Origin of the sequence: Collinsella sp. CLA-SR-H006, assembly GCF_040097075.1 — a bacterium.
In the GTDB taxonomy this organism is placed as follows: Bacteria; Actinomycetota; Coriobacteriia; order Coriobacteriales; family Coriobacteriaceae; genus Collinsella.
Map to the genome: position 1 here is coordinate 1 of NZ_JBBNPD010000013.1, position 57,671 is coordinate 57,671.

General features: G+C 60.7%; 46 protein-coding genes and 1 pseudogene (1 of these 47 running past the window's edge). 14 read left to right on the forward strand and 33 right to left on the reverse strand.

Going from position 1 to position 57,671, the window contains the following annotated elements; genetic code table 11:
• Window positions 1-137: 137 nt before the first annotated feature.
• The 3 genes from groL to AAA069_RS07870 form a co-directional block, all read right to left on the reverse strand.
• Window positions 138-1,775 (reverse strand): chaperonin GroEL, encoded by a 1,638-nt coding sequence (groL, locus tag AAA069_RS07860; protein WP_022094352.1) that lies wholly within the window; start codon window positions 1,773-1,775, stop codon window positions 138-140.
• A gap of 96 nt (window positions 1,776-1,871) precedes the next feature.
• Complete coding sequence (gene groES / locus AAA069_RS07865; RefSeq protein ID WP_022094351.1) at window positions 1,872-2,165, reverse strand: co-chaperone GroES; 294 nt, start codon at window positions 2,163-2,165, stop codon at window positions 1,872-1,874.
• 906 nt (window positions 2,166-3,071) lie between these two features.
• Window positions 3,072-4,715 (reverse strand): amidohydrolase, encoded by a 1,644-nt coding sequence (locus AAA069_RS07870; RefSeq protein ID WP_349128034.1) that lies wholly within the window; start codon window positions 4,713-4,715, stop codon window positions 3,072-3,074.
• 162 nt (window positions 4,716-4,877) lie between these two features.
• Between AAA069_RS07870 and AAA069_RS07875 the strand changes: the two genes are divergently transcribed.
• A complete protein-coding gene (locus tag AAA069_RS07875) occupies window positions 4,878-6,341 on the forward strand; it encodes a M20 family metallopeptidase (RefSeq protein WP_349128035.1) in 1,464 nt (487 codons plus the stop codon).
• Between the two features lie 131 nt (window positions 6,342-6,472).
• Here AAA069_RS07875 and AAA069_RS07880 read toward each other — a convergent pair whose 3' ends face one another.
• The 11 genes from AAA069_RS07880 to AAA069_RS07930 form a co-directional block, all read right to left on the reverse strand.
• Window positions 6,473-7,756 (reverse strand): zinc-ribbon domain-containing protein, encoded by a 1,284-nt coding sequence (locus tag AAA069_RS07880; protein ID WP_349128036.1) that lies wholly within the window; start codon window positions 7,754-7,756, stop codon window positions 6,473-6,475.
• Window positions 7,757-7,905: 149 nt separating this feature from the next.
• Window positions 7,906-8,928, reverse strand: a complete 1,023-nt coding sequence (locus AAA069_RS07885; RefSeq protein WP_347479803.1) for a YitT family protein — start codon at window positions 8,926-8,928, stop codon at window positions 7,906-7,908.
• Between the two features lie 208 nt (window positions 8,929-9,136).
• Window positions 9,137-9,658, reverse strand: coding sequence for an Asp23/Gls24 family envelope stress response protein (locus AAA069_RS07890; RefSeq protein WP_138374888.1), 522 nt, complete (start codon window positions 9,656-9,658; stop codon window positions 9,137-9,139).
• A gap of 44 nt (window positions 9,659-9,702) precedes the next feature.
• Entirely contained in the window at window positions 9,703-10,080 is a 378-nt protein-coding gene (locus AAA069_RS07895) for a DUF2273 domain-containing protein (RefSeq protein ID WP_347479802.1), read from the reverse strand.
• The gene (locus AAA069_RS07900) at window positions 10,073-10,618 is read right to left on the reverse strand and encodes a hypothetical protein (protein WP_347479801.1); all 546 of its coding nucleotides are present in this window, start codon (window positions 10,616-10,618) and stop codon (window positions 10,073-10,075) included. Before AAA069_RS07900 ends, AAA069_RS07895 begins: the two co-directional genes overlap by 8 nt.
• A gap of 166 nt (window positions 10,619-10,784) precedes the next feature.
• Entirely contained in the window at window positions 10,785-11,591 is an 807-nt protein-coding gene (locus AAA069_RS07905; RefSeq protein WP_117734266.1) for a YebC/PmpR family DNA-binding transcriptional regulator, read from the reverse strand.
• A gap of 164 nt (window positions 11,592-11,755) precedes the next feature.
• Complete coding sequence (locus tag AAA069_RS07910; protein ID WP_349128037.1) at window positions 11,756-13,939, reverse strand: DUF6020 family protein; 2,184 nt, start codon at window positions 13,937-13,939, stop codon at window positions 11,756-11,758.
• Window positions 13,940-14,074: 135 nt separating this feature from the next.
• Window positions 14,075-14,896: a prolipoprotein diacylglyceryl transferase gene (gene lgt / locus AAA069_RS07915; RefSeq protein ID WP_152068544.1), complete on the reverse strand. Its 822-nt coding sequence runs from the start codon at window positions 14,894-14,896 to the stop codon at window positions 14,075-14,077.
• 109 nt (window positions 14,897-15,005) lie between these two features.
• The gene (locus tag AAA069_RS07920) at window positions 15,006-15,284 is read right to left on the reverse strand and encodes a NifU family protein (protein ID WP_035137589.1); all 279 of its coding nucleotides are present in this window, start codon (window positions 15,282-15,284) and stop codon (window positions 15,006-15,008) included.
• 171 nt (window positions 15,285-15,455) lie between these two features.
• Window positions 15,456-15,980: a dCMP deaminase family protein gene (locus AAA069_RS07925; protein ID WP_050766113.1), complete on the reverse strand. Its 525-nt coding sequence runs from the start codon at window positions 15,978-15,980 to the stop codon at window positions 15,456-15,458.
• Between the two features lie 84 nt (window positions 15,981-16,064).
• Entirely contained in the window at window positions 16,065-16,916 is an 852-nt protein-coding gene (locus tag AAA069_RS07930; RefSeq protein ID WP_349128038.1) for a type III pantothenate kinase, read from the reverse strand.
• Window positions 16,917-17,108: 192 nt separating this feature from the next.
• Between AAA069_RS07930 and AAA069_RS07935 the strand changes: the two genes are divergently transcribed.
• Window positions 17,109-18,812, forward strand: a complete 1,704-nt coding sequence (locus AAA069_RS07935) for an OPT/YSL family transporter (RefSeq protein ID WP_349128039.1) — start codon at window positions 17,109-17,111, stop codon at window positions 18,810-18,812.
• 200 nt (window positions 18,813-19,012) lie between these two features.
• Here AAA069_RS07935 and AAA069_RS07940 read toward each other — a convergent pair whose 3' ends face one another.
• Window positions 19,013-22,468 carry a CAP domain-containing protein gene (locus AAA069_RS07940; RefSeq protein ID WP_349128040.1) on the reverse strand — a complete coding sequence of 1,152 codons (3,456 nt, stop codon included), beginning with the start codon at window positions 22,466-22,468 and terminating at the stop codon, window positions 19,013-19,015.
• 307 nt (window positions 22,469-22,775) lie between these two features.
• Between AAA069_RS07940 and AAA069_RS07945 the strand changes: the two genes are divergently transcribed.
• On the forward strand, window positions 22,776-23,915 hold the full coding sequence (locus tag AAA069_RS07945; RefSeq protein ID WP_343007104.1) for a DUF389 domain-containing protein: 1,140 nt from the start codon (window positions 22,776-22,778) through the stop codon (window positions 23,913-23,915).
• 126 nt (window positions 23,916-24,041) lie between these two features.
• On the opposite strand, the gene AAA069_RS07950 is transcribed toward AAA069_RS07945, so the two are convergent.
• From AAA069_RS07950 to AAA069_RS08000, 11 genes and pseudogenes are all read right to left on the reverse strand, one after another.
• Entirely contained in the window at window positions 24,042-24,491 is a 450-nt protein-coding gene (locus AAA069_RS07950; protein WP_148331245.1) for a hypothetical protein, read from the reverse strand.
• A gap of 190 nt (window positions 24,492-24,681) precedes the next feature.
• Window positions 24,682-25,143, reverse strand: a pseudogene (locus AAA069_RS07955) (aryl-sulfate sulfotransferase); the annotation flags it as partial.
• A gap of 96 nt (window positions 25,144-25,239) precedes the next feature.
• Window positions 25,240-26,199: a 3-hydroxyacyl-CoA dehydrogenase gene (locus AAA069_RS07960; protein ID WP_349128041.1), complete on the reverse strand. Its 960-nt coding sequence runs from the start codon at window positions 26,197-26,199 to the stop codon at window positions 25,240-25,242.
• Window positions 26,200-26,614: 415 nt separating this feature from the next.
• Window positions 26,615-31,402, reverse strand: a complete 4,788-nt coding sequence (locus AAA069_RS07965; RefSeq protein ID WP_349128042.1) for an acyl-CoA dehydratase activase-related protein — start codon at window positions 31,400-31,402, stop codon at window positions 26,615-26,617.
• A gap of 12 nt (window positions 31,403-31,414) precedes the next feature.
• Window positions 31,415-32,125, reverse strand: a complete 711-nt coding sequence (locus tag AAA069_RS07970) for a TetR-like C-terminal domain-containing protein (RefSeq protein WP_349128043.1) — start codon at window positions 32,123-32,125, stop codon at window positions 31,415-31,417.
• 274 nt (window positions 32,126-32,399) lie between these two features.
• Window positions 32,400-32,525 carry a hypothetical protein gene (locus AAA069_RS07975; protein ID WP_260699404.1) on the reverse strand — a complete coding sequence of 42 codons (126 nt, stop codon included), beginning with the start codon at window positions 32,523-32,525 and terminating at the stop codon, window positions 32,400-32,402.
• Window positions 32,526-32,681: 156 nt separating this feature from the next.
• Window positions 32,682-33,539 carry an HAD family hydrolase gene (locus AAA069_RS07980; RefSeq protein WP_349128044.1) on the reverse strand — a complete coding sequence of 286 codons (858 nt, stop codon included), beginning with the start codon at window positions 33,537-33,539 and terminating at the stop codon, window positions 32,682-32,684.
• An 87-nt stretch (window positions 33,540-33,626) separates the two neighbouring features.
• Window positions 33,627-33,965 carry a P-II family nitrogen regulator gene (locus AAA069_RS07985; protein ID WP_349128045.1) on the reverse strand — a complete coding sequence of 113 codons (339 nt, stop codon included), beginning with the start codon at window positions 33,963-33,965 and terminating at the stop codon, window positions 33,627-33,629.
• A gap of 190 nt (window positions 33,966-34,155) precedes the next feature.
• Window positions 34,156-35,433, reverse strand: coding sequence for an ammonium transporter (locus AAA069_RS07990; RefSeq protein WP_349128046.1), 1,278 nt, complete (start codon window positions 35,431-35,433; stop codon window positions 34,156-34,158).
• 198 nt (window positions 35,434-35,631) lie between these two features.
• A complete protein-coding gene (locus AAA069_RS07995; RefSeq protein ID WP_349128047.1) occupies window positions 35,632-36,651 on the reverse strand; it encodes a putative ABC transporter permease in 1,020 nt (339 codons plus the stop codon).
• A gap of 3 nt (window positions 36,652-36,654) precedes the next feature.
• Window positions 36,655-37,191 carry an HD domain-containing protein gene (locus AAA069_RS08000; RefSeq protein WP_349128048.1) on the reverse strand — a complete coding sequence of 179 codons (537 nt, stop codon included), beginning with the start codon at window positions 37,189-37,191 and terminating at the stop codon, window positions 36,655-36,657.
• A gap of 228 nt (window positions 37,192-37,419) precedes the next feature.
• Between AAA069_RS08000 and AAA069_RS08005 the strand changes: the two genes are divergently transcribed.
• From AAA069_RS08005 to AAA069_RS08030, 6 genes are all read left to right on the forward strand, one after another.
• Complete coding sequence (locus AAA069_RS08005) at window positions 37,420-39,201, forward strand: 1-deoxy-D-xylulose-5-phosphate synthase (RefSeq protein WP_271740099.1); 1,782 nt, start codon at window positions 37,420-37,422, stop codon at window positions 39,199-39,201.
• A gap of 494 nt (window positions 39,202-39,695) precedes the next feature.
• Window positions 39,696-40,691, forward strand: a complete 996-nt coding sequence (locus AAA069_RS08010) for a glutamate ABC transporter substrate-binding protein (RefSeq protein WP_271740098.1) — start codon at window positions 39,696-39,698, stop codon at window positions 40,689-40,691.
• Window positions 40,692-40,830: 139 nt separating this feature from the next.
• The gene (locus AAA069_RS08015) at window positions 40,831-41,490 is read left to right on the forward strand and encodes an amino acid ABC transporter permease (RefSeq protein ID WP_006234894.1); all 660 of its coding nucleotides are present in this window, start codon (window positions 40,831-40,833) and stop codon (window positions 41,488-41,490) included.
• Complete coding sequence (locus AAA069_RS08020) at window positions 41,487-42,320, forward strand: amino acid ABC transporter permease (RefSeq protein ID WP_006234893.1); 834 nt, start codon at window positions 41,487-41,489, stop codon at window positions 42,318-42,320. Before AAA069_RS08015 ends, AAA069_RS08020 begins: the two co-directional genes overlap by 4 nt.
• A gap of 36 nt (window positions 42,321-42,356) precedes the next feature.
• Window positions 42,357-43,121, forward strand: coding sequence for an amino acid ABC transporter ATP-binding protein (locus AAA069_RS08025; RefSeq protein ID WP_349128049.1), 765 nt, complete (start codon window positions 42,357-42,359; stop codon window positions 43,119-43,121).
• 51 nt (window positions 43,122-43,172) lie between these two features.
• Window positions 43,173-43,982 carry a gamma-glutamyl-gamma-aminobutyrate hydrolase family protein gene (locus AAA069_RS08030; RefSeq protein ID WP_349128050.1) on the forward strand — a complete coding sequence of 270 codons (810 nt, stop codon included), beginning with the start codon at window positions 43,173-43,175 and terminating at the stop codon, window positions 43,980-43,982.
• A gap of 105 nt (window positions 43,983-44,087) precedes the next feature.
• On the opposite strand, the gene AAA069_RS08035 is transcribed toward AAA069_RS08030, so the two are convergent.
• From AAA069_RS08035 to AAA069_RS08045, 3 genes are all read right to left on the reverse strand, one after another.
• Window positions 44,088-44,444: an Hpt domain-containing protein gene (locus tag AAA069_RS08035; RefSeq protein ID WP_199412370.1), complete on the reverse strand. Its 357-nt coding sequence runs from the start codon at window positions 44,442-44,444 to the stop codon at window positions 44,088-44,090.
• Between the two features lie 23 nt (window positions 44,445-44,467).
• Window positions 44,468-46,348 (reverse strand): HD domain-containing phosphohydrolase, encoded by a 1,881-nt coding sequence (locus tag AAA069_RS08040; RefSeq protein WP_349128051.1) that lies wholly within the window; start codon window positions 46,346-46,348, stop codon window positions 44,468-44,470.
• Window positions 46,349-46,559: 211 nt separating this feature from the next.
• Window positions 46,560-47,357, reverse strand: a complete 798-nt coding sequence (locus AAA069_RS08045) for an alpha/beta hydrolase (protein ID WP_349128052.1) — start codon at window positions 47,355-47,357, stop codon at window positions 46,560-46,562.
• Window positions 47,358-47,582: 225 nt separating this feature from the next.
• Between AAA069_RS08045 and AAA069_RS08050 the strand changes: the two genes are divergently transcribed.
• The 3 genes from AAA069_RS08050 (at window position 47,583) to AAA069_RS08060 (ending at window position 50,365) form a co-directional block, all read left to right on the forward strand.
• The gene (locus AAA069_RS08050) at window positions 47,583-48,359 is read left to right on the forward strand and encodes a radical SAM protein (RefSeq protein ID WP_349128053.1); all 777 of its coding nucleotides are present in this window, start codon (window positions 47,583-47,585) and stop codon (window positions 48,357-48,359) included.
• Between the two features lie 55 nt (window positions 48,360-48,414).
• Window positions 48,415-49,302 (forward strand): type I methionyl aminopeptidase, encoded by an 888-nt coding sequence (gene map / locus AAA069_RS08055; RefSeq protein WP_349128054.1) that lies wholly within the window; start codon window positions 48,415-48,417, stop codon window positions 49,300-49,302.
• A gap of 127 nt (window positions 49,303-49,429) precedes the next feature.
• A complete protein-coding gene (locus AAA069_RS08060) occupies window positions 49,430-50,365 on the forward strand; it encodes a D-2-hydroxyacid dehydrogenase (protein WP_349128055.1) in 936 nt (311 codons plus the stop codon).
• A gap of 230 nt (window positions 50,366-50,595) precedes the next feature.
• On the opposite strand, the gene AAA069_RS08065 is transcribed toward AAA069_RS08060, so the two are convergent.
• The 3 genes from AAA069_RS08065 to AAA069_RS08075 all read right to left on the reverse strand — a co-directional run bounded on the left by AAA069_RS08065 (window position 50,596) and on the right by AAA069_RS08075 (window position 53,063).
• Window positions 50,596-51,087: a PIN domain-containing protein gene (locus AAA069_RS08065; protein WP_271756704.1), complete on the reverse strand. Its 492-nt coding sequence runs from the start codon at window positions 51,085-51,087 to the stop codon at window positions 50,596-50,598.
• Window positions 51,080-51,460 (reverse strand): hypothetical protein, encoded by a 381-nt coding sequence (locus tag AAA069_RS08070; protein WP_161115069.1) that lies wholly within the window; start codon window positions 51,458-51,460, stop codon window positions 51,080-51,082. The genes AAA069_RS08065 and AAA069_RS08070 overlap by 8 nt, the downstream gene beginning before the upstream one ends.
• A 217-nt stretch (window positions 51,461-51,677) precedes the next feature.
• Window positions 51,678-53,063, reverse strand: coding sequence for a M18 family aminopeptidase (locus AAA069_RS08075; RefSeq protein WP_349128056.1), 1,386 nt, complete (start codon window positions 53,061-53,063; stop codon window positions 51,678-51,680).
• Window positions 53,064-53,224: 161 nt separating this feature from the next.
• On the opposite strand from AAA069_RS08075, the gene AAA069_RS08080 reads away from it, so the two are divergent.
• Window positions 53,225-54,310: a carcinine hydrolase/isopenicillin-N N-acyltransferase family protein gene (locus AAA069_RS08080; protein WP_195624970.1), complete on the forward strand. Its 1,086-nt coding sequence runs from the start codon at window positions 53,225-53,227 to the stop codon at window positions 54,308-54,310.
• 140 nt (window positions 54,311-54,450) lie between these two features.
• The gene (locus tag AAA069_RS08085) at window positions 54,451-55,530 is read left to right on the forward strand and encodes an ATP-dependent 6-phosphofructokinase (protein ID WP_089572334.1); all 1,080 of its coding nucleotides are present in this window, start codon (window positions 54,451-54,453) and stop codon (window positions 55,528-55,530) included.
• A gap of 539 nt (window positions 55,531-56,069) precedes the next feature.
• Here the strand turns inward: AAA069_RS08085 and AAA069_RS08090 are convergent.
• On the reverse strand, window positions 56,070-57,671 hold the 3' portion of the coding sequence (locus AAA069_RS08090; RefSeq protein WP_349128057.1) for an ABC transporter permease. The gene runs 1,164 nt beyond the window's last position; only the last 1,602 of its 2,766 coding nucleotides appear in the window; its start codon lies off the right edge, out of view; its stop codon occupies window positions 56,070-56,072.

Genomic DNA, 57,671 nt, shown 5'->3' on the forward strand with positions numbered 1-57,671 from the left:
ATAGGAGCGTCAGGACGCAAAGAGGCTCCGCAGCGCGAAGCGCGATGCGGAGCCTCTTTGCATGTCCGAGGACGTTCCGGAGAGAAGCCCCCGTCACGCCCCCGGATTCCCGGTGGGAGTTCTAGACCTTGTCGGCCTTAGTACATACCGCCGCCCTGCTGACCAGCGGTAGCAGCAGCGATAGCGTCCTCAAGCTGAGTGTTCTTGGGCACATCGGAGACGGTGGCCTCGGTGATGAGGATCAGGCTGGCGACAGAAGCAGCGTTCTGCAGGGTGACGCGGCTGACCTTGACGGGGTCGAGGACGCCCATCTCGATCATGTCGCCCCACTCGCCGTTGGCAGAGTTGAGACCCTGGCCGGCGGGCAGCTCGGCAACCTTGTCGACCACGACAGCGCCCTCAAAGCCAGCGTTCTTGGCGATGGTAGCAACCGGAGCAGTCAGAGCCTTCTTGACGATGTCGACACCGATCTTCTCCTCGGGGTCGTCGAGTTCAACGGCGTCGAGCGCAGGAGCAGCGTCCATGAAGGCGACGCCGCCACCGGCGACAATGCCCTCCTCAACAGCAGCGCGGGTTGCCTGCAGGGCGTCCTCGACGCGGTGCTTGATCTCCTTGAGCTCAGACTCGGTAGCAGCGCCGACCTTGATGACGGCAACGCCACCGGAGAGCTTGGCCAGGCGCTCCTGGAGCTTCTCACGGTCGAAGTCAGAGGTGGTGTTCTCCATCTCACCCTTGATCTGAGCGATACGAGCATCGATGGCCTCCTTGGAGCCAGCGCCGCCGACGACGACGGTGTTGTCCTTGGAGATGGTGACGGACTTAGCGGTACCGAGCATATCGGCGGTGATGTCAGCGACCTTCACGCCCAGCTCGTCCAGGGCAGCCTGGCCACCGGTGAGGACGGCGATGTCCTCGAGGATGCGCTTGCGGCGATCGCCGTAGCCCGGGGCCTTGACGGCGCAGACGTTGAGGGCGCCACGGATCTTGTTGAGGACCAGGGTCGGCAGAGCCTCGCCGTCGATGTCCTCAGCGATGATGAGCAGGCCACGGCCAGCGCGCTGGACAGCCTCGAGAACGGGCATGATGTCCTGAACGCTGGAGATCTTCTGGTCGGTGATGAGGATGTACGGATCCTTCATCACGGCCTCCATGCGGTCGTTGTCCGTGACGAAGTAAGCGGAGACATAGCCCTTATCAAACTGCATGCCCTCGACGGTGTCGATGGTGATGTCGAACGTCTGGGAATCCTCGACGGTGATGACGCCGTCCTTGCCCACGACCTCCATAGCCTCGGCGATCTTCTCGCCGACCTCGGGGTCACCGGCGGAGATGGTACCGACGGAAGCGATCTGCTCCTTGGTCTCGACCGGCTTGGCCTGCTTCTTCATCTCGGCGACGGCGGCGTTGACGGCCTTGTCGATGCCGCGACGGATGGCCAGCGGGTTAGCGCCAGCGGCGACGTTGCGCAGACCGTCGTTGACGATGGCCTGGGCGAGCAGGGTTGCGGTGGTGGTGCCGTCACCCACGGTGTCGTTGGTCTTGGTAGCGACCTCCTTCACCAGCTGAGCACCCATGTTCTCGATGTTATCCTCGAGCTCGATCTCCTTGGCGACGGAAACGCCGTCGTTGGTGATGGTCGGGGCACCGAACGTGCGCTGCAGCGCAACGTAGCGACCCTTGGGGCCCATGGTGACGGTAACGGCGTCGGCCAGAGTGTTGACGCCCTTGGCAAGCTTAGCGCGGGCATCGGTGTTGAACGTAATGTTCTTTGCCATGGTAGGTAATCCTCCAAAAGAAATGTGACTCGCGTCGCCGCTTCCGAGTCCTATGCGGCGGGCGCGTTCAAAGACGAATCAGAGATTCTGACGAGACTAGGCCTCGACGACGGCGTAGATGTCGTCGGCGCGCATCAGCAGATACTTCTCGCCGTCGACCTTGACCTCGTTGCCACCGAACTTACCGTAGATGACAACGTCGCCAACCTTGACGTCCATGGGGATGCGCTCACCCTTGTCGTTGACCTTGCCGGCGCCCACGGCAACGATGGTGCCACGCTGCGGCTTCTCCTGAGCGTTGCTGGCAATATACAGACCAGAAGCGGTCTTCTGCTCGGCCTCGTCGGGCTTGACCAGAACACGATCTGCAAGCGGCTTCAAAGACGACATGCTTGTCTCCTCCTTTTTGGGCCGCGCGGTTATACCACGCGAATTAACCCTTTTTTGTTTGCGTACGCGTTGAATGGTACCCACGAATGGCGGGTTATACAACACGGAGTCAAAAAATCTTATTTTTTGGCACTTAGATTTTCTGAATGCCGGGGGATAACTTAGCAGTGGCTCCCGGGGCGGACCGGATGGCATGAAGTTTGCTGCTCTACAGTCCTGCGCAAGACGGAAAGCACATTAAGTGCTTTCCTTTGCGTGCGGAACTCGCGACAAACTTCATGCCCTCCGGTCCGCCCCGGGAGCCAGGTTGACTAACTAGGGCCCGGCATTCAGAAAAGTCAGTGCAGCAAAATGGCGATGCGGATAGCGACATGGGCATGATTTTCGCTGCGAGCACGGGTCCCCTAGGGAGCATCGTGCATTTTTGGGAGTTTTCAGCAGACCAGGACGGCTGCATACGCGCCAGACACACCATATTGGTCCCAAGGACGCCTTCGACCGGCGATTTGAGTCGGCAGGCGAACCCCGTCAAGACAAAAAGGCATGCCTCGCGCCGCACCGGACCCCAAATGACGTCGATCTCCGCAATGCCGCCCGACTGCAGCGGCACCGGCAGAGCTCGCGGTGCTGAATACTCCGTTTTTTGCACGGCACGGGCGGGGGTACATCAGGATCAGGAAGGATATCCCAGCCTTTTTATGCAATCTGTAATGGGAAGTATGCAAAACACCAAGAGATAGCATTGCTGGTGTCCAAATTGAGCGCGGGGCAGCAGCACCTCCGCCCCGCACCCAAATCCAACAGAGCAGGGACGCTCATGGCGGATCCCCACCAAAACGCAAACGCGGCTCGAGCGCTATCCCAAAAAGGCTGCCCGAGCCGCGCTTAACGGTACGGCATGAATACTTAGCGCTCGTAAATCAAGTTACCTGCCAGGTAGGTGGCTTGGACTTTGGTGGCTTGGAGTTCTTGGGGGTCGATGGTGAGCGGGTTTTGGTCCAGGACTACCAGGTCGGCATACTTGCCGGGCTCCAAGCTGCCGAGGTTTTGCTCGTCGCCAGCTGCGTACGCGCTGCCAAGCGTGTAGTTGCGCAGGGCCGTTGCCGCATCGATGCGCTCGCTCGGTAACCAGCCGTCCTCGGGCCAGTGGCTTTTGGGGTCCTGGCGCGTAATAGCCGTGTAGAGCACGTTCATGCTGGTAACGGGCGTGATAGGGCTGTCGGTACCGAAGGCTTGGCGGATGCCGCGCTGCTTATAGGTCGCAAACGGCCACATGATGCGGCTGCGTTCCAGGCCCAGATCGCGCTCGGGGCCGCCCGGGTCGAGTGTAATGTGACAGGGCTGGCTCGAGGCAACGACGTTAAGCTTGCGTAGACGATCGATGTCCTCGGGCAAGAGGTTCTCCAGGTGCTCGAGCGTGTTATGGCCGTGCTGGGGCAGGCCGTACAGGTCGGCGGCCTCCTCGAAGATATCCAGCGCGGCATGAATCGCACCGTCACCAATGACGTGGATGCGCACGGTGTGACCGCGCTCCGCGGCCGCCAGAACCAGTTTGCGCATGCGCTCAGCCGGAACCGTCAGACGGCCCTGATCGCCCGGGAAGCGCGGGTTGGTATAGGGCTCGGTGAGATAGGCCGTGTGTTCGCTCGACACACCGTCGAAGAACTGCTTAAAGCCTGGCGCCGAGAGCAGCGCGTTGTTCGCGTAACGTGCCTGCAGCTCTTCCAGGCGCGACTGGTCATCCAGCAGCGTGGGGAACAGATGGGCTCGGATGCCCAACTTGCCGGCTGCCTGCAGCTTGTCATAGACGTCGTCGCGGATAAAATCGCAGCCCGGCATGGGCATGAGCGACATATCGCATATCGAGGTGATGCCCTGCTCGGCCATCCGCCTCATTTGATCGGCGTAAGCGCTTGCGATGCGATCCTCGCCCAGCCACTCAAGGCAGCGCGGTAGCAGCTGCATGGCAGCCGCCTCGTGAGCAATACCCGTGAGCTCGCCGTTTGCGTCCTTGTCGTAGCTACCGCCCGCTGGTGGCTCGCTGTCGCGCGTGACGCCGAGTGCATCGAGTGCGCGGGTGTTGAGCCACAGCGTGTGCCCGTCACCCGAATACATAACACAGGGACGATCGGGGAATGCCGCATCGAGCGACGCCTTGGTAGGATGCTCGGGCGGGTCCCAACGGTAGTCGCGCCAGCCCTGCGTCACAACCCAAGCGTCGTCGGGCAGGTCCTGGGAAAACTCGAGCGCATGTTGCACCAGCGCCGCCTCGGACGTGCCCATATCCATGAGCATGTACGGCGAGGAACCGACCGAGGTATGGAAGAAGTGCAGATGAGCGTCATGGAAACCGGGGCAGACAAACTGCTCGCCGCAGTCGATAACCGACGTGGCGGCGGGAGCGGCGGCGATCACGTCATCGGGCGCACCGACTGCGACGATACGGTCGCCTGCGATGGCAATCGCCAGCTCGCGGGCGGTATCGATGCCGTCTTGGGCGGTAAAAACGTTCTTGGAGCGGATAATCCGATCGATATGTTGCATGGGCATCCCCATCTCTGGCAGGAAATTCAACACCCCCGAGTGTACTCCCCCGCCCTTGTAACAAAACCCCAAGCGGCAAACGGCAACTTTACCAGCCCTAGCGGCAGGTGGCATACTGGAGAGAGCCTGTACGATTTTGCGATCAACCCAGCAAGGAGCAAATCGACCATGACGAAGACCAAGGCACAGCAGATTATGGCGGCGACCGAGGCTCGCGCGGCTGACGACGTCACCGCAGCCATCAAAGATATCGCTACCGAGTTTGAACCATATATCATCAAGCAGCGCCGGCACTTCCATAAGCACCCGGAGCTGAGCCTTGCCGAGGAGCGCACGACCTCCGACATCGCCAACCAGCTCGACGCCATGAATATCCCCTACGAGCGTCCGCTCAAGACCGGCTTGGTGGCAACGCTTCGCGGTACCGCGCCGGATGCCTACCGCGAGGACGGCACGCCACGCCGCCGCATCCTGCTGCGCGCCGACATCGACGCCCTGCCCGTCACCGAGCAGACCGGCGAGGAGTTCGCCAGCGTCAACGAGGGCTGCATGCACGCCTGCGGCCACGACTGCCATATCGCCATGATGCTCGGAACGCTGCAAATCCTGCGCCATATGACCGACGACATCCACGGCGAAGTCCGCATCGTATTCCAGCCCAGCGAGGAAAACGGCCAGGGCGCTAAGCTCATGATCGGCACGGGTGTGCTCGACGGCGTCGATGGCGCCTACGCCGCGCACATCTGGAGTGAGGTCGACGCCGGCACCGTGAGCTGCGAGCCCGGTCCGCGCATGGCCAATACCGACTGGTTCCGCATCGACGTCCGCGGCACCTCGTGCCATGGCGCCATGCCCCAGCGAGGTCACGACGCCGTCATGGTTGCCGCCGAAATTGTCAACGCCCTGCAGACCATCGTCTCGCGCGAAATCAGCCCCTACGAGCCGGCCGTCATCACCGTCGGCGAGCTACACGGCGGCACCGCGCGCAACGTTATCGCCGGCACGGCCTACCTCGCCGGCACAGTGCGCACCTACGGCGATTCGACCCACGAGGAAATGCCGGAGCTCATGCGCCGCATCGTGGAGCATACCGCGGCAGCTCTGGGCGCCGAGGCAGAGCTCACCGACTACACCATCGCCAACTACAAGGTCGAAAACGACGCCGCCTCGAGCGAGCGCTGCCGTCAGGCTGTAATCAAGTGCCTGGGCCCCACCGGCCAAGGCCATTATTGCGGCACGCTTTCGGGCGAGGATTTTTCGGAGTACCTGCGTCGCGTACCGGGCGTGCTCGCCTTTGTAGGTACGCGCAACCCCAAGATTGGCGCCACGTACGCCCAGCATTCCTGCTTCTACAAGATCGACGAGACCGTGCTGGCAAAGGGCTCCATGGTGGCCGCCCAGTATGCTATCGACTTTTTGGCCGAGCCCACGCAAGAGGAGCTCGACGGCCCCGCGATTACCGCGGTCGCCGAAACCAACCCCGATCTGGCCGCCAAGTTGCGCTCTGCCAAGGCGACGACCGCCGAGGCTCGCGACGCCATCCATGATGCCCGAACGGCTCGCCATGCCGCGATCAAGGGCATCCACGACGCACGCGCTGCTGCACGCCGCGAGGAGAAGCACGACGAGTAGTCGTCACACCCATCCATAACAGCCTGGCTAAAGCAGAGCGGGGGCGGACGTATCGAAACGTCCGCCCCCGCTCATTCTTCAAGCGCTATTTCTACTATTTCTACCCCGTCCCCAAATAGCAGGCGGCGTGGCTACTCGTCCTGAGGCTCCTCGTCGGAGCTTGGCTCGGACGCCGGCTCAGGTGCAGGTGCCGGCTCAGGCTCAGGCTCAGGTGCAGGCTCGGACTCAGATGCCGTCTCAGGCTCGGGCGCCGGCTCAGGCTCGGTCGCGGGAGCGGGTGCAGGTGCGGGCTCGGCATCCGGAGCGCTGTAACCCGAAGCAGCGGACTTCTTCTCGAAGGGCAATACAAAAGTCAGGACGTCGTCCTTATCCTCGTCGGCCCACTCGCTTGCATAGCGTGCGGCCCAATAGCCAACGGCACGGTGCTTGAGCATCTTGCCAAAGACCGTAAGAAATACGGTGACAAAAGCGACCAGCACCAAGAACAGCGCGAGCGTGACGCCACCGCCGGTAACGATTGCCTCAATACCCGTAGGACGATAGTAGTAGCTATACATACCGACAGAGGCAATGGCGCCAAAGACGACCGTCAAGATCCATGTGACAACGTTGGCGACCAGGCCCGTCAAAAACTCGGGAAGGAACGAAGCACAGAACAGCTTGGTCTTGTTGTGCTTAAACGCCGCCCAGACCTTATCGAGCGAAAACGCGCTCTCGACACGCCCGGTCACCGCAAAGTGCATCACGGCGATGTCGGCGAACATCTTAAAGAAGACACCCAGAATCGCCGAGGCAATTAGCGCCAGGACAAGCAGGCCAAGCGAGCCAAACAGCGCAGCCTCGAGCGCATAAGAGCCGTAATAAGAATACGAGCCCGCAGCGCCAATTACCACGCCCTCCACCAGCGAAAGCACTACACCGATAACGGGAATGGCAGCGATAACCTCGAGCACGACCGAAATAACGCTCGAAAAGACTCCGAGACCAAACGACGCGGAACGCATCAGCGGACGATCCATGCCGTCATCGATCTTAAGCGACAGATCGCGACCCCACTCGATGCCAAAGCCGGAACCGCACACGCTCGCAATGCAAGCTGCCAAAAAGCCGATGGCAGCCGCAATGCCGCCAATAACGGGAATAAACAACACGAGCACCGACACAACGCAAATCAGCGCCGGCAAAAACGCGATTTGGCATACACGCTGAAGCACACCCGGAGTCTTGGTCATATCTTGGAACGCCTGAGCCACACAGCCCTTTGGCGCATTCGCCACGGGCGGTTGCGGAACAAACTGCTGGGGCTGAGGCTGTCCCTGGGGAGCGGGGCCAGCGGCACCGGCATTAGGAGCACCACACACGCCGCAGAACTTGTCGTTATCGCCCATGGGGGCGCCACACTGCGAGCAGAACATAGAATCATCCCTTCGTATCTTGAACAAATCACTTGGATCGCAAACGATGTCTTTAGCATCATTATTGCCCAATGTGGGGTCAAATACTCAAAGATGACCGATTTGCAAGATACACGGCGCCAGCAGGCGGTTCGTTGAATACGTCTGTGCTAGTTCGTTCCGCGGAAGCCCTTGCCGACAATCTCGGAGCTGTCGACGATCGTGATAAAGGCACCCGGATCGACCTCGCGCGCATAACGGCGCAGCTGCACGGCCTCGCGACGGCTCAGCACGCTCATGATCACCGTCACGCACTTGCCCGAGAAGGCACCGTAGCCGCGACTGATGGTCGCCGTACGGTTGAGATGCTTGACGATAAACTCCTCGACCTTAAGGGGCTCGGAGCAAATGACCGTGCAGACTTTGCGCAGGTGAATGCTCTCAATGGCTTTGTCGACCACAAGCGTCTTGGCAAACAGGCCGAGCACACAATACAGACCGACACGCGGGCCATACAAAAAGGCCGCGATGGCCACGATGCCGATATCAACCAACAGCAGCGCGCGGCCAATCTCGAGCGTCGTGCGGCGCTTGAGGATCATGGCAAGAATGTCCGTGCCGCCCGTCGAGGCGCCAATATCAAAGACAATAGCGCTGCCGAGCGCCGGCAGGATCACGGCAAAGCACAGGTCGAGCCACATATCACCCGTCAGAGAGACATCGGTCGGAATAAAGAGCTCAAACAGCGAAACATAGGCGGACAGCGCAAACGAGGCGAAGACGCTCCACAGGATTGCCTTGCGCTCCAAAAAGATAAAGCCCAAAACGACGAGAACCGCGTTGATAATCCACATAAAGACGCCGACGGGCAGGGTCGGGAACAGCGTGGACAGAATGACCGACACGCCCGAGGTGCCGCCAAAAGCAAAGTGATTAGGGGTTTTAAACGCAACGATGGCAAAGGCCGTAAGAATCAGGCCCAGATTGAGCTCGGCAAAAAAGCGCGGGAAGCCCGGCTCCTGGCTGCGCTTTTGGCCGGCACGCTCGCCGCGCTCGATATCGGTGCGATCAACCACGCGCTCCATCGGCACCACGGGAGGACGATGCATCTCCTCGGCAGCACGCGATGCCGCCTCTGCCGCGGCGGCCTCAATCGCCCATGCCTTGCTTTCTGTTTCGTGCTCGTCAGCCATTACGGCAACCCCTCGTTAACAATTTGGAAACAATGCGCCCATTAGGGTAACGCGGAACGCGACGATTGCAACCCCTAGTTAGACGAGCGGTATGCCTACATCGGGGGGCATACAAATAACGGCCGGCCACGCTTTTGCTTGCGCGGTCGGCCGTTTAACGTTTTCGCAGATAAAACCTGCCAAAACAAACCTGTCCCTTTTTGGAAGGTTATTCGTGCTGGCTGGTGCGGTGCTCGTACTCCTCGGGGGTGATGACGTCCTCGATACGCAGGTTGACGCCCGCCACCTCAAGGCCGGTCATCGCGGCAAGGCGCTCGGTGACACGTGCCTTGACATCGTCGAAGATCGCGGGCGCATAGGCGCCGTACTCGATGATGACGGAGATGTTGACGACCACGCGATTGTCATCGGTGACCTCGACCGTCACGCCCTTGGTCAGATTCTCGGCACCAAACTGCTCCTGCACAAAGTGCATGAGGTTACCCTTCATGCCCAAAACGTGCGGAACCTCGCGGGTGGCCATGGCAACGATCTTCTCGATCACACCGTTGGAATAGGTCAGCGAGTCCTCGGACTCGTCTGTTTCCTCATCATCCTCGTCCGCGTCATCGGCGGACTCGGCCTCGACGAGCGCCTCATCCTCGAGCGTCACATCCTCGGCTTCGGCGACGGCCGCCTCGTTCTCCTCGAGCTCGGTATCGGCCACATCGACCTTCGTATTAAAAGCCATGGTTCCTCCTTATGCCTGCCGCGGATGCGACAGTCGAATACGTATTAGCGGCCGCTAAACAGACGGCCGAAGAAGTTGACGATACCGTTCTCGCCGTCGCGAATCTGGCCGATCACGGCGCCGATCAGCACAAAGAATGCGATGACGAGCGTGTCCCACAGGCCGAGCGTGAGCACCAGCACGGCGAGCACAAAACCAGCGACGGCTCCAAGCGTGGTGTTGGGATGACGGACGGCATAGCTCCAGATGGCTGCCCCCGTACCCTTGATGAGACCCATGGCCTCATCAAAATCATCGGCGACCGCGTCATGCGACTCGGTACCCTCCACCTTGGGATCGACGGCCTCGCCTGCCGGCACGGCGCTCTGATCGATAGTCAGACGCGGGGTGCGGACGGTCTTGTCTTGATTGGTATCACTCACCGGAAACCTCCACGGTCTGGACGGTAGTCTTGGACGGCAAAAAACGAACGCGTGCGATCGTACCCGGCGTGCCGAGCATGGTGTCGCAGGCCTCCTCGATACGTTGCTGCATCGCAGTAGCCAGAGACGCCACATCCTTATCGTCAAGCGCGATGGCGTCGACCTTAAAACAGACGCGCGATTCGTCGGAGCCCTGTACGCGCGCCTCGACGCGCTCGATCATCACGCGGTCGTCGCGCTCGGCAGCAACCCTGGCGCACGAAGAAAGCGCCGCGAGCGTGACCTCGATATTGCGCTCCCCCGCCGGATGCACGCAGGACGGCTCACGACGAGCAAACATCAGGCGGAAGAAGCTTACCAGCACGCCGATCGCCACAACTCCGCCGCATGCCGTCACGACAATGCGCGGCATGGGGTCGCGCATCAGCAGCATAAAGCGATACGTATACGGCCCCCAAAACTGGCAGACAAGCGTACCCAGCGCCACGATGGCGGCGGCAAGATACACAATCGCTAGGGCTCGTTTGAGTACGCGCACGTGGCGCTCCCTTCAAATCTCGGCTCTCGAAATGCAAAACGGTTCGCATCATTATAAAAGAGCCGGGTCCGGTGCTCTACGCACGCGGATCCGGCTCATCTATTCCACGAGGCTTGCATGCTCGCTTCATTATGCCCAGATATGCACGGCTTAACCCGTGCGGGCGCTACTCCTCCTCGAGGGCAGCGATGACCTCGTCGGTCATGTCCATGGTGCTGTAAACATCCTGGACGTCGTCGAGCTCCTCAAGACGGTCGATGAGGCGCTGAACCTTCTTGGCATCGGCGCCAGAAACCTCGGTCGGGGTGGTCGGGACCATGGTGGTCTCGGAGCCCTTGACCTGGACGCCCTGCTCCTCGAGCGCCTTGGAGACAGCCATAACGTCGTTGGCAGCAGTCCAGACGATCCACTCCTCGCCGGCGTCCTCGTAGTCCTCGCCACCGGCCTCGGCGATGGCCATCATGAACTCATCCTCGTCACCGGCAGCACCGTTGGCGATCATGGTCTCCTTCTTGGCGTTCTCGTCCAGGATCTCCTTGGCGACGACGATCTGGCCCTTGCGCTCAAACTGGAAGGCGACGGAGCCGGAGGTGCCCAGGTTGCCACCAGCGTGGGAGAAGGCGGAACGGACATCAGCGGCGGTACGGTTGCGGTTGTCGGTCAGGCAGTCGACGTAGACGGCGACACCGGCGGGACCGTAGCCCTCGTACACGATGTTCTCGTAGACGGCGGCGTCAGCACCCGAACCAAAAGCCTTGTCGATAGCGGACTTGATCTTGTCCTTAGGCATGGACTGAGCCTTGGCCTTGGCAACGGCAGCGGCGAGGCTGGCGTTGTTCTCGGGCAGCGGGTCACCGCCGAGACGGGCAGCAACGGTGATGTTGCGGCTGAGCTTGGAGAAGAGGGCGGAACGCTTGGCGTCCTGCGCGCCCTTACGATGCTTGGTTGTGGCCCACTTAGAGTGTCCGGACATACGTGTCTCCTATCGGTTTCGACCTAAAGCCCAGCGCAGATGCTCGGGCAATATAAACAAACGTCGTTATGATATACCTACTGGCCTGCGAGATAAACCCCAAAATGGAGGCGTCGTGATGATGGCCCCTTTGGCGCAAAGAAACCTGACCCCAATGCACCAAGTTAGAACCAGAGGAAGTCGCTGCGGGTGACGGTGGCGCCGATGGCAAAGGGCATGCAGGCGATAACCGGATACAGGTAGCGCATGTAGGTTGAGCCGTTGCACGGGCCAATCAGGCACACGGCGAGCACACCCAACAGCGGCACCCAGATCGCCAGCGCACGCCATGAATGACGACGCAGCAGGTAGACCACCACGGCGATCATGATCCACACATAGGTGGCCGAGCTCATGGTGAGCGAGATAAAGGGAACACGCTGCACCGCCACACGGTACAAATTGATCAGGTGGTCGCACCAGCGCACCACGTTGCTGTCAACCGGATGGAAGTCGAAGTACTTGAGGTTATCGGGCTTTGCCATGATCTCGGCACTGCGCGCCGTGCTGTAGACCCACGCATCGCGGGCACTCGGATAAAAGTAGCCGTAGTAGTTATTGATGAGCGCCGAGATATAGCACTCGGGATCCTTTTTGAACATCTGAGCCCACACCTCAAAATAGGCCTTGATGTCCTCCTGCGAGGCGTACTCGTTAAAGCAATTTTTAACGGCGTCCGACTTATCCGGGTTGTAACGGCGGCCCAGATTCTCGTACTTGAGCACCCGGTCGATCACGGCGCGTTCCTCATCGGCCACCAAGCCGTCGCAAGGAGCCTCCACGATGGTGCCGTCCTCCTTAACCGTAGGGTTGACGCCCGAGTTGAGGCCGTCGTGCTTTTGGACGAAACGAGCCGTCTGCTGGAACGGAATCGAAAGGATTTCGCGCTTGGAACCAGGCGTGATGTCGTGCGCCGGCATAAAGACCTTGGTGAAGTACATATTAGAGGCAAGGCAGAGCGCGAGCACCGCGAGAACGCCAACCCAGCGGAAGCGCGGGATGGCGCCCGAAGGCGCAGCACCAGTCTGCTTGGCTGCACGACGAGCCACATGCACGTCCCATACGCAAAACGCCGCCGCGATTACGCATGCCGCCAGGGGAAACAACAGGCCGCCGTTGCGCAGAAACGTGGAACCCATGGCGCCCAGAGCGAGCAGCAGCCAGTCGTGGCGCGCAAAGAGCACGGGGGCTTTCTCGCCCGCTCGCTCGACATTGGCATCACGACGGGGCAAGCCACATGCCACGAGCTTAACGGTCTGTACCAGCAGCACCAAGAACGCATCGGCAAAGAGCACGTCTTTGGTGAGCAGCGCCGCGTAGTTAGAGAACATCGGCATAAACGCAAAGAACAGCAGGATCGCACCGCGAACCGGCAGGCTCACGCCCAGTTTGCGCAGCGATGAAATGGAATAGGCCATGCAGGCGGCCGTAATGACAAATTGAGCGCAGGTATAGATGATGAGGCCCGCGTTAGCGCTGTTGAACATCGAAAGCCCCAGCTGAACGCACGAGCCGATAATGGCCGTGTGCACTACGGGATGATGCCCGTTGAGCAACACATTAGGATTGAGCAGACGCAAGTAGTCGCTCGTGCCGTTGGGATAGTTGAACCACTGGCGAATCTGCGCGCCCGTATCTCCCATAAAAAGGCCAGGCAGCGAAGCGATGAGCGTGGGCGCCCAGGCGATCATAAGCACCAGGAAGGGCCCGGCAAAGGGATGGACCGAGAGCACGGCGTGAGTCACACGCCATACGCGGCCAAAGTGCACCTCGGAAAACGGAATGCGCCGAGTGCTCAGCCAATCTAGACACTCAAAGGCAAGGTAGAAGGCAACGACCGCCAAGAGCATCCAGCCCGCGCCGCCAATCCAGGCGCAGATGATGCGAGCTTTGTCGCCAAGGACAATCTCGGCCGAGTCGGTGAGGTCGTAGCTGCGGCCGAACACCATGCAGATGGCGAAGAACAGCGACGGCAGAATGATCGATGGACGCCAGGTGTCGCCACGGCCAAAGAACACGTAGCGAAACGGCAAGGTGAGCAGGCAGGCAAGTGCAAGCAGCATGACCGCGTCGGTATGGCCGGCAAACGAGAGGAGCACCTCGTAGCACACGTACAGCATGCCCGAGGCTTTGGGGTCAATCGCCAAGACTGCGTTGCTCGACACCGGGGAGGGGTCGATGGAAAACGCCGTGGTCGCCAACAGCGCGAGCAAAAATGCGATGAGCGTCTGCTTGGCGGGGTAGCGCTTAAACCAGACGATGCGGGCAGCGTCGCGCGCAGCCGTTGTGGAGAGATCGGAATCCTTCACAGTCCAAAGAGCCTTTCTAGAAACCTGCAAAAAAGGGACAGGTTTATTTTGGCAGGTTTTATCTGGGGAAACGTTACGGTTCTGTCATCGTTGCCCAGCAAACCACCACAAAGGTGCCTGTTCACTTTTTGGTGGTTAAGCGTCGAGGTAGATGCGCTGGGGCTGGTTGCGGCGACGAGCAAAGATGATGAGCGCCAGGCCCGCGATTACGAGCGGCAGGCTCAGCAGCTGACCCATGGTGATGACGCCGCCCAGCAGATAGCCCAGCTGGGCATCGGGCACGCGCACAAACTCAATGAGGAAGCGGACGATGCCGTAACCCATCACAAAGACGCCCATAAACGTGCCTTGGGGCAGTAGCGGCTTTTTGCGGCTGAGCACCTGCAGAATGCAAAAGAGCACAATACCCTCGAGGAATGCCTCGTAGAGCTGGGAGGGATGGCGCGGCATATCGCCCGCGGTGCCGCCAAAGATCACGCCCCAGGGCAGATCGGTCGGCTTGCCCCACAGCTCGCCGTTGACAAAGTTGGCACAACGGCCCAGGCACAAGGCCAGCGGCGCGCCTATGACGGCAAGGTCTGCCAAAGTCCATGCGTCGAGCTTATACATGCGGCATACGATGATGCCGCCGATAATGCCGCCCACCAAACCGCCGTGGAAGCTCATGCCGCCCTCGTTGGTGGCAAAGATCTCGAGCGGGTGCGCCCAGTAGTAGCCATCACCGTAAAAGACGACGTAGAACAGGCGCGCACCGATAATGAGGCCAAAAACCACGCCGACCACGACACTCGTCAGGTCATCAATCGTGATGTTAAAACCCCAGCGACGCTGCGTGCGGTACATGACAACCGCCGTGAGCAGGGCGCCGACCACATAGGCCAGACCATACCAGTAAATCGTGATAGGCCCCGCCGAAATCGCGACGGGATCAAGCATATGGTAGAAGTCGTTGAGCATGTCGACCCTCCTACTCCCTACATACAAATGCGGCCGCGGGCCTTGCGCTCGCAGCCGCATATTTGGGCGTAACGTCTATGCGGAGTATGCCGTCCGCAGCTTTCGCAGCTTAGAACGGCGCGTACTCGTCGTACAGGTCCTCGGCCTCGCCGGAGGCATTGACCTGCTCAACTCGGGTAACGCCGGGCACATGCTCCTTCAGGATGCGCTCAATACCCATGGACAGGGTCAGCGAGCTCATGGGGCAGCCGGCGCAAGCGCCCTGCAGCTCCAGTTTGACGACGCCCTCGTCGTCAACGCCCACATACTCCATATCGCCGCCATCGGCCTGCAGGTTGGGGCGAATCTCTTCAAGAACCTTCTTAAGCAGCTCTTCGTTAACAGCCACAGGGGCTCCTTTCTCACAATTACGCGGGCGCGCCCGCGGACAGAAGCTATGTTACTACAGCCGTGTACCCGCTCACGAGCCGTCCATGCGCGCAGACGCGACTTTCATGAGTAGTCAATTTGGGACGGGACTCTTTTAACTGCGTTCGTCGTCAGATATCGACAACGCATATTACTGCCGAGCCTGTCCCCCGGTACCAATCTGAACATCGACGATAACCTGGCGGTAGCTGATGCCACAGGAGTCGAGAATGCGGCGGCTGATACGGCCGTCATCGGTGTCGGCGTACTTGTTGTCCAGGTAGACGACCTCGCCCACGCCCACCTGAGCCAAAATCTTGGCGCAGTCGTGGCACGGGAACAGCGTGACGTAGACCGTGGAACCCTCGAGGTCCTTGAGCGAGCCACGGTAGTTGAGCACGGCATTGGCCTCGGCATGGACCACGTAGTTGTGCTTGTCCTGCAGTGGGTCGTCGCTCGTACCCCACGGAAAAAAGTCGTCGTTGAGCGCCGAGGGTGTACCGTTGTAGCCCACCGAAAGGATGCGGTGGTTGGTGTTGGCGATGCACGCACCCACCTGCGTGTTGGGGTCCTTGCTGCGGCGCTGCGCGGCGATGGCCACGCTCATAAAGAACTCGTCCCAGCTAATGACGTCCAGGCGCTTGCCTGACGAAGTTTGATGAAGATCGTCCGACATGGCAGACACCTCCGTAATCGCAATAGTTTGACCCATTGTAGCAGGTGAAAGGTGGGGGCGTTTGTCCCACCGGCGCCCTCACCTTTACACGCGGCGGGGCTTTTGGTTGATGTGGTAGAGCTCGGCGAGACCCCGCAACGTCAGCGCGTCGTCGACCGTCAGGCTATGGCCGACCAGCAACGCGAGCGCCTCGGCATCGTCGCCGGTAATGACGATGGGCACGTCGCCCTCCCCCGCGGCCTTGGTCGCGCGCATCTCGGCGAGCACCATATCGAGCATGCCGTCGATGCGGGCCACCTCGCCCAGAACCACGCCCGAGCGCATGGCCTCACGCGTGTTGCGGCCAATCACATGCGTGGGCGCCGAAGGCTCGACCTGAGGCAAACGCGCCGCAGCGGCCGAAAGCGACCGGGCACCGAGCGCCAGACCCGGCGCGATGACGCCGCCCACAAAGGTTCCGCACGCGTCGATGACCTCAATATTGGTCGTCGTACCCAGGTCGATCACGATGCAGGGAGAGCCGTAGACGGCGCGTGCCGCCACAGCGTCGGCGATGCGGTCGGGGCCGATCTCGGCCGGATCGTCGTAGTGTACGGGCATGCCGGTCTTGAGGCCCGGCCCCACGGTGAGCACGCGTCCTGTGCAGGTGCGGGAAAGCGCCGCCTTCCACGGGCGCTCGAGCGCCGGCACCACGCAACTCAGCACTGCAGCTGCGGGAACGAGCGCACCCGGCATGCCCGCATCGGCCGCCAGCGCGGCCATGACTTGAGCGAGACGCATACGCGCTTCGTCGGCCGTAATGCTCGATGGCGTCGTGATCTCGCACGTCGCAAGCGGGCATTCCTGCGCCGCGGCCGAATCCTCGGCAAACAGACCAAAGCGAATGAACGTGTTACCCACGTCGACCGTCAATATATATGCGCACCCATTAAGCATCGTCGGCGCTCCTTTCGTCTGCCCAGCAGTATATCGCCTACCTAAACCAGTCATCCCAAAATGACTAGCTTACGGCTATACTGGTGCGCGGTCGCGCGCGAGCTCACGCGGCGGCCCTTGGTAACCCGACTTCCCGCGCCGTATCCGTAGCGGCGCTCCCGGGGGAAGCGGATATACGCAAAGGAGTTTTATATGAGCAATCCCTCGAACCGCGCTTCGATGCGCGGGCAACTCACGCTGCGCGGCGTCGTCATCGGCGTCCTTGGCTGCGTGATTATCACGGCAAGCTCGGCCTACACCGCCCTCAAGATGGGCGCACTCCCCTGGCCGATCGTCTTCGCTGCCGTCATCTCGCTGTTCTTCCTTAAGCTCATGGGCAACGCCAGTCTCAACGAGGCCAACGTCACCCACACCATCATGTCCGCAGGCGCCATGGTCGCCGGCGGTCTGGCGTTTACCATCCCGGGCGCCTGGATGCTGGGCTATGCCGACCAGATCAGCTGGCTCGACATGTTTATCGTGGCACTCGCCGGCACCATCCTGGGCCTGCTGGCCACCGCGCTCATCCACCGTCACTTTATCGTGGACGCCGCGCTTGAGTTCCCCACCGGCAACGCCGCAGCTCAGACGCTGCGTGCTACCGAAGCCGGCGGCAAGACCGGCAAGCAGCTCTTTGGTTCCATGGCCATCGCCGGCATCTATAGCGTGCTGCGCGACGCCCTGGGCGTGGTGCCCAGCATGCTGTGCACGCTCAACATCCCCGGCGTGACCTTTGGCATCTACAACTCGCCCATGCTGCTCTCCGTCGGCTTCCTCGTGGGCTTCGCTCCCGTCGCCTTCTGGTTTGCCGGCGCGCTGCTGGGCAACTTTGGCATCATCGTGGGTGGCACCGCTGCCGGTCTGTTCGACGTTGTGACTGCGCAGGGTATCGTCAAGTCCCTAGGCATGGGCCTCATGATGGGCTTTGGCGTCGCCGTCGTCCTCAAGGACATCTTGCCGCAGGTCGCCGGTATCGTCCGCGGTCTTGCCGCCGACAGCTCCACCGACACCGACGAGCAGTCGCTCATCTCGGGCTCCCTTAAGCTCGACGCCGGTATCATCGGCCTGGGCGCTGCCGCCATCGCCGTGATCATCGCCATCGTGCTCGACCTTGGCCCCGTTCCGGCCGTCATCGTCACGCTGTTCACCTTTGTCACCACCATCATGAGCGCACAGAGCTGCGGCCAGACGGGCATCGACCCCATGGAGATCTTTGGCCTCATCGTTATGCTCATCGTGGCTGCCTTCGCACAGATCGCTCAGGTCAAGCTGTTCTTTATCGCCGGCATCGTAGCCGTGGCGTGCGGCCTTGCGGGCGACGTCATGAACGACTTTAAGGCCGGCGCCGTGCTGGGCACCAACCCGCGTGCACAGTGGGTCGGCCAGGCCATCGGCGGCATCGTGGGCGCCCTGGTCGCCGCAGCCGTCATGGTCGCGCTCGTCACCGCCTATGGCCCGGACGCCTTTGGCCCCGACAAGAGCTTTGTTGCCGCGCAGGCAAGCGTTGTCGCCACCATGGTCTCGGGCATCCCGAGCGTGCCGTGGTTCGTTGGCGGCTTTATCGCCGGCATCGTCATGTACTGGCTCGGCATTCCGGCCATGATGATTGGCCTGGGCGTGTACCTGCCGTTCTACATGTCACTCACGGCATTCCTGGGCTCCTGCGTCAAACTCGCCTACGACAAGTGGTCCGCCCACCGCGACGCCACCGCCGGTCTTTCTGACGAGGAGAGGGCTGCCAAGGACGCCGCCTTCCAGGAACAGGGCCTGGTTGTCGCCAGCGGCCTGCTCGGTGGCGAGTCCATCGTCGGCGTTATCCTGGCGTTTGTCTCCGTGGGCTTAAGCCTGCTGGGCTAAGTCGAGCAGCTGCTCGACAGCAACCATATTGCCTACGGCTTGCCCGGTCGGTAGCTTTTGCGGCTGCTGACCGGGCTTTTTGATATCGAAACAAAGAAAGGCCGGCGCGCTGCGTTTAACAGCGCGCCGGCCTTATCGTTTGGCTAACGAGACGGTCCCGTTATGAATTGAAGTTCGTTGCAGAAACTACGCTCGAAACGCTACATCTGCTTGCGACGACGATCGCTCAACGTCACACCAGCGGCCACGAGGGTGATACCGCCGATGACGAACACCTCGCCCGCAAGAGCGGAATTGTCGCCAGTCTGGGCGAGCGCGGCCGACGTTGCCTTCTTCTTGGCGACAGGAGCCTTTGCAGCAGCCTGCGCAACCTGAGGCTTGGCCTGCGGCTCAGCCTTGGGATGATACTTGTCGTACTCGGCCTGTGCGGCAGCCAGGGCATCCTTGGCATCGCCAAGCTCGGCAAGCGCGGCGGCATAAGCGTCGTTGGCATCGGACAGTTTGGCATCGGCATCGCTCAGAGCAGCCTTGAGACCAGCAGCGGCATCGACGGCGGCCTTATAGCGAGCGTAGGCAGCGTTCAGCTTGACCAGCTTCTCGTTACCCGTCGTGCCCGCGGCAAGAGAGGCCTTGTGGTCGACAGCCTCAAGATCGGCCTTGAGTGCCTCATCGCTGGCAAGCTCGGCCTTGGCCTTGACGATCTCGAAGTTCGCATCGACGACGGCTTCGTTGGCGGCCTCGAGCTGCTTCTGGGCATCGGCGACACCGGCGACGGCAGCGTCATAGGCGGCCTTGGCGTCGTCGACCGCCTTCTGGGCGCCGGCGAAGCGCTCGAAGGCCTTGTTCGCGGTAGCCAGCTCGCCCTCGGCGGCCTTGGCCTTCGCCTGTGCGTCGGACAGGGCCTGCGCCTTGGCGGCAACCGCCTGCTTGGCGTCCAAAAGAGCAGTCGCGGCCTGGACATCTGCGGCCTGGGCCTTGTCTACACCAGCCTGGGCGGCATCGTCGGCCTTCTTTGCCTCGTCAAGCGAGCCCTGCTTATTCGCAAGGTCCGCCTGGGCGGCATCGCGCTTGGCAGCAAGGTCCTTGACCGAAGCCGTGGCGTTGCCATACGCCTCATTGGCCTGTTCGGACTTTGCCTTGGCGGCATCGCGGGCGCTGCGAGCCTTCGCCTTTCGAGCAGCGGCCTCGGCTGCCTTCGTCTTGCTGTCAGCAAGCGTGGCGTTTGCCTTATCGAGAGCCGCCTGGGCAGTAGCGGCCTCGGACTTGGCGGCATCGAGATTCTGCTTGAGGGACTCGATGTCGATTCCGCCGAGTGCGTCCTTCGCTGCGTCGTATGCCGTCTTCGCGGCGGCGGTGCCGGACTTGGCCTTCTCGTACTCGCCCTTTGCGGTGTTCATGTTCACATCGGCTGCGGTGAAAGCGTCCTGGGCGGCATCCTGCCCGTTTACAGCTGCGAAGTAAGCTACCCTAGTAGTTCCAAAGTTCTTCTGCGCCTCGGCGAGCTTGCCCTGAAGCTCCTTGAGCTGCGCCTTCTGCTCCTGCGTACCGCCTGCGTTGTAGGCGGAATCGATGTAGTCGTTGAGGAGCTTCTTGAACTCGGAGACAGTGAAATCAGCCTGAGTGCTATCAGCGCTGTAATCGAAGATGGTTACCTCGGAATCGGTGTTCTTACCGCTACCGGTCGCGATACCGATGGCTTCCGTGGCGGAATCGATGATGTTGAGATAATGCCCGCACTCGTGATAGATGCTGTTGTAGTTCTGGTAGATGTAATAGGAATCATATCGGTGGCTGCCGAGTTCGTCGCCATACTGCGCGACGTACTTATCGAATGCCTCCTTCTCCTGTGTGTAGAGGCCGGTGTAGGGCCAACCGAGTGTATCCTCGGTCTCGCCGCCGGTATATGCGCCGCCTCCGCCGGCAAGGTTTTCCCCGTTGTCGAAATAGCAGTTCGAGTGTCCCCAGATGTTCGATGAATATGATGTATTAAGAGCTGCCGCCACAGTCATGCGGAGGCTGACGCTGAGTGCCGACTGGCCGTTCGCCTTGCGGAGGTTGTTCTGGGTGTCAAGATATGTCAGGGCGTTGCGCATCTGCTCCAGGGAAAGCGGGTTGGTGTCGCGAGACATGTCCTGATCGACGTACTGGTCATACCATTCGGCCTTGTCATCGGCACCTGTCAGCATCGATACGGCGTCCTGGGCGTTCTTTTTCTGCGTGGCTGTGAACTGGCTGCCGCCGATGATGTAGTTCATGAAGCCGAACATACCCTGACTGATGACTTCCTGGTCAACGGTCATGTTGGACTTTAGGTCTGCAATCTGCTGCTCAAGAGCCTCAACCTGGGCATTAGCAGCGTCATAAGCCTTTTCCGCGGCGTTCGAAGCGGCGCAGGCTGCCTCCCACTCGCCGCGCTTCTGCTTGCGAACTTCGACAAGCTTATCGTACGCGGTCTTCTTGTCTGCTTCGGTCTGCTGTGCCTTCTCGTATGCGGCCTTGGCGGTGTCACGCTTACTGGCCGCGTCCTTGTACTCCTTGTTTGCCGCATCGTATGCAGACTGGGCAGATGCCACAGCAGCGTTGGCGGCGTTGGCCTTCTCCTGCGCGGCAGCGACGGCAGCCTGGGCGGCCTGCAGATTTGTCTGTGCGGTGGCGTCGGCATCCGTCGCGGCATTGAGCTCCGTCTGCGCGGTCTTGAGCTCACCAGCAGCAGCTTTCTTGGCGGCCTCAAGCGCACTCAGGTCGACACCCGTACCCGAGACGGCAGCATCGAGCGCGGCCTGCGCCTGGTTGAACTTCTGCTGGGCGTTATCGCGCGCGGTGGTTGCGGCTGCGAGCGCAGCGGCAGTCTCCTGCTTCTTGGCCTGGGCGGAAGTCAGAGCGGCCTCAGTGTCCTTCTTTTCCTGCTGAGCGCTAGCCTCGGCAGCCTTGGCCTGGTCCAGATTGGCCTGTGCAGTAGCAACTGCCTTATTGGCGTCATCGAGCTTTGTCTGCGCGTCCTCGACGGCCTTCTTGGCGGCCTCGTACTCGTCCATACCCATGGCCTCGAGCTTGGCCTGGGCATCATCGAGGGCCTTCTTGGCCTCATCCTGCTTTGCCTTGGCGTCCTTGAGCGCCTGGGTCTTATCCTCGACACTCTTGTTGGCTTGATCGAGCTGATCGTTCAGGTCGCCCAGCTTCTTCTGCTGCTGCTCGGTCTTTTCGACGGCGGCTTTGAGCTCGTCAATCTTCTCCTGGAGCGCGGCGACTTCTGCTGCGTTCTGCTCGATTTCGTTGTCGCTCACAGCCTGCGAGGCCTGATTCTTTTGCTGCTGCGCCTGCTTTTGAGACTGGCCCGCCGCGTCGGCCTTCTTCTGGGCGGCATCGTAGGCGGCCTGAGCGTCCTTGAGCTGCTTTGCCGACTCCTCGGCCAGCTGGGCAGCCGTCTTTACGACCGCTTGGTTACCGGCGGCAACGGTATTCTCTACAGAACTACCCCCCCCCTGAACAGAATCGCCGTTATCGGTTGACGGTGCGGCGATTGCCGCCAGCGGCGACATGAGCGGCTGAGCGATGAGGCCCGCCGTCAAAACGGTTGCGACGGCGCGGTTGGCAACGCCCTTGACGTTGACGGCCTTGGCCCGAGGCTCAAAGTGTTGTGGACTGTAGTTTGCCATGGCTTTCTCCCTTTGACACGGATGTATCCATACGTATCAAACGGTAGCTGTCGATTTTTGAATTCTGTTGCGCAACATTGGCGACCAGCGTATTTTTTGAAATTCACGCTCTCGTGCTTCACAGTTTCGTCACATTTGAAGGAACTGGTGCATCATATTCTCGCGGGATGGAATTGAGCCTGTGATTTGCATTTGCTCCCGCGTCATCCGCCCTATCGGATTCCGCATCCAACAGACACCCCGCCCGCCACGGTGTAGAGTTAGGACAACGGGCGCGTTGCGCGGACCGCGCTGGAACGAGGTGGACATGGAACTCGACAAACAACAGATCAAGCGACTACGCGAACGCCATCACCGGCGCCACGGCATCCGCCCTGCCCATAGTGAGGCTGCCGAGCAGGCTGGTCGCTTTTTAAAGCGCGCGTTCAACATTCGCGAGGGACGCGCGCCCTATCACGTGATCCGCAAGCGTTTTGTAAACGGGGCGCGTCTGACTGGCTCTCACCTGTGTATCCTCATCATCGCCATGCTCATCGCAAGCATCGGCCTCGATATCGATTCGGACATTGCCATCGTGGGCGCCATGCTCATCTGCCCGCTTATGGGCTCGGTCCTTGCCATGGCATACGGTATTGCAACGCTCGACCGCGAGATCACCGTCGAGGCCATTGCCAGCCTCGCACTGCAGATGGTCTTTTGCCTGGTCACGTCCACGCTGTACTTTAAGCTCTCGCCCCTTGGCACCACCACGGCGGCCATCATCGACAACTCGACACCCACCATATGGGACCTTGCCGTCGCGCTCGCGGGCGGCTTTGCGGGTGGCCTGGGCAACTCGCGCGACCAGGAACCCGCCACGCTCATCGCCGGCGTGGCCGTGGCGACCGCGCTCATGCCGCCCCTGTGCGCGGCGGGCTATGGCATCGCCATCGCAAGCGGGTCGCTGTTTCTCTCGGCGCTCTACGAGTTTGGCATCAACGTGGTCTTTATCGCACTGGCCGCCGAAGCCGTGCTGCTTCTTTTGCGTGTGCCGCTCAAGCGCGACCTCAACGGCGACGGCATTGTGACCGCCGAGGAAAACGCTGAGGTCAACGAGCTGTCACGCAAAGTGCGCCGCCGCATTATTGTGGGCACGGTGATCTTTGCCATCCCCTGCATCGTTATGACCGCGGGTTCCATTGGCTCGGCGCAGGCCGGCGTGCAGGACGGCTACGGCGTCACCGAGACCACACGCGAGCTTGCCGCGGTGCTGCCGGGCTTTAAGGATTACACCGTCGCCGTCGAGACCTCGGCCACCGAAGGCGACGAGGAGGGCATCGTCGAGCGCCAAACTGTCGCCCATGTGACAACGAGCGAGGCGCTCGGAACGCACGACCGCCACGTCGCCCGCAAGCTCATCGACCTCAACGTGCCCGAACTCGATCGCGTGGAGTTCGATGTGAAGTGATGCAGAGCGCGGGATGAATGCTCGCACGGACGCAAGTTACGACGAGGCGCAGGTGCGATACGGACACGAGCAAATAGCGGGGTGCAGTTCACACCCGCGCCCCGCTCGCTGTTTTATTGCTGTGAATCAACTGTCCAGATCGACATCGCCAGACTCCACCGTAAACGCAGGTTTGGTGCTCACCAGATAAAATCGGGTCACTTTGCTATCTCTAAATAGATAGAGCTGGCCCTGATCGCGCCGGCGCGATATATACGCAACGTGAATCGTACCGAATTCTTCGCCGTTTTCCTTCTTTAATATCAGGATGTTGGGGTCATCCGTACGCTTAAACTGCCCGTCAACGCAGCTGCCGTCTTTGTCGACCAGTTGCCACCGATGGTTATCCTCTTCAAGAAAGGCCAGGGTTTCCAGACTCGTCTTGTCGTCCCGATAGTAACCGTCAATGGCAAACCCTTCGGAAGCGCATTCCTGCATATAGGACGTTTCTCGGCTTATAGCAAACAGCCCTGTAGCGCCCAGGAGCACAGCCAGGCAGACCACTGCAAGGGTTATCGAAATAGCACGGCGACCCATGTTAGCCCAACCGATAGTTGTTTAACGGAGCGCGAAACATACCTGGAACCTCCGATGTCAGGGGGAACGTCGCCAGCAGGCTGACGACAACTATCTGCTTCTGACATCAAACCATATGGCTGCCACTCGCGGAGGGGGCATCGGCAAACGGCGTGTTTTCATACTCCATTGGTCAAACCTAAGCGCGGCCCTACAGCTCGTACTTGTACACGCGGTAGATGTACTTCTCGGCTTCCATTTCGTAGGCGGCGATGGGCAGTCCATAGCGATCGTACTCGGCAAAGGTCTTGGCCTGGCCCGATGCCACGAGCATACTATTCGAATCGCCGACGCGCTGCGCACTGCTGACGTAGCCCGAGAACGGCACCGCGATCTGGTCCACAAGCTCGTAGGTGCGTGCGGTCTCGTCTACCGTAAAGATGCGCCCAAACGAATGCGAGCCGCGGCTGTAGTCGGTCACCACCGCGGTGCCCAGCTGGCCCCAGTCGAACTTGGGGTAGCTCTCGGCCGCACCAAAGTTGTTGTCGTATAGCAGCATCTGGTAGCGACCAGTCGCTGCCGTGTCAGAACTCGGCAGATACGTCACGCTGTGCTGGCCTGCATTGAGCGAGAAATCGCCCTGGGCCTGCAATAACTTGTCTTCAAAGCCCGAGCCAGCCCATTGCCACTCCTTTCTATTTCTGGGTCCATCTTCTCACTGCTGGCGGCCGAAAATGATCCGTTTTCCTCCGACCCCGAGGGATCGTTCTTAGTACTTGAAGAAGCCCTCGCCCGAGCTTTCGCCCAGCTTGCCTTCGTCGAGCATTTTCTTGAGGACGGAGGCCATAGCCTTAAAGTTGTAGGGCATCATCATCTTCTTGAGCAGCGGGCTCACCAGGCCCGGCACCTTCTGATACTGCATGACGATGTTGTAGGCCGTCTGGATACCCACCGTGTCGAATACGCGGAACGGGCCCTTGGGAGCGCCGGTGCCACGCGTCCACGCGAGGTCGATGCTCTTGGGATCGCTCACGCCCGAGACGTACAGATCAAGGCCCGAAAGCAGCCACGGTACCAACATGGAGTTGAGCAGATAACCGTTCTTTTCCTTGTTGACGGGCAACGCCAGCATACGGATGTCGTTGGCAAAGTCGACGAGTTCATCGAAGTAGCGCTTGTCGGTCTGGTCCTGTGCCATGACCTCGGTCAAGTTGTTCTTCCAGATAGAGTTGGCAAAGTGCAGCGACAGGTACTTCTCGGGGCGGCCAGTGTACTTGGCAAAGGTACTCGGCAGTAACGTGGAGGAGTTGGTCACGACGACGGTCTTTTGCGGAAGGACCGGGGCGAGCTTCTTGTAGAAGTCAATCTTTGCCTGGGTATCCTCAGCCATAGACTCGATGACCAAATCGGCGTCGGCCACTGCCTTGGCAAGATCGAGCTCCAGCTTGAGTGTGGAGTAGGCGCGCTCAACGGCGGCGAGTGCCGCCTCTTTGTCGAAGGGCTGACCGCCATCGGCGATACCGGAGCACCGCTCGCCCGTGCCGTCCGCCATACCCTCGATTGCCGCGATGTACTCCTCGCGCACATGATCGATCTTGGGCTGGGTGCGGCCGATGCTGCCCTCGCTGCGCAGCCAAATCGTTACATCAAAGCCGCAGTAGGCAGCCTGCAAGGCAATCTGGCTTCCCAACACGCCGCCGCCGGCGACGCAAACGGTCTTGTAGCTCATGGAACGGTCCTCTCTTACGTAATTCCATAGATGTGTATTTATTCAACCGTAAGGAGGCCACGCGCCGGGGGTGGGTTCTATAAACGGACAGTATTTCGCGGCGAACGGCTACATCTGTTCATTATCTCAAGGTTCTGAAGGGCATATTGCGTACTGTTAGACCGCCGTTTTCGGAAGTATGCGGCAAATTCCGGAACTCTCGAGCGCACCCCGGTTTTTCACCAATAAAACCGCAGGTACAGAGCTTGGGCATACCCGGTGTGCTCGGCCTATTCAGATTTTGCCGCATACTTCCGAAATCTAAGTTCGCAAGGGATGATAGCTAGGGCGTTTACGCAACATATGTCCAGCAAAAACGGGTGACGGCCCGTCGGCTACCACCCGTTTGCCTCATATCTAGCCCAAAGCAGGCCAGTTACTTCTTAATGCCGCATCCCAGGCGCTCAGCGACCGACGCCACGGCGCTCTCATCGACCGAGCCGCAGCTCACGCAGCCGTCATGGGCACGCATCTGGCCGGTGACCTCGTCCATCGCGAGCGGCGCCACCTTCTCGAGCTTAAAGCCCTTGCCGGCGCGCATGTTCTCCTTGGCCACGCTGATCATGAGCTTAATGCGGTTGAGCTGGTTGACCTCGGACGCGCCGGGGTCGTAGTCCACCGCGACGATATTGCTCTCGGGGTGCTGACGGCGCAGCTCCTTGATCACGGCCTTGCCCACCACGTGGTTAGGCAGGCACGCAAAGGGCTGCGTGCAGATAATGTTGGGCGCACCGTGATCGATCAGGTCGAGCATCTCGGCCGTGAGCAGCCAGCCCTCGCCCATGTTGTTGCACACCGAAAGCACCGTACGGGCCTTGTCGGCCATGGTACCGATGCGCTCGGGTGCCTCAAAGCGGCGGGACTTCTCGAGCATCTCCTCCACCGGCGTACGCATCCAGTCCACGAGTTTGATGAGCGCCTGCATACCAGCGCGCGTGGTAGCAGAGCTACCCAGCTCATCCTTCTGCAGCTCGGCGTTGCTCATGGAGTACAGGAAGAAGTCGAGCAGGCCCGGTACCACGGCCTCGCAGCCCTCGCGCTCGATAACGTCGACCACGTGGTTGTTGGCTGTGGGATGGAACTTGACCAAGATCTCGCCGACCACGCCCACGCGCGGCTTGGTGCCCTCGCCCACGAGCGGCATGGTGTCGAACGCGCGTATGGCCTCACGCGCAAGCTTGGTGTAGTTGTGTCTGTTGAACTTAGGCGCCAGCTTGCGGGCGCGCGCCATGTACTCCTCGTAGAGCGCGTTGGCGGCACCGGGCGTTGCCTCATACGGGCGGCAGCGGTAGAGCATCTGCATCATCACATCGCCAAAGAGCACCGCGTAGACCGCCTGCTTGAGCAGCGCCGGCGTAATCTTAAAGCCGGGGTTGTCCTCGCCGAGCGCCACGGCCGAAAGCGAGATCACCGGGATCTCGGGGTGGCCGCTCTCGCGCAGGGCCTTGCGGATGAGTGCGATGTAGTTGGTGGCACGGCAGCCACCGCCGGTCTGGCTGATAACCACGGCCGTCTTGGACAGGTCGTACCGACCGCTCTCGATGGCCTCCATAATCTGGCCGGTCACCAGAATCGACGGGTAGCAGATGTCGTTGTTCACGTAGCGCAGGCCAGCCTCGACGGCGTCGTGATCGGTCGAGGGCAGCAGCTCCAAGTTGTAGCCGGCACCGCGGAATACCTCTTTGACCAGGTCAAAGTGGATCGGCGCCATCTGCGGGCACAGGATGGTGTAGCCCTCGTCACGCATCTGCTCGGTAAAGGGTACCTTGGGCCATGCGGTCGAAGCACTCTCGCGCTGCGCCTCAAACGTGTACTTACGGCTCGCAAACGCGGGAGCATCCGTGGAAGGCGCCACCGGCGCGGCGTCGCCCTGCTCGTAGGCCTCGCCCGCAGCCGTGGCCTCGACCAAGCGCTCGGCCTCCTGGTCCTTGAGCGCCGCCATGAGCGAGCGAATACGGATACGCGCGGCGCCCAAGTTGGATACCTCGTCAATCTTGAGCACGGTGTAAATCTTGCCGCTGGCCTCCAGGATCTCCTGCACCTGATCGGTGGTCAGAGCGTCCAGGCCGCAGCCGAAGGAGTTGAGCTGGATCAGGTCCAGGTCGTTGCGCATCGTCACAAAACGGGCGACGGCGTACAGGCGGCTGTGGTACATCCACTGGTCGACGACGCGGATGGGACGCTCGGGCTTCACCAGATGCGCGAGCGAATCCTCGGTAAAGACCGCAAAGCCAAAGCTCGAGATAAGCTCGGGCAGAGCATGGTTGATCTCGGGGTCGTTATGGTAGGGACGACCGGCGAGCACGATGCCGTGACCGCCGTGGTCCTCGACCCACTTGAGAGCCTCCTCGCCCATGGTCTGGATATCCTCGTGGAAGCGCGCGTCGGCCTCAAAAGCAGCGTTGACGGCGGCATCAACCTCGGAGCGCGTGATTTTAGGACCGCGCACGCGACCGCGACCGGCCCCAGCATCGGCCACACGGTCGACGGCGAGCACCTGGTACAGGCGGCGCTTGAGCTCGGTCTTGTCGTGATACGGCACAAACGGATACAGGAACTCGATGTTCTGCTCGCGGATCTCGTCAACATTGAGCGCCAGCGCCGTGGGGTAGCTCATGACGATGGGGCAGTTATAGCAGTTGCCAGCCGTCGGATCCTCCTTGCGCTCCCAACGCACGCACGGCATCCAGATGAAGTCGACGTCACGGTCGATAAGGTTCATCACGTGGCCGTGGCTCATCTTTGCCGGGTAGCACACGCTCTCGGACGGCATGGACTCGATGCCCGCCTGGTAGGTCTTCTTGCTCGACTGGTCGGACAGCTGCACGCTAAAGCCCAGGCGCGTAAAGAACGCATGCCAGAAGGGGTAGTTCTCGTACATATTGAGCGCGCGCGGGATGCCGACGGTGCCGCGCGGGGCCTCGTCGGGACTCAGGACCTCGCGGTTAAAGAGCAGCTCGTTTTTCTTTTTGAAGAGGTTGGGGGCCTCGGTCTTCTGCTTTTTGTGGCCGGCGCCCTTCTCGCAGCGGTTGCCGGTAATGAAGCGCCTACCGCCGCCAAAATCGTTGACGGTAAGCTGGCAGTTGTTAGAGCAACGGCCGCAACGGACATGCTTTTGCGTCACGGTAAGGTGCGCGATGTCCTCGGCCGAGAGGATGGTCGAAGTGCCGTCGGCGCCGGCGCGATCGCGGGCGAGCAGGGCCGCACCGTAGGCGCCCATGCAGCCGGCGATGTCGGGACGTACGGCATGAACGCCGGTGAGCTGCTCAAACGCACGCAGCGTGGCATCGGACATAAAGGTGCCGCCCTGGACGATCACCTGGCTGCCGATCTCCTTGGGGTCGCGCAGCTTAATGACCTTGAAGAGGGCATTCTTGATGACGGAATAGGACAGGCCGGCCGCGATGTCGCCCACCGTGGCGCCTTCCTTTTGCGCCTGCTTGACGCGCGAGTTCATAAAGACTGTGCAGCGACTTCCCAGGTCGACCGGAGCCTTGGCATGGATGGCAGCGTTGGCGAACGCGCGCACGTCCATGTTCATAGAGACGGCGAAGCTCTCGATAAAGCTACCGCAACCCGACGAGCAGGCCTCGTTGAGCATGATGTGCTCGATAACGCCGTCCTTGACGCGCAGGCACTTCATGTCCTGGCCGCCGATGTCCAGAATGAACTCGACGCCGGGCAGGAACGCCTTGGCGCCGCGCAGGTGCGCGACGGTCTCGATCTCGCCGGAGTCGGCCTTGAGGGCCTCGATAAGCAGCGCCTCACCGTAGCCCGTGGTGGTCACGTGGCCGATGGTGCAGCCGGCGGGAATGTGGTTGTAGAAATCGGCCATGATGACCTTGGCCGTGCCCAGGATGTCGCCGTTGTTGTTGCCGTACCAGGTGTGCAGCAGCTGACCGTCCTCGCCCACGAGTGCGGCCTTCATGGTGGTGGAACCGGCGTCGATGCCGATGAACACGCGGCCGGCGTAGCCATCGAGCTTGCCCTTGGGGACGACTTCCTGGTCGTGGCGGGTCTTGAACTCGGCAAAGTCCTCGTCGGTGGCAAAGAGCGGATCCAGGCGCTCGACCTCGGCACCCTGTGTGTCGCCTAAGCTGTCGATGGCCTCGATGAGCTGCGGGAACGTGCTGAGCTTGTTGGACTCGTGCGCCATGGCGGCGCCGCTCGCCACGAACAGGTGAGCGTTTTGGGGCACGATACGGTGCTCCTCGTCCAGGTTGAGCGTGAGGTAGAAGCGGTGGCGCAGCTCGGAGAGATACTGCAGCGGGCCGCCCAGGAAGGCGACGTTGCCGCGGATGGGACGGCCGCACGCCAGGCCCGAGATGGTCTGGGTCACGACGGCCTGGAAGATGGAAGCGGCGACGTCCTCGGGGCGGGCGCCTTCGTTGAGCAGCGGCTGCACGTCAGTCTTGGCGAAGACGCCGCAGCGGCTGGCAATGGGATAGATGGTGGTGGCGTTGGCCGCGAGTTCGTTAAGGCCGCTGGCGTCGGTGTGTAGCAGAGTGGCCATCTGGTCGATGAACGCGCCCGTGCCGCCGGCGCAGGTGCCGTTCATGCGCTGCTCGATGCCGTTGTCGAAGTAGATGATCTTGGCGTCCTCGCCGCCCAGCTCGATGGCGACATCGGTGGCCGGAATGAGAGTCTCGACGGCACGCTTGCTGGCGATGACCTCCTGGACAAACTCCAGGTCGAGCCACTGGGACAGCAGCAGACCGCCCGAACCGGTGATGGCGCAGGTCATCTGGGCCGTCGGCAGCACAGTCGCGGCGACCTCGAACAAGTCGCGGGCGCAAGCGCGGACGTCGGTGTGGTGGCGCTGGTACTTGGCGTAAACGATTTGGTTGTCGTCGTTGAGCACGGCGAGCTTAACGGTGGTGGAGCCCACGTCGATGCCCAGGTGCAGGTTGCCGTGGGCGTTGCCGGGGTTGAAGATCGCGCCTTCGGGGGCGTGGGCGGCGGTGGCGGCTACGGGCTCGGTGGCGGTGGCGGGCTCGCTAGCGACGGACGTCTCCCCTGCCGCGTTCTTGGCATCGGCAACTGCCTCGACAACTTTCTCGGCAGCCGCGGTCGCGGCCTTCTGCGCGGCATCCACCACGGCGGGTGCAGCCTCACGCGCGGCAGCGACCATACGGTCCTTGATGCCCTCGACGAGTTTGCTCATCTGTCTCTCCTCTTAGTTGTTGGACTCGACGGTTGCGGCGGTGTCGGCCGCGTCCTCGAGCTGCAAGTTCAATAGCTTCATGCCGTATTCCGGCACGTTGATATCGATGGGTTGGCCATACAGGTCGCCAGGACGAACAAAAGCGAGCACCGTCATAATGCGCGCCATGGCCTCGGGCGATTCGGTGAGCCCACGCTCAAACCAGCGCTGAATCATGCCGACCTCGGCACTCACAACGTAGGTGACGTAGTAGTCAAAGAACGTGCCCAGCGCCAGGCCCAAAATGCCCGTCTGTGCACGAGGCACTACGGCCTCACGCGCGGTATCGATAATCCTTTTAATGAAGGCCTGGTCGCCGCCCGGACCCAGCAGCGCACCGATTAAGTCGCGGTTGGCCGCAAGATAACGCAGCAGCTCAACCGAACCGGGCGCCGGCTCGAGCTCGTCGATGTTGCGGTAAAGATCGGGTAATTGAGCTGCGGTGATAAGCTCCACCCGCTCGCGAATCTCGGCAAGCAGGCCGTCCTCGATCTGACTGATAAAGTCGGGGATATCGCGGTAGTGCGAATAGAACGTTCGACGCGTAAGGCCAGCGCGCTCGGTGAGCGACGCGACATTAATGCGCGAAAGATCGCCGCTTTCGGCAAGTTCGCTGGCAAGTGCCTGGCGAAGGGCACGCTGTGAGCGAAGGGACCGGCGATCACATTTCTCGAGCTGGGACAAGCGTCCTCCTTGTTACTCAGACTGTACGCTATTGCACAGTGCGAGTATTATTGCACACCGTGTGTATCAACACGTAAAGGCAATATTTGGAATGTGACAAAGGGCAGTCCCTTTGTCACATTCAGCGACCGCCTAGGTTGTGCCAGTTGTGCCTGGCTTTTGGAGCGGCATTGCCGATTGTTCAAAATGTCATTCGTGGGTAGAATAGTGTCGACGGCAGCCCAAGTTCTGGAAAGCTGGGCAGCGCCGTTGCTTGGATTAAGGGGTCAACGCCTTAGCGGCGGCGACCCCTTTTACGTTGCTTCGAACGTTGCTTGAGTGCCTCGGAAAGCCCGACGAGCGCCGTGGAGAACGAGACCAAAGCGGTCAGAAGTCTCACGAAATCAATCAGATCGGTCATGGGCATCACCTCCCATCAGATGGAGGGCGTTGCCCGGCACATGGAACTGCCGCCAACAGTATCAATTCTATCAAAGCGCAGTTAGATATGCGAATGTTTGTTCGTATTTCAAGAGACCAGCGTCACCTGTGACAAAGGGGCTGTCCCTTTGTCACATTATTCGATTACGGTGCAGGAATTCTGCTTGTGCATGGTGGCAAGCATGTGTTTGGGAACGGCGTGGACCATGCAGCTGCCGATGGTCGCGCTCGCGGCGGCCTTAGCTGCATCGCTTGCGTTTTTGGTCGCGTAGCTGTGGCGGAAACGCTTGAGCATGGCAATGTCGTTGCCGCCGTCGCCGTAGACCGCGACCTCGTCCTCGGCAATGCCGTAGTAGCCCGCCAGCCAGACCACGCTCTCGCCCTTGTTGCATGCCACGTCCGTGATCTCGAACATCACCGGATCGAACGGCGCGTTGACCACACGGTCCGAACGCTCGGCCAAATACGCCTTAAGGTCGCGCTCCAGCTCGGGCGAGGTCACACGGCAGTTGATCTTGCACACGTCATGACGCAGGATGTCGCCAATCGACTGGTCGAAGTACTGTTCCTCGTGGTACCCGCCACGCGCACGCATGCCGCGCATCACGATGCGCTTGATAGGGCTGTCCTTTTTGAAGCCCGCCTGGTGCATCTCGAACGATCCGCTCGAAAACATGCCGTCGGGCGTGGAGCAGTCGAAGCAAATGTCCGGAAACTCCTTGAGCAGCTCCTCGGTGATCTGTGGGTCGATGGTCCAGGTCTTGAGCACCTCGCCATGGCTGTCGCGCACGATGGATCCGTTGGAGCAGCAGGCGTCAAGCGCCAGGCCCGTAAAGCCATGCTCGCCGATCGGCAGCGTCGAGCGTCCGGTCGCGGGAACCACATGCAGGCCAGCCTCGGTCAGCTCGCGAATGGCACGGCGGATGGTCCCATCCGCCTCATGCAGGGCGTTCAGCAGCGTTCCGTCTAAGTCACTCGCAAACATCTTGATCATGGGCGTGCCTCTCCTTCGTCTGCACGATATTGTAGACGAGAACGGGCGCGCCCCAAGAGAGGCACGCCCGTCAGGCGAAAGATTGTCCTACACCGCGGCGGGGCCGTGTTCGCCGGTGCGGATGCGGATAACTTCCTCGACCGGCTCGACCCAGATCTTGCCATCGCCGACGGCTCCGGTGCGTGCGGCGTTGCAGATAATTTCGACAATGCCGTCGACATGCTCGTCGGCGCAAATAAGGGTGAACTGTACCTTAGGGATCATGTTGACAAGCAGCTCGTTGCCGCGTACGTATTCCTTCCAGCCATGCTGTGCGCCGCAGCCCTGCACTTGGTTAATAGTCATGCCACGAACATCGGCAGCAAACAGCGCGTCTTTTAGAACCTCGAGCTTTTCCTGGCGCACGATAGCCGTGATCTTTTCCATAATGAATTCCTCTCTTTAATAAAGAAATGAATTGCCATTCAATGACGCGGGTTTTCGAGGTGCCCGAGATTGCCCCGAAAGAGGAGCGCCGCGTACTTCGGTACGCAAGCGACGGTTTGAGGGGCAATCTCGGGTGCCTGGGAAAGCCACGCGACGATTGAACGGCAAGGTGCGGAGCCTGGGGAAGCTGCTAATCGAGTCCGGAGAACGAGGGATACGCGCTCTCGCCGTGCTGACTTGCATCCAGGCCCAGCGCCTCGTCGGCCTCGTCCACACGCAAGCTGTCATGGAACAGCGCCTTGACCACCGCGGCGATCACCAGATCGAGTACCAGCACAATAACGACCGTCACCACAATGCCCAAAATCTGCGAGATGAGCAGTGAAACGTCGCCCGTGTAGAACAGGCCGCCCTTACCGGTCCACGAAAGCTCCGGCACGCAGAACAGGCCCGTGAGCACGCCGCCCAAGATGCCGCCAATGCCGTGGCAACCGAACGCATCGAGCGCATCGTCGTAGCCGAACCTGGTCTTAAGATGGCTGATAGCCAGGTAGCAGACAGGCGAGACGATCAGGCCCATGACCAGCGCCGCCCACGGCTCGACAAAGCCTGCGCCGGGCGTGACCACCACAAGGCCCGCAACCAGACCGGTGCTGGCACCCACCAGCGTGGGGCGACCGGTATGCACACGCTCGACGGCAAGCCACGAGACCATGCCCGCCGCGCTGGCCGTCACGGTGTTAAGGATGGCAAGCGCCGCCACGGCGTCGGCCTTAAACTCGCTGCCGCCGTTAAAGCCAAACCAGCCAAACCAAAGCAGCCCGGCGCCCAGCGCCACAAACGGTACGTTATGCGGGCGGTAGCTCACCATGCCAAAGCCTCGGCGTCGGCCGAGCATCAGGCAGAGAATCAGACCCGTCAGACCGGACGAAATGTGCACCACGTCGCCACCGGCAAAGTCGAGCGCGCCGATGATGTCGCCGATAAAGGAGCCATCGCCGCCCCAAACCATGTGGGCGAGCGGCGCATAGACCACAAGCAGCCAAATACCCAGGAAGGCCGTCATGGCACCAAACTTAACGCGGCCGGCCAGGCTGCCCGTAACGATAGCGGCCGTGATCATGGCAAACGCCATCTGGAAGGCGATGTTGATAATCTCCGGGTAGACGGCGCCGTCCGACGCGGTGCCCTCGGCCGCCTGCAGCACCCGACCGAGCACCGGCAGGCACAGTAGCTGGTCAAGGCCTCCAATAAACGGGCTGGAACCGTCGCCGCCGTAGGCCAGCGACCAGCCGGCAACAATCCACAGCACACCAACCAGGCCAATGGCGCCAAAGCACATGAGCATGGTGTTGATGACATTTTTGCGCCTGGACAGGCCGCCATAGAAAAACGCCAGACCCGGTGTCATTAAAAACACGAGCATAGTGCAGATGAGCATAAACGTTGTCGATCCCGTATCGTACATTCGCTCCCCCTTGATCGCACGAACGTTGTCGGCGCCCATAATGCGGCCGAGGGGCAACTGGTGTAGACCAGACACGGCGTTGTTAAACGCTGCGTTGTCGAATGGAAACGGTGCCGCAATCTTGAAAACGGCACGACAACGGGTGCGAAACGAACGGGAAATACGCGAGCAAGGGAGCCGTGAGCGCGCCCGTCCCGACTAGCGCCGAAACAGCTCGTGGGCGCGGTCGCGCAGGTCGGTGGCTCGGATGACGCCTTCGTAGCGGTTGATGCGCAGGCGCGGGAAGGCATTGAAAAAGCGTAGGTCGCGGCGGCTGAGTGACACGCTCGGTACCGGACGGCTCATGCGCTTACCGGCAAGGCGACGACTGAGCGACGGACGCGGCATGCTCGGCGCGGCATCGGCCACGCGGCGGGCAGCGAGCGCCAGGCCGCGAGCACCATCCGAGATAAACGTCGGCATCGAAGCCTTCTCGCGCAGGGCATCGAGCGTCGCGTCGCCCAGCTCCGCCAGCCACGCGTTAACGGCACGGCTGCGGATATGCGTCTGTGCCACCGAGTCGATCGCCGAATCGGGAATACGTTCGAGCATGGAGTCGGACGCATCGGCAAGCGACTCATTGATGCGGTCGGCAAGGTCGGCCCGGACGCGCTCCAACTGATCGGACAGACGCCGCCAGCTCGCCAACGAGCATGCCGCGTCGACCATCATCGCGACCGCGACGATAAAGGCGGACAGCCGCACAATCAGCACCGGCAGATGGCCAAGCAGCCCCAGCAATGCAGGCTCCACTAAACGGCAAATGCACAACGCACCCAAGCCAAACGCGCATGCCCAGTACAGACAGATGCGTCCGTGCAGGTTAAACGGCAGGTGCGAATAGTCCCAAAAGCGAGCGCCCGTTGTTTTTTCCAGCAGCACGCCTACGCTGTACTCGATCACGCTGCATACGAGCGCTGCAGCGACAAACTGGCTCGAGGCATCCGGAATCCCGCGCAACAGCAGCCAGCAGGCAATGCCGCCCGCGCCATAGATGGGGCAGCACGGCCCCAGCAAAAAGCCGCTGTTGGCAAAGCGCCCGTGGTTGAGCATGGCGCAGACTGTCGATTCCCATGCCCAGCCGCAAAACCCGTAGAAGGCGAACGAGAGCACCAGTGCCGAAAGCGGACAGGCGGCAAGCGTCGCGCCGTCAAATGCCATGTCGATCGCGGTCCCCACCGTCTATCCTCTCCTCTTTTCACTCGATTCGCTGCTCACGCCATCGTCCGTCTCGTCCTTGCGCCGCAGACGACCGGCGACCGTCTCGCGCAGCGCGCACCATTTATCCGCCAGGCACACAATCCAAGCCTCACGACACGTCGGCGGCACCGGCACCAGCGGAAACATATGCCGCACGATAATATTCCGCTCGCGCGGCGTCAGCTCAAAATCTTCCTCGGCACGCGTCAGGGCAAAAAACGGGTGGCGAAAGCCATGCAGCCGATGGCTTGGGTCGGGATCGTGCCAGTCATAGAGAAAGTAATCGTGTAACAGGGCTCCGCGCAACAACGAGGCACGGTCGACCGAGACACCGACGCGGCCCAGGCGCTCGGCAAAAGACAGGCTCGCCCGCGCCACCGAGGTCACATGTGCATAGACCGTCACGTCGCCATGCTGGATAAACTCGCGCGTCAGGTCCAAGCGGCCTGCCTGGGCCAGCTGGCGGGCGGCATCGTCGACCTCGCGCGCGATTTTCTCGGCACGAACGACATCGGACATGCTGCCTCCTTCCAGCGACTCACGGCGACAAGCCACGGCCTGTGCACAATCGATAAAAACATCATGGAACATATCAGTATGGCATCGGACAAAACGTTTTGCCCCACCAGTTGGCGAATTACCGCGCCGCCGTCACATATCAAACGCCAAAATGTGCGAGACTGTCTTGTGCAATTGTGTCGGCCGAGGGAGCGCCGGCGCTCGATTCGCATGGAGTAACCCACAACGATGCTGCTTACGCAAACGACAACGCCCGAGGACGTCAAGGCTCTTAATCGTGCCGAGCTCCCGCAGCTCTGCGACGAGATTCGCCACGCCATCCTCGAAAGCTCCGCCGCCGTCGGCGGGCACGTTGCCCCCAACCTGGGCGTCGTTGAGCTTACGGTTGCGCTTCATCGCGTGTTTAACTCCCCTATCGACAAGATAGTCTTTGACGTTTCGCACCAGACCTACGCCCACAAGGCGCTGACCGGGCGCGCGTATACCTATATCGATCCGGAACGTTTTGGCGAGGCCTCTGGCTTTGCCAATCCCGACGAGTCCGAGCACGACCTGTTCGCCATGGGCCATACCTCCACGTCGGTGAGCCTGGGCTGCGGCCTGGCGCACGCTCGTGACCTGGCGGGCGATACGTACAACGTCATCACCATCATTGGCGACGGCTCGCTTTCGGGCGGCCTGGCGTTTGAGGGCTTTAACAATGCCGCCGAACTCGATAGCAACCTGATCATCATCGTCAACGATAACGACCAGTCCATCGCCGAGAACCATGGCGGCCTGTATCGCAATCTGGCCGAGCTGCGCACCAGCAACGGCACCTGTGAGCGCAACGTTTTCCGCGCGATGGGGCTCGACTACCGCTATCTGGACGCCGGTAACGATGTGTTGGCCCTCGTCGACGCGCTGCAGGAACTGCGCAATATCGATCATCCCATCGTGCTGCACGTCTCCACCGCCAAGGGCAAGGGCTTTGAGCCGGCCCAGAGCGACCCCGAACGCTGGCACCACGTGGGTCCGTTTGACATGGCGACTGGGCGCAAGCTCTGCCCGGGCCATCCGAGCGAGCCCGCGCCGCGCACCTATGCTGACATTACGGGCGAGGCGCTCAGCGCCGCCATCGAGCGCGATCCACAGGTCGTTGGCATCACGGCCGCCACGCCCTACATTATGGGCTTTACACCCGAGCTTCGCGCTGCCGCCGGCAAACAGTTCGTCGATGTGGGCATTGCCGAGGAGCACGCCGTGACCTTTGCCACCGCGCTTGCGCGCTCGGGCGCCAAGCCAGTCTTTGGTGTGTACGGTACGTTTTTGCAGCGCGCCTACGACGAGCTGTGGCACGACCTGTGCCTCAACGACGCCCCCGCAACCATTTTGGTGTTTGGTGCGTCAATCTTTGGCACCACGTCCGAGACGCATCTTTCGTTCTTTGATATTTCCATGCTGGGCGGTCTTCCCAACATGCACTACTTGGCGCCGGCCTGCATGGAGGAATATCTGTCCATGCTGAGCTGGTCGCTCGACCACCGCGAGCATCCCGTGGCAATCCGCGTACCGGGCATCGGCCTGGTAAGCCGCCCCGACCTTGCGCCCGCCGAAGACACCGACTACAGCGCCGTTCGCTACAACGTGGTGCGTCAGGGCCGCGACGTTGCCGTGCTCGCGCTTGGCGATTTCTTTGAGCTGGGTGAGCGCGTGGCAAACCGCTTGGCCGCCGAGTACGGTATCGAGGCCACGCTCGTCAACCCTCGCTTTGCAGCCGAGCTCGACCGCAAGTTCCTCGACAGCCTTGTCGCCGAGCATCGCGTTGTCGTCACCCTCGAGGACGGCATCTTGGACGGCGGCTGGGGCGAGCGCGTGGCGTGCTACCTGGCCTGCACGCCCGTGCGCACGCGCACCTTCGGCATCGCCAAGGGCTTCCCCGACCGCTACGACCCCAACGAACTGCTCGCGCAGAACGGCATGACGGTCGAGAACATGGCCGCCGAAGCCGCAAGACTACTCAACGAGTAAGAAAACCTCCGCAAGGAAAGCACCCCCCTGCGGAGGTTTTTGTTTTCGCGACGCGATTATCTCAATCTGTAACATCTAGGGCCCGAATTCCCGTCTAACTGTTACAGATCTAGACAAGACGTCTTAGTCCCTGACCTTTGTCTCAATCTGTAACAGATAGAGACCTTTTGTCCGTCCAGATGTTACAGATCGAGACATTCGAATTCCCCTGAAGAGAAAATCTCGATCTGCAACAGTTAGAACCCATTTCCTCGTCTACCTGTTACTGATTGAGACAAAACAGCGAGGCGGGCCGTCCGAAAAGCACTATCTCAGCAGCAACAACCGACGTTTGTCCAGATAAAACCTGCCAAAATAAACCTGTCCCTTTTTGGTAGGTAGAATTACCCATAAGGTAAGTATGTTTCTGAGTTATTTCGTGTTGACCCATTTGAGCGCGATAGGGTATAACTCTACTCAACCGCTAGGGATTTTATTGAGAAAGGTGTTCTACCATGAGCAAGAACCTCTCCCAGCAGGTCGTTCTCGACCGCCGCGGCTTCGTTGCCGCCACCTTCGCAACCGTCGCCGGCCTTGGTCTTGCCGGCTGCTCTGACACCAGCGCCGAGGCCGACAAGGGTTCCGCCGCCGGCTCCTCCAAGAGCTCCGAGGATACCGAAGTTTCCGCCACGCTCGATGCCAAGGCATTCGACAAGCTCGTCGACAACGGCCCCAAGGCCGATGACGATGCCATCGCCGCCAGCACCTGGGCCACGGCTGTCAAGGACGCCGGCGTCTTTAAGATCGGTGGCGTTCAGACCTCCACGCTCTTCTCCCTCCTCAACGAGAAAGACGGTCAGACCCGCGGCTTCGATGCCGGTATCGCACAGCTCCTGTCCAACTACATTCTGGGCGAGAACAAGGTCGAGATCACCCAGGTGACCTCGGACACGCGCGAGTCTGTCCTGCAGAACGGCCAGGTCGACGCCGTCTTTGCCACCTACACCATCACTGACGAGCGCAAGAAGCTCGTCTCCTTCGCCGGCCCCTACTACTACACGCAGCAGGCCATCCTGGTGCTCGCCGATAACGACGACATCAAGAGCGTCGACGACCTGGCCGACAAGAACGTCGCCGTCCAGTCCGGCTCCAACGGCCCCGCCATCCTGGAGGAGTTCGTTCCCAAGGCCAGCCAGCAGGAGTTCAAGACCGACGAGGAGGCCCGCCAGGCACTCCAGCAGGGTCGCGTTGATGCCTACGTCATCGATAACAACATGCAGCAGAGCGCCCTGGTCCGCGAGCCCGGCAAGTACAAGATCGCCGGCAAGCCCTTCGGCAGCAAGGAGCCCTACGGCATCGGCCTGCCGCTCGATTCCGACGGCGTCGCCTTTGTCAACGACTTCCTTAAGAAGATCGAGGACGATGGCACCTGGACCGAGCTGTGGCAGATCTGCATCGGCGACCGTACGGGCGACACCAACGTTCCCGAGCTGCCCGAGGTCGGCGCCTAAGCTCGCAAGCTGGGCATCAGCCGCTGCGAAACCATACGGAAACGCACGATTCGCTTTATTGCGCTAAACTGTTTCCTCACTGAGTTGTCGGGGCTTCCGTACACACGGGAGCCCCTTTCCTTATCGGCGGGAGGTCCGCATGAGTCTCTCCGAGCTCTGGTCGCTCTATGGCCAGAACTATATCGACGCGCTGCTAGCAACCTGGGGCATGACGCTTGAGTCGTTTGCCATCGCCATGGTACTGGCCGTCGCCGTCACCGTGATGCGCGTGTCGCCGCTCAAGCCGCTGCGCGTCTTTGGCGACCTGTATGTTCAGGTCTTCCGTAACATCCCCGGCATCGCGTTGCTTATCATCGTCGTCTACGCGCTGCCGCCGCTCAAAGTCGTTCTGCCCTACCGCACCTGCGTTATCGTCGCCACGGTGCTCTTGGGTTCTGCCTTTGGCTCCGAGAACTTTATGAGCGGCATCAACACCGTAGGCGTCGGCCAGGTGGAAGCCGCCCGCTCGCTGGGCATGAGCTTTAACCGTATCCTCGCCAAGATCGTGATTCCGCAGGCACTGCGCTCAAGCGTATTGCCCATGACCAACCTCTTTATCGCCGTCATGCTCACCACCGCGCTCGGCAGTCAGGTGCCGCTTAAACCGCAGGAGCTCACCGGCGTGGTGAGCTACATCAACACGCGCTCGCTCGGCGGCGTCGCCGCGTTCTTTATCTCGGCGCTCGGCTACCTGGGCACGGCCTTTGTGGTGAGCCACATTGGCAACTACATCGATAAGAAGGTGAGGATCCTCCGATGAGCAAGCACTCCTCCCCTGCGCTTACCATGCGCGATGCGCTCTACGAGGCTCCCGGCCCCAAGATGCGCGCCAAGATTCGCATCGGCACCGCCATCTCGCTTGTTGCCGTCGCCGCGCTCGCCGTCCTGGTACTGCAGCGCTTTTATGTGACCGGCCAGCTTTCGGTCCACTATTGGTATTTCTTTACGCACCTCACCACCTGGAAGTTCTTGCTAGCCGGCTTTGAGGGCACCGTTAAAGTCGCACTCACCGCTGGCGCCATCGCGCTGGTGCTGGGCTTAGCCCTTATGCTCGGCCGCACGAGCGATATTAAGCCGCTGCAGCTGGTCTGCCGCGTGCTCACCGATTTCTTCCGCGGTGTGCCGAGCCTTCTGTTCATCTACTTCTTCTTTTTGGTGCTGCCCCAGTACAAGATCGCGCTGCCGTCGTTTTGGATGCTCACGCTTCCCGTCGCGCTCGCTGCAGCCGGCGTACTTGCCGAGATTTTCCGCGCCGGCGTCAACGCCGTGCCGCGCGGCCAGGTCGAGGCCGCCCAGGCGCTTGGTCTCTCCAAGGCTAAAATCACCTTTAAAATCGTGTTGCCGCAGGCCATTCGGTTTATCATTCCGTCGTTGATTTCGCAGCTTGTGGTCGTAGTCAAAGACACTACCGTCGCCTATGTGGTGAGCTACCCCGACCTCATGCAAAACGCCCGCGTACTCATTACCAACTACGACGCCCTCGTGTCGGTCTACCTGGTTATCGCGGTCATCTACATCCTCATCAACGTCGCGATTAACAAGGCCGCTGTCTATGTTTCGCACAAAACCGGCGCGACCATCATCCGCTAACGCTTTACCATTTCGAGTCATAAGGAGCCGAGCACCATGGCACAGAGCACCTCTACCACCGGCAATCAGCCGCTGATCGAGCTCAGACACGTCGATAAGCACTATGGCGACCTACACGTCCTCAACGACATCAATCTCTCGGTCGACCGCGGCGAGGTCGTCGTTGTAATCGGTCCCTCGGGCTCGGGCAAGTCGACCATGTGCCGCACCATCAACCGCCTGGAAACCATCGACTCGGGCGAGATCCTCATCGAGGGTGAGCCCCTGCCGCAGGAAGGCAAGGATCTTGCCCGCATGCGCGCCGAACTGGGCATGGTGTTTCAGCAGTTCAACCTGTTCGCACATATGACCGTACTGCAGAACGTCATGCTGGGGCCGGTCGACGTGTTGGGCGTCTCCAAGGATGAGGCCCGTGAGCGCGCCATGGATCTGCTGAGCCGCGTAGGCGTTGCCGAGCAGGCCGATAAGGTGCCCGCACAGCTCTCGGGCGGCCAGCAGCAGCGCGTGGCCATCGCCCGTTCACTCGCCATGCAGCCCAAGGCCATGCTCTTTGACGAGCCCACAAGCGCCCTCGATCCCGAGATGATCAACGAGGTGCTCGAAGTCATGGTTCGCCTGGCCCAGCAGGGCATGACGATGATCGTCATCACGCACGAGATGAACTTTGCCCGCCGCGTGGCCGACCGCGTCGTGTTTATGGCCGACGGCCAGATCGTGGAAACCGGCACGCCCGACGAGTTCTTCGACCATCCCCAGACCAAGCGCGCCCAGGACTTCCTCAACTCCATCAAGGGTCACTAGCCAGACCGCCCACCCGCCAGCCATGCCCATCCAAACTCGAAAGTTACACCTATGATCGGAACTCGCACTTCATCGTCCTACACCCCGCATGTCGACGTCGCTCCCGCCGACCGTCCGCTCATCCTCGTCGCGCCGCGCTGGGAAGAGGCAGAGCCGTTTTTAACCGAGATGCTCTCCCCCAACGAGGAAATCGCAAGTGTCTTTGTCGATGCCATCCTTGCCGCTGGCGGCCTGCCGCTGCAGATGTCCATCACCGAGGACATTGAGGTCATCCGTCATTACGTCGATATCGCCGACGGCGTCGCCATTCCCGGCGGCCCCGATGTCAATCCCAAACGTTGGGGCGATGATCGACCCTACGACCCCACCCTCTGCTGCGAGATCCGCGATAGCTTTGAGTTTAAGCTGGTCGACGAGGTGCTCCGTGCCAAAAAGCCGCTCTTTACCACCTGCCGCGGCACGCAGCTGCTCAACGTCGCCACCGGCGGCACCCTGTGCATGGACGTGCCGAGCCTGGGCGCTCGCGAGGGCCGCACGCAGTGGCGCCATACCCACGTGCTCAACGATCCCGTGCATCCCGTCGAGGTCGTACCGGGTTCGCTGTTGGAGCGCGCGGTTGGCGGCGCCAAGCTTATCCAGACCAACTCCGCACACCACTGCTGCGTCGATCGTCTGGGTAAAAGCACGCGCTTGGTCGCCAAGGCAACCGACGGCGTTCCCGAGTGCATCGAGGTCGAAGGCCAGCCATTCTGCCTGGGCGTGCAATGGCATCCCGAGTACACGTGGAAGACGCTCGAGACCGACTTTAACCTGTGGAAGTCGTTTGTCGAGGCGGCGGCCAAGGTCAAGCAGGCCCGTTAGCTCGCAAACCACAAAACAGATAAGGGCGCCCCGCCGGCCACATGGTCCGGCGGGGCGCCCTTTTACCTATATGTGGCCGGCACGCAGCCCAAGGCTCGCAAGCTCTTATTCAGCCGCTTCGCGCAGGGCCGACATCGTAGCCGCATATTGCTGCTGCAACGCATGCATTCCCTCGCGAGCGCCGTCAACGGCATCGGCGCCGCGCAGTGCTTCGGTCACCACAACCGCCGGCTCGTACAGATTATCGAATCCCAGGTTCTGGCTCACGCCCTTGAGCGTGTGCGCTGCCATAAACGCACCTTCGGCGTCTCCCGCCGCCATGGCGGCCTCCAGCTTGTCCATGCTCTCGTCATCCAAAAACTTGAGGGCAAAGCGGCTAAGCATCTCCTCGCCCATCAGCCGAGCGCACGCGTCATCATAATTGGCGCCGATCTTCTCATACGCCTCACGCATGGAAATCATGGATTAAAACTCCTTTGGTCAAACTAAATCGTGGGAAACGCGACGACGTCGGCGGGGCGTGCCAACGTCTCGGCAATTTGGTCTTGCACCTCGAGCAGGCAATCGAGCAGCAGCGGGTTAAAGGTGCCGCACTTACCGTCCAGGATCATCTTGATCGCCTCCTTGTGCGGGATAGCGTCCTTGTACACGCGCACGCTCGTCAGCGCATCGTACACGTCGGCCACCGAAACCACCTGTGCGGCAATGGGAATTTCATCGCCCTTAAGGCCATCGGGATAACCCTTGCCGTCCCAGCGCTCGTGATGCCAACGCGCAATCTGGTACGCATATTCCATAAGCGCATTGCCGGCGTGATGGCTACCCAGCTCAAGCAGCATGTTGGCGCCGATCGTGGTATGCGTCTTCATAATCTCGAACTCCTCGGGCGTAAGGCGTCCGGGTTTGTTGAGAATCGCATCGTCAATCGACATCTTGCCGATATCGTGCAGCGCCGAAGCCAGGGCGATCGTGGAGCGTTCCTCATTGTCGAGGGAGATCGTGTCGCTACGCCGGACCAGACAGCCAAGCAGCAGCTCGGTCAGCTTCTCGATATTCGTAACGTGCCTGCCGCTCTCGCCGTTGCGAAGCTCCATGACGCCGGCCATGATGTCGATGAGCATGCGACTGTTCTTGACGCGCTCGTTGTACTGCTGGGACAGCAAGCTCGTCAGGCGGCGCTGCTTGGCGTACAGACGGATAGTGTTGCTTACACGGCGACGCACGACACGGGAGTCAAACGGGCGGTTGATATAGTCCGAGGCGCCCAGCTCGTACGCGCGCAGAACCATATCATCGGAATCTTCGCTCGAAATCATGATGACAGGCAGATTGTCTATACCCGATCGGCGCGACAGACCGGCCAGCACCTCAAAGCCGCTTATGCCCGGCATGACAATATCCAGCAGCACGAGCGACAGTTCATCGCCATAGCGGTCGACCATGTCGAGTGCCGCGCGACCGTTATCAGCCTCGAGGATGCAATACTCATCCTTGAGCATCTCGTTGAGAATGGCTCGGTTCATCTCGGAGTCATCGACAATAAGCACCAAAGGCTTTTCGCTTTGGAAGGCCTCGATGGAATCGGCATCAGTCACGACCGTGCCGGCTTTTGCCTTAGCGCGGCTCAGTAACTGGACAGCACGGCCAACGCCCTCATCGACCGTCTCGCCATGAATGCGAACGCCACCAACACATGCCGTCAAGCTCACGTACTCATGGCCCGGAATAATCGTGGAATGAACGGCTTCGGATACCTGATGCAGGCGACGGGCGAAGTCATCGGAGGGAATATTGGGCATGACGACCACAAACTTGTCGCAGCCATAGCGCACAAGCTCGTCAGTCGAACGAATTCCGCTGCGTATGGCTGTCGCCACAGCACCGAGTGCAAGGTCGCCGGCATGATGGCCGCAGGTATCGTTGAAGACCCTAAAATCATCAAGGTCGATCATCGCAACGCCGGCATTCATGCGGGCGCTACGGAGCTTTTCCTCGTAATATCGGCGATTGCGCACACTCGTCAGCACGTCGGTGTAGACAAGGTCCTCTTCTGTGGCCTCTTGCTCATCAATCGGACGCACCATCAGCAAGACGTGAGGCTCGCCCTCGACCTTTAGAGGGCGCAGACGGGCGCGGTACTCAACACCATCGTTGAGCAGTTGCTCCGACACCTCACCCGAATCTGCCAAGGCCTCAAGACTCGACTGGCGCAGACAAGGGCACCGATTGCCGGCGAGCAGGCAGTTAGGCTCGCTCTTAATCTGATCGGCCGACAGCAAACGCACCACGGGGTAGGTCTTCGCGACGCGGGCGACCTCGGCGGCAGCCTCCTCGTCGGTTAGATTGACCTCGTGATTATTGAGCATATGGGGCCCTTCCTATCGTTACGCACGGCAACGGTGCATATCAATTGGTACAAGGGTAACATCTAACAGCTGAAGGCAAACGCGCGATTATCGTTACATTTTTATGACCTGGCAAACGGCGGTAATGGAGCTGCGAGCGCGCGGTTATGGGCGCATTCGTTAACAATGACGAAACGCTAACAGTCCCTCTCCCCGCAGGTCATCGAGCGTGCTAACGCTCCAAGACATCGCGAACGGCGTTTGCCGCCGTAACGGGGCGATCGCGCAAACCGTTATGCGCGCCCGGGATCGTCACAAGGGGGCAATCGAGATATTCGGCAGCCGCTCGCGTACCAGCCTCGCGGGGCGTATCGACCGAAAGCTCGCCCAAAAACACGGCCGACACCGCCTTTGACGCGCGGGCGCGCTCCCAGTCGGGAGCATATGTCATATTTGTTCCATATTCGTTCGCCATAAAGCAACGACCATTGCGCAGGGCATGTTTGACTTCCGCTTCGGTCGTCCCAGGAGCCTCGGGGTCCAAGTCGCCGAGGGCTCCCAAGAAAAGCCGGAGCGCCCTTGAAACCTTTCCAGCCGCAATCATATCGAGCAAAACCGGAGCTGCGCCCATACCGACGCCTTCGGCCGACACAGCCGGCTCATGCAGAATCGCACGGGCGACGAGATGGGGTTCGGTGCGAAGAAGCTCCAGCGCCACCAACGTACCGGCGCTATGCGCAAGCACATTTGCCGGAGCGCCAACGTGTTCGATCACGGCTTGCAGATCGGCGGCCTGAGCGGCAAGATCATAGCTGCCGTCTGCCGCATCGCTGCTGCCACCGCAGCCGCGGCGGTCGTAGGCAATCACGCGGTAGTTGCGGCTGAGCTCACAAGCGATACCGTCGAAAAATGTGCCGTCGACACAAGCGCCGTGCACGCACACCAAGGCAGGAGCATCAGGCGACACATCCGGGCCGGCATATTCGCGACAGGCAATCGTGGTGCCCGCATCCTCGACCGTAAAATCCATGTTGTGCCCCCATAATCAATGCTCATCCAGTTGCACGTCAGTACGGCTAGATGGGCCCGCATTGTCTTACGCCTTGTTAACAGATTAACTGTACCCGACCCGAGGCTTTTCATGGCACGGCATAATGAGCGACGTGAAAAAACGAAACTTGTAAAGCAAGAGCCCGCGCCTTGCTTTGGAGCCGATGCTATGCTTAGGCACAATTGTCTTGAGGAGCATATGCCTATGTCTACGTTTTTGAATGCCAGCCCCATCTTTGGGCCCGTTCGCAGCCGTCGCCTTGGTCTCTCGCTCGGCGTCAACATGATGCCGGCCAGCGGCAAAATCTGCACGTTCGACTGCATTTACTGCGAAAACGGCCTCAACGCCGAGCGCCCCTGCCATGAGCCGTACAACACAGCCGCCGTGGTACTCGACGCGCTCGAGGCAAAGCTCCGCGAGATGGCAGCCGAGGGCGAGCTCCCCGATGTGATCACCTTCGCAGGCAACGGCGAGCCCACCGCCGCACCGGAGTTTCCGCAGGCCATCGCCGGCGCCGTCGCGCTGCGCGACGAGCTTGCCCCAAACTCCAAAATCGCCGTGCTCTCCAACGGTACGCGCGCCGACTGCCCCGAGGTGCACGATGCGCTCATGATGGTCGACGACAACATTCTTAAGCTCGATACGGTCGATCCGGCATTTATCCAGCTGCTCGACCAGCCTGTTGGCCCCTACGACGTCGAGCACCAGATTGAGACGTTCGCAAGCTTTGACGGTCACGTTATTATCCAGACGATCTTCTTGACCGGTGAGTATCTGGGCAAGCCCATCGACAACACCGGCGAGGAGTACGTTGCCCCCTGGCTCGCGGCGCTTGAGCGTATTCGCCCACAAGAAGCAACCATCTACACGGTAGCGCGCGAGACACCGATCGCCGGCCTTGCCAAAGCGGCGCCCGAGGTGCTCGACAAGATTGCCGCACGCGTGCGCGCCCTCGGCATCCCCTGTCAGGCGAGCTACTAGCGCGCAGCTGCCCTGTGAGTGGGCTATACTAGCTGCGAATGAAAGGAAGTTAGCCATGTATGACAAAGGACCCGTGCCCGGCCGCAACGACGCCTGCTGGTGCGGCAGCGGCAAAAAATATAAGAAATGTCACAGCGCCTTCGACGAGCGCCTCGAGCGCCTGTGGGAGGAGGGCTGGGAGATTCTGCCCCGTACGCTCTACAAGACGCCCGCCGATATCGAGGGCATCAAGCGCTCCGCCGCCATCAACGTGGGCGTGCTCGACTACGTAGGCGAGCACATCGCCGCGGGCATGACCACCAACCAGATTGACCAGATGATCTACGACTACACCGTCGAGCACGGTGGCACGCCGGCCGATCTCAACTACGAGGGCTACCCCAAAAGCGTGTGCACCTCGATCAATGATGTGGTCTGCCACGGTATCCCCTGTGATACGGACGTGCTGCACGAGGGCGACATCATCAACGTCGATTGCTCCACGATCCTGGACGGCTACTTTAGCGACTCGAGCCGCATGTTCTGCATCGGCGAGGTCTCTGTCGAGCGTCAGCGCCTGGTCGACGTCACCCGCGCCAGCGTGGAGGCGGGTCTGGCTGCCGTCAAGCCGTGGCTACCGCTGTCCGTGATGGCCGAGGCCGTGCAAAAGACGGTCGAGGACGCCGGTTTTAGCGTGGTGCGCGAGTACGGCGGACACGGCATCGGTAAGGAGTTCCACGAGGACCCGTTTGTGGGCTTTACCACCGAGGCACCCGATGTGGACACCATCATGGCTCCGGGCATGGTCTTTACCATCGAGCCCATGGTCAATGCCGGAGCGCCCGACATTACGATCAGCAAGGGTGACGGTTGGTGCGTGCGCACCAAGGACGGCAGCGATTCGGCCCAGTGCGAGGTGCAGCTCGTGGTGACCGAGGACGGTTACGAGCTGCTGAGCTGGTAGCCGTGGATGCGCCGGATGCTGACGGGCACGCTCGTCTTGCATCCGGCGATTTTATTTGAACGTTTTGCCTGATAAAACCTGCCAAAAAACCTGTCCCTTTTTGCAGGTCGAGCGGAGAGGACTGCTTGTGAACATCCTGGTTTTGCTGCCCGTCAATGACCGCCATCGCGCAATTCTTGAGTCGAGCGCTCCGGGCGAGGACTTTATCTACACGAGCGCCGACGCCGCCACGCGTGAGCAGGTCGCCGATGCCGACGTGATCCTGGGCAACATCGACCCTGACATGCTCACGGCATGCGAGCATCTCCAGCTGTTGCAATTGCAGACCGCCGGCTATGACGACTACCTTGCCGCCGGCACCGTACCGGCCGACGCCAAACTGTCTTGCTCGGTGGGCGCCTACGGCCAGGCCGTGAGCGAGCACATGTTTGCCATGGTCCTTTCCATGATGAAGCGCCTGCCCGACTATCACGACTTGCAGCGCGAGCATCGCTGGGAGGATTTAGGGCCGGTCACCTCGCTCAAAAACGCCAACGTGCTGGTGCTGGGCGCGGGCGACATCGGTGGCCACTTTGCCACGCTCTGCCGCAGCATGGGCGCGCACGTCCGCGGCATCAAGCGCCATCCGCTCGTCTACCCCATTGTGTTTGAGGACATGGACGGCATGGATGCCCTGTCTGAGCGCCTGACCGAGGCTGACATCGTCGCATCCTTTATGCCCAGCACACCCGAGACCCGCGGCCTGGCGAACGCCGAGTTCTTCGCCGCGATGAAACCGGGCGCTTTCTTTGCCAACGGCGGCCGCGGCGACCTTGTGGTCGCCGACGACTTGGTTGCCGCCCTGGAGTCGGGACATCTCGCCGGCGCCGCGGTCGACGTCACCGACCCCGAACCGTTGCCTGAGACAAGTCCACTGTGGGATGCGCCCAACATGCTCATCACGCCGCATATCTCGGGCTGGTTCCACCTGGCAGCCACGCTCAACAATGTGGTCGACATTGCCGCGGAGAATCTGCGTCACCTGCAGGCAGGCGAGACCCTGCGCTGCTGGATCGAACACTGATTGTTCCGGCGTTTTCCAAACGCCGGAACCCCTCGACGCTGCGAGCCCCATTGGTTCCGCCGTTCTAACGAACGGCGGACCGGCCGACGCTACGAACCCGCCGTTTGGCCAATCTGCCGTTCAATTTCAAAGGCGCGACCAGAAGGTCAGCGCCTTTTCATTTCGCGGCACCTTGACTCAAACGGCGGACTCTCGCTGACTTTTATTCGACCTGTGAGGTCTTCAAATTGTTAGAGCGTTGCTAAGTAATTCTTTGCGTCTTCTACGCTCATTGCGGCGACTGGTGCGTGCGAGCAGAGCTTGACATCGTTGGTGACCAGAAGGTCTGCCTTTGCGCGCATCGCTGCCGCGATGATTAAATCGTCTTCGTAATCGCTATGGAGATTACGCTGCTTGCTCGCCATCCATATGTCACTCAGGTCGCAGGGTACCGGCGTGGCAAGTTGCGACAACACGTCGAGGCAATCCCATGCAAGTGATGTCGCCGCCACGGAGGCATCTTGGGATAGCGAGCCATGCTCGCGCCGATACCACGCCTTATGTTCGCTCGAAATCAAATAGAACAGGTCTTTGGACGATGTCGCCGCATACAGCAAATCAACTTGAGCCGCGCATGCATCACGTAGAAACTCAATCGCCGCTGAACGACCGCGTCGCCGGGGAATGAAGTAATCGAGCCACACGTTGGTGTCAACCAAGATGCGCTTTGGATTCTCATTCACAGAGCCAGCTCATCTCCTCGCCGTAGCGATCCGCGTAGGCGTTCCGTTTGAGTTCTTCATCGCCCGAGGGCTGCACCTTAGCCAAGTCAATTTCCGATTCACGGCAAGCAGCAGCGAACAGTTGCGAACCCCGGTCGATGAGTTCGAACTTGTGCTTGGCGACTTTCTCCCGCTCGCGCTGTTCCGCCCGGGCACGACTGGGCGAAAGGAGGTCCTGGAGCGCGCCGGGCCGATCAGCCAGAGACGCCGCAAGTTGCCAAAGCGCACGCACCGCTTGGCTCGGTGTCATGCCAGCGCTAGAGAGCGCAGCATCACCGCTCCGCTTGAGATCGGCATTGAGACGCACGTTGATCTGAGCTGACGCCGTAGTCATGGTTCCTCCTTATCATCTCCTATGCCAATCATAAAATACAATGGTAGATACGTAAAGCACGTATAGCATTTATTAGCATTAGCCGCACTCTGTGCACAAAAAGCCGCCGAGGTGCACTGCACCTCAGCGGCCACGTACCACCGATCTAGGTCGGTTTCATCCTTTGCATTTGCCCAGATAAAACCTGCCAAAATAAACCTGTCCCTTTTTGGCAGGTTTAGAGCTCCACGCTTTCGGCGCCGTTGATGGTTAGGTTTCGCTCGTAGAAGGCGGTGAGGGCGCGGATGGCGTACATCACGTCGCGCACGCCGCCGGTCTCGTAGCTCGAGTGCATGGCAAGCTGCGGCAGGCCCACGTCCACGGCATGCATGCTCGCCTGCATGTTCGACAGATTGCCCAGCGTAGAACCGCCAGCCATATCGCTCTTGTTGGCGAAGGCCTGCGTGGGCACGTCGGCGTCATCGCAAATGGCTTGGAACACCGCGCGGCTAAAGGCATCGGTGCAATAGTGCTGGTTGGCTGCCTCCTTGATGACGATGCCACCGTTGAGCACCACCTGGTTGCGGGCATCGCACTTCTCGGTGTGGTTGGGGTGCACGGCATGTGCATTGTCGCAGCTCACGAGCATCGAGGCAGCAAGCGCACGGTGGTACGATTCGTCGTCAAAGCCCAGCGAGCCGTTAATGCGGCGCAGTGCATCGGCCAAGAACGTCGACATGGCGCCCTGCTTGGTCTCGGAGCCAACCTCCTCGTTATCAAAGCAGCAAAAGACCGAAACGTCGTGCGCATTCTCGGCACCCAAAAATGCCTGCAGCGAGGTGTAGGCGCAGGCCAGGTCGTCGAGCTTGGGCGTCGAGATAAACTCGTCGGCCCAGCCCCAAATGCGCGCATCCTGGCGGTTGACCAGAAACAGATCGCGGCCCAAAATTTGCTCGGGCTCAACATCCAGCTCGTCGGCGATCAGGGCGTCAAAGTCGCCCTGCTTAAGGTCACCGGCGCTGATGAGCGGACACAGGTCAACGGCTCGGTTGGGAGCAAAGCTCTCGTTAACGCCACGGTTCATGTGGATGGCAAGGCTCGGGATGATGGCGACTTCGCGCTCGGTAGCGAGCAAACGACTCTCGATACGGTCGCCCTCGCGTACCAGCACGCGGCCCGCGAGTGCCAACGGACGGTCGAACCAGGTGTAGTCGATCATGCCGCCGTAGGCCTCGGTGTTCAGGCGCAGCGTCTCGCCCGCGCCGTCGAGCTCGGGCACGGCCTTAACCTTAAACGTCGGCGAGTCGCTGTGCGACGCCGTCAGCTGAAAATGGTAGTCGCCGGCAACGCCGTCCTCGCCCCACGTCGCGGCCAGGTCCTCGCCCACCTTAAAGGCAACAACGCTCGAGGTGTTGCGCTGCGTGTAATAACGCCCGCCCGGCTCGATGTCCCACGCCGCATTCTCGGGCAGGTAGGTAAAGCCTGCCTCGTCGAGCTCGGCCATAATGGTCGCCGCCGTATGGAACATGCTGGGGCATGCCTCGATAAAGTCGATAAGGTCGTTGGCGGCCTCGATATCATCGGCCGTCACATGCGCGCGCTCGGGCGTTTCCTGATCCGTCATGCTCTCCCCTTTCGCTGGGTTGATGGTCCCTTCCAGCATACCCCGCCGCGCCAGCGCCGCACTCTTCATTCCGTGTTTAATCCCGCGCCGCTCGCCAAGTTGAGCCATCATGCCCACGCTCCTTTTGCGACAATTACGCTAACAGGACGAGAGGAGCCGTCATGAAGCCACGTAACATTGCCATCGCCTGCGGTGTCGCGGGAGTCGCCGTCGGCCTTGCCGCTGCCACCGGTATCGTTTATCACAAGCAAATCAAGTCCGCCGCGTCGCTCAAACGCTTGACCGGCTACGCGGATGGCTATGACCTGTACGCAATCGACATCGCCTACGACTACGATCTTGATCGCATCATCGCCGCTGGCGTGCGCGACGACCAGGCCTACATCGATGCCGTGGTGGCGCAGGTGCTGCCCGGTGTGCCGGTACATGTCCAGGCGCCCCAGTTTGCCTGCAGCGCTTTTGTCGCCGTAGATGCCGAAGGCCGCGTGCGCACCGGTCGCAATTACGACTTTAAGGACGACACCTCGGCGCTGCTGGTGCGCAATCACCCACGCGACGGCTATGCCTCCATCGGGTTTGCCGCCCTTAACAACCTGGGCGATAACACTCCGCTTGACTCCGTCGGCGGACGCGCCGCCGCACTCATGGGCCCGTTTGCCCAGCTCGACGGTGTTAACGAATGCGGCGTGTCCATTGCCGTACTCACCCTGGATTCCCAGCCCTGTGACCAGGACACGCAACGCCCCGTCATCAATACCTCGCTCGCCATCCGCCTGGTGCTCGACCGTGCCGCCACCACGCAAGAAGCTGTCGACCTGCTTTCCGCCTACGACATGCACGCCATGGCAGGACGCGATTACCACTTCTTTATCAACGACGCCGCCGGTGACGCGCGCGTAGTAGAGTGGGATCCGCGCGATCCGGACCGTGCTTTCAAAGCGACTCCTGTACGCCAGGTTACGAACTTCTACGCCTGCTATGGCGACGAAGTGCTGCCCAACCAAAAGAATGGCGAGCTGGGCCATGGTAAAGAGCGCGCCGTCGCAATCGCCGATGTCCTTGACGCCCATGTCGGTGCCCAGGACGAAACGATTGTCTGGAAAGCCCTGCGTGCCGCAGCGCAAGAACCCAATCCGGAAGACATCACCAGCAATACGCAATGGTCGGTCGTCTTTGACAATACCGAACCCGCCGCCGCCATTACGCTGCGCCGCCACTGGGGCGACGTCGACGCCTTCGCACTGTAAGGACCCAGGCTCGTCGACCTTACGCTCGCCTGACGTTGCTTACATTTCCATACGCTTGAGCTAACACGTTTACCCCCGTATCAACAGTGTGCGGGGGGTAAACTTATGCGCATGTTATAACTTGCCCGGAAGGATTCATCATGCTCAGGATCGGTCTTCTTACCAGTGGCGGCGACTGCCAGGCGCTCAACGCCACCATGCGCGGCATCGTCAAAACGCTTATGACCAATAGCGAAGAGCCTATCGAGATTTATGGCTTTGAGGACGGCTATCAGGGCCTTATCTACAGCAGGTTCCGCGTCATGACGCCCGCCGATTTTAGCGGCATCCTCACCCGCGGCGGCACCATCCTGGGCACGAGCCGCACACCGTTCAAGCGTCTGGATACCCCCGAGGCCGATGGTGTCGAGAAGGTGCCGGCGATGGTCCACACCTATCATAAGCTGCAGCTCGACTGCCTGTTTATGCTGGGCGGTAACGGCTCCACCAAGACCGCCAACCGCCTGCGCGAAGAGGGCCTCAACGTTATCGCGCTGCCCAAGACCATCGATAACGACACATGGGGCACCGAGCTGACGTTTGGCTTTACGAGCGCCATCGACGTCGCCACCAAGTGCATCGACGACATCCACACCACCGCTTCGAGCCACGGCCGCGTGTTCGTTATCGAGATCATGGGCCACAAGGTTGGCTGGATCCCGCTGTATGCCGGCGTCGCGGGCGGCGCGGATGTCATCTTGATTCCCGAGATCCCCTACGACATGGATAACGTCATCAAGACCATCGAGCATCGCATGGAAACCGGCAGCCGCTTTACGATTGTAGCCGTCGCCGAGGGCGCTATCTCCAAGGAGGACGCGGCGCTGTCCAAGAAGGAGTACAAGAAAAAGCTCGCCGAGCGCACGAGCCCGTCGATCGTCTACGACATCGCCAAGGAGATCGAGGCCAAGACCGGTCGCGAGACCCGCGTCGCCATCCCCGGCCACACGCAGCGCGGCGGTCAGCCCGACGCCCAGGACCGCATCTTTGCGACCCAGTGCGGCGTCGAGGCCGCGCTGGGCTGCCTACGCGGCGAGTTTGGCTACATGATTGCCCTGCGTGACGGCAAGATGTGCCACATGCCGCTCGAGGAGGTCGCTGGCAAGCTCAAGTACGTCGACCCCCAGAGCGATCTAGTGCGCGAGGCCAAGGCGTTGGGCATCAGCTTCGGCGACGAATAGCCTCGGCTGGAACCGCCCCCATCGGAGGCCCCCAGGGCTTACCTCCCAAATCGTCCTCGGACATGTCAGGACCCCGCTGTGCGCTTCGCGCGGCGGGGTCCTTCCGTCCTGCGGAAAGATTTGGGAGGTAAGCCCTGGGGCCTCCTGCGGTAACCGGGGAGGCCGAGGCTATTCGTCTTCTTGCTGCAAGTGCCTGGGGTAGGATGCGGCGTGCATTTTTGGGAGTATTCAGCAGCCGAGGGTGCCTGCATACTGGATTTTGGGCGAGAGACAGGCGCCGCGGGCCGCATTCTGCAAAAAAAATGAGCGGTCCTCGAGGCGCCGGAGCTCAAAGTCAGGCTTTCAATGCGCTTTTGTGCGCCCGCTCCCGCACCCGCGGGCTCCGGGATGCTGAATACTCCGGAATTTGCACGTCGCCCCCTGGGGTACCCGCGGGCAAAAAGCAACCGCCCCGCCGAAATATGCAATCGGCGGGGCGGTTTATGCAAAAATGCGGTTGTGGTACATTACAGCTCGCTACAGCTTGAATCCCAGGCAGGTTACTCGGCGCTTTTGAGGGCGCCGACCATGTCGATCTTGTTGAGGGTACGATTGGTGGCGAGGTTGACGATAAACGTAAAGCCAAAGGAAAGCACCACGGCGAGCACGTAGCTTAGCGGCTCGACCTCAACATCAAAGTACAGCGACGGCATCTGCAAAATGTACGTAAAACTCTCGGCCAGCAAGCCGCCCAGTGGCACGCCCAGCGCGGCGCCAATTGCCGTGAGGATCAACGTCTCCTTGTTGACGTAATGGTGCACCTCGCCACGGCGGAAACCAAGCACCTTGATGGTCGCCAGCTCGCGCTCGCGCTCGGAGATATTCGTGTTGGACAGCGTAAACACCACCACAAACGACAGGCACGCCGCCATAAAGGTCACGAGCACCACGACGGAATTGATAATAGTGAAGTTCGCCTCAAAGTTCTCCCAATGCTCGGCCGTGCTCGAAATCGAAAGCCAGCCGTCACTCTTAAGCTTCTTGCTAAACGCAATCTGGTCGGCCGACGAACCCTTGAGCAGCGCAAAGATGCCATTGAGGCGAACGCTGCGCCCAAACGCGCGCTCATAGGTGCCCTGCGTCATGTAAAGCGTGTTGCCCAGATAGTTGAGCGAAATGTCGCTGACTTTGACCTTGGCTACGTTGAGCGACGAATCCTGGACGTGTGCCGTATCGCCCGGTTGAATCCCCAGCACCAGCTGTGAACTCTTGCTCAGGTACACATCTCCGTCACGCAAAGATAGCGGCTCTTTGGACTCATCCTCGAGACGCACGTAGTCGTCCAGGTCGTTCGTGCGGTCATCGGGCACCACGATCAGCTGCACGGTCTCGCTCTTGCCGCCAAATGTAAAGGTGACGTTGTCGGTCATAATCGACAGCGTCGAAGACACGGTCACGTCGGAATCCTTGGCTGCGCTTCGCTCGTCGAGCGCCGCGCACGTCTGTGAAAAATCGTCGGGATTGGCAACCGCCAGCAGGTCATAGCGCGTGATATGCCCGTACTGCTTGGGCGAAAGCGCGACCGACGTATCACGAATGCCCATGCCGCAAATCACAAGCGCCGTGCAGCCGGCGATGCCAAAGATGGTCATAAAGGCGCGCTTTTTATAGCGGAATAGGTTGCGTGCAGCGACCTTGTTCAAAAAGCCCATGCGGCGCCAGATAAAGCCGATGCGCTCGAGCAAGATGCGTGAGCCAGCGCGCGGGGCCTTGGGACGCATAAGCGAGGCCGGGGTCTCGGCCATCTCGTGGCGGCAGGCGATAATCGTGGCGCCCACCACGCCCACGGCAAACAGCGCCACCGACACGAGCGACGACACGATATCGTACGAAAGCAGCATCTGGGGCAGTGAGTACATGTCGTCAAACACCGTAAACAGGAACAGCGGCAGGCCCACGAATCCGATGATGTTGCCAAGCACGCCGCCGATCAGACAAGCCCACAGCGCGTAGTCCACGTATTTGGACAGGATGCGCCCGCGCGAATAACCGAGTGCCTTATACAGACCAATGAGCGTGCGCTCCTCCTCAACCATACGCGTGGCAGTGGTAAGGCTGATGAGCACGGCGACGATAAAGAAGATAAACGGGAACACGGTGGC

What these genes read in the sequence shown, in the direction of transcription:
- AAA069_RS07885 (WP_347479803.1), bottom strand. Translation starts at nt 8,928, where the DNA reads ATGGCTGACGAGCACGAAACAGAAAGCAAGGCATGGGCGATTGAGGCC.
- AAA069_RS07870 (WP_349128034.1), bottom strand. Translation starts at nt 4,715, where the DNA reads ATGCCCATGCAACATATCGATCGGATTATCCGCTCCAAGAACGTTTTT.
- AAA069_RS07935 (WP_349128039.1), top strand. Translation starts at nt 17,109, where the DNA reads ATGAGCAATCCCTCGAACCGCGCTTCGATGCGCGGGCAACTCACGCTG.
- AAA069_RS08080 (WP_195624970.1), top strand. Translation starts at nt 53,225, where the DNA reads ATGAAGCCACGTAACATTGCCATCGCCTGCGGTGTCGCGGGAGTCGCC.
- AAA069_RS08015 (WP_006234894.1), top strand. Translation starts at nt 40,831, where the DNA reads ATGAGTCTCTCCGAGCTCTGGTCGCTCTATGGCCAGAACTATATCGAC.
- AAA069_RS08085 (WP_089572334.1), top strand. Translation starts at nt 54,451, where the DNA reads ATGCTCAGGATCGGTCTTCTTACCAGTGGCGGCGACTGCCAGGCGCTC.
- AAA069_RS07985 (WP_349128045.1), bottom strand. Translation starts at nt 33,965, where the DNA reads ATGGAAAAGATCACGGCTATCGTGCGCCAGGAAAAGCTCGAGGTTCTA.
- AAA069_RS08005 (WP_271740099.1), top strand. Translation starts at nt 37,420, where the DNA reads ATGCTGCTTACGCAAACGACAACGCCCGAGGACGTCAAGGCTCTTAAT.
- AAA069_RS07930 (WP_349128038.1), bottom strand. Translation starts at nt 16,916, where the DNA reads ATGCTTAATGGGTGCGCATATATATTGACGGTCGACGTGGGTAACACG.
- AAA069_RS07940 (WP_349128040.1), bottom strand. Translation starts at nt 22,468, where the DNA reads ATGGCAAACTACAGTCCACAACACTTTGAGCCTCGGGCCAAGGCCGTC.
- AAA069_RS08035 (WP_199412370.1), bottom strand. Translation starts at nt 44,444, where the DNA reads ATGATTTCCATGCGTGAGGCGTATGAGAAGATCGGCGCCAATTATGAT.
- AAA069_RS07880 (WP_349128036.1), bottom strand. Translation starts at nt 7,756, where the DNA reads ATGTTCTGCTCGCAGTGTGGCGCCCCCATGGGCGATAACGACAAGTTC.
- AAA069_RS07875 (WP_349128035.1), top strand. Translation starts at nt 4,878, where the DNA reads ATGACGAAGACCAAGGCACAGCAGATTATGGCGGCGACCGAGGCTCGC.
- AAA069_RS07960 (WP_349128041.1), bottom strand. Translation starts at nt 26,199, where the DNA reads ATGAGCTACAAGACCGTTTGCGTCGCCGGCGGCGGCGTGTTGGGAAGC.
- AAA069_RS07945 (WP_343007104.1), top strand. Translation starts at nt 22,776, where the DNA reads ATGGAACTCGACAAACAACAGATCAAGCGACTACGCGAACGCCATCAC.
- AAA069_RS08040 (WP_349128051.1), bottom strand. Translation starts at nt 46,348, where the DNA reads ATGCTCAATAATCACGAGGTCAATCTAACCGACGAGGAGGCTGCCGCC.
- AAA069_RS07975 (WP_260699404.1), bottom strand. Translation starts at nt 32,525, where the DNA reads ATGACCGATCTGATTGATTTCGTGAGACTTCTGACCGCTTTGGTCTCG.
- AAA069_RS08000 (WP_349128048.1), bottom strand. Translation starts at nt 37,191, where the DNA reads ATGTCCGATGTCGTTCGTGCCGAGAAAATCGCGCGCGAGGTCGACGAT.
- AAA069_RS07990 (WP_349128046.1), bottom strand. Translation starts at nt 35,433, where the DNA reads ATGTACGATACGGGATCGACAACGTTTATGCTCATCTGCACTATGCTC.
- AAA069_RS07980 (WP_349128044.1), bottom strand. Translation starts at nt 33,539, where the DNA reads ATGATCAAGATGTTTGCGAGTGACTTAGACGGAACGCTGCTGAACGCC.
- lgt (WP_152068544.1), bottom strand. Translation starts at nt 14,896, where the DNA reads ATGCTCAACGACTTCTACCATATGCTTGATCCCGTCGCGATTTCGGCG.
- AAA069_RS08075 (WP_349128056.1), bottom strand. Translation starts at nt 53,063, where the DNA reads ATGACGGATCAGGAAACGCCCGAGCGCGCGCATGTGACGGCCGATGAT.
- AAA069_RS07925 (WP_050766113.1), bottom strand. Translation starts at nt 15,980, where the DNA reads ATGTCGGACGATCTTCATCAAACTTCGTCAGGCAAGCGCCTGGACGTC.
- AAA069_RS08010 (WP_271740098.1), top strand. Translation starts at nt 39,696, where the DNA reads ATGAGCAAGAACCTCTCCCAGCAGGTCGTTCTCGACCGCCGCGGCTTC.
- AAA069_RS07890 (WP_138374888.1), bottom strand. Translation starts at nt 9,658, where the DNA reads ATGGCTTTTAATACGAAGGTCGATGTGGCCGATACCGAGCTCGAGGAG.
- groES (WP_022094351.1), bottom strand. Translation starts at nt 2,165, where the DNA reads ATGTCGTCTTTGAAGCCGCTTGCAGATCGTGTTCTGGTCAAGCCCGAC.
- AAA069_RS07905 (WP_117734266.1), bottom strand. Translation starts at nt 11,591, where the DNA reads ATGTCCGGACACTCTAAGTGGGCCACAACCAAGCATCGTAAGGGCGCG.
- AAA069_RS08030 (WP_349128050.1), top strand. Translation starts at nt 43,173, where the DNA reads ATGATCGGAACTCGCACTTCATCGTCCTACACCCCGCATGTCGACGTC.
- groL (WP_022094352.1), bottom strand. Translation starts at nt 1,775, where the DNA reads ATGGCAAAGAACATTACGTTCAACACCGATGCCCGCGCTAAGCTTGCC.
- AAA069_RS08050 (WP_349128053.1), top strand. Translation starts at nt 47,583, where the DNA reads ATGTCTACGTTTTTGAATGCCAGCCCCATCTTTGGGCCCGTTCGCAGC.
- AAA069_RS08070 (WP_161115069.1), bottom strand. Translation starts at nt 51,460, where the DNA reads ATGACTACGGCGTCAGCTCAGATCAACGTGCGTCTCAATGCCGATCTC.
- map (WP_349128054.1), top strand. Translation starts at nt 48,415, where the DNA reads ATGTATGACAAAGGACCCGTGCCCGGCCGCAACGACGCCTGCTGGTGC.
- AAA069_RS08025 (WP_349128049.1), top strand. Translation starts at nt 42,357, where the DNA reads ATGGCACAGAGCACCTCTACCACCGGCAATCAGCCGCTGATCGAGCTC.
- AAA069_RS07965 (WP_349128042.1), bottom strand. Translation starts at nt 31,402, where the DNA reads ATGAGCAAACTCGTCGAGGGCATCAAGGACCGTATGGTCGCTGCCGCG.
- AAA069_RS08020 (WP_006234893.1), top strand. Translation starts at nt 41,487, where the DNA reads ATGAGCAAGCACTCCTCCCCTGCGCTTACCATGCGCGATGCGCTCTAC.
- AAA069_RS08045 (WP_349128052.1), bottom strand. Translation starts at nt 47,357, where the DNA reads ATGGATTTTACGGTCGAGGATGCGGGCACCACGATTGCCTGTCGCGAA.
- AAA069_RS07950 (WP_148331245.1), bottom strand. Translation starts at nt 24,491, where the DNA reads ATGGGTCGCCGTGCTATTTCGATAACCCTTGCAGTGGTCTGCCTGGCT.